52 protein-coding genes, 1 pseudogene and 2 riboswitches are annotated in these 55331 nt (G+C 66.5%); of the genes and pseudogenes, 9 read left to right on the forward strand and 44 right to left on the reverse strand.

Translation table 11 applies throughout. From position 1 onward, the window contains the following. Positions 1-181: pseudogene (locus tag AB1411_15285) on the forward strand (integrase core domain-containing protein). Between the two features lie 87 nt (positions 182-268). On the opposite strand, the gene AB1411_15290 reads toward AB1411_15285, so the two are convergent. The 4 genes from AB1411_15290 to AB1411_15305 form a co-directional block, all read right to left on the reverse strand. Next, positions 269-514 carry a YgiT-type zinc finger protein gene (locus AB1411_15290; GenBank protein ID MEW6544959.1) on the reverse strand — a complete coding sequence of 82 codons (246 nt, stop codon included), beginning with the start codon at positions 512-514 and terminating at the stop codon, positions 269-271. Then, positions 514-750: a DUF4258 domain-containing protein gene (locus AB1411_15295; GenBank protein MEW6544960.1), complete on the reverse strand. Its 237-nt coding sequence runs from the start codon at positions 748-750 to the stop codon at positions 514-516. The genes AB1411_15290 and AB1411_15295 overlap by 1 nt, the downstream gene beginning before the upstream one ends. A gap of 193 nt (positions 751-943) precedes the next feature. After that, positions 944-1321, reverse strand: coding sequence for a hypothetical protein (locus tag AB1411_15300; protein MEW6544961.1), 378 nt, complete (start codon positions 1319-1321; stop codon positions 944-946). Between the two features lie 43 nt (positions 1322-1364). Further along, positions 1365-1742: a hypothetical protein gene (locus tag AB1411_15305; GenBank protein MEW6544962.1), complete on the reverse strand. Its 378-nt coding sequence runs from the start codon at positions 1740-1742 to the stop codon at positions 1365-1367. 140 nt (positions 1743-1882) lie between these two features. Between AB1411_15305 and AB1411_15310 the strand changes: the two genes are divergently transcribed. Next, the gene (locus AB1411_15310) at positions 1883-2917 is read left to right on the forward strand and encodes a S1C family serine protease (GenBank protein ID MEW6544963.1); all 1035 of its coding nucleotides are present in this window, start codon (positions 1883-1885) and stop codon (positions 2915-2917) included. Here the strand turns inward: AB1411_15310 and AB1411_15315 are convergent. The 8 genes from AB1411_15315 to AB1411_15350 form a co-directional block, all read right to left on the reverse strand. Then, positions 2914-3309 carry a hypothetical protein gene (locus AB1411_15315; GenBank protein MEW6544964.1) on the reverse strand — a complete coding sequence of 132 codons (396 nt, stop codon included), beginning with the start codon at positions 3307-3309 and terminating at the stop codon, positions 2914-2916. The genes AB1411_15310 and AB1411_15315 overlap by 4 nt on opposite strands. Continuing rightward, a complete protein-coding gene (locus AB1411_15320; GenBank protein ID MEW6544965.1) occupies positions 3306-3761 on the reverse strand; it encodes a hypothetical protein in 456 nt (151 codons plus the stop codon). The genes AB1411_15315 and AB1411_15320 overlap by 4 nt, the downstream gene beginning before the upstream one ends. 30 nt (positions 3762-3791) lie before the next feature. Continuing rightward, on the reverse strand, positions 3792-6263 hold the full coding sequence (locus AB1411_15325) for a diguanylate cyclase (protein MEW6544966.1): 2472 nt from the start codon (positions 6261-6263) through the stop codon (positions 3792-3794). A 128-nt stretch (positions 6264-6391) separates the two neighbouring features. Then, positions 6392-8155 (reverse strand): aspartate--tRNA ligase, encoded by a 1764-nt coding sequence (gene aspS, locus AB1411_15330; protein MEW6544967.1) that lies wholly within the window; start codon positions 8153-8155, stop codon positions 6392-6394. Then, the gene (locus AB1411_15335; GenBank protein ID MEW6544968.1) at positions 8152-8964 is read right to left on the reverse strand and encodes a pseudouridine synthase; all 813 of its coding nucleotides are present in this window, start codon (positions 8962-8964) and stop codon (positions 8152-8154) included. The genes aspS and AB1411_15335 overlap by 4 nt, the downstream gene beginning before the upstream one ends. A 103-nt stretch (positions 8965-9067) precedes the next feature. Then, the gene (guaA, locus tag AB1411_15340) at positions 9068-10624 is read right to left on the reverse strand and encodes a glutamine-hydrolyzing GMP synthase (protein ID MEW6544969.1); all 1557 of its coding nucleotides are present in this window, start codon (positions 10622-10624) and stop codon (positions 9068-9070) included. A 97-nt stretch (positions 10625-10721) separates the two neighbouring features. Then, positions 10722-12191, reverse strand: a complete 1470-nt coding sequence (guaB, locus tag AB1411_15345) for an IMP dehydrogenase (GenBank protein ID MEW6544970.1) — start codon at positions 12189-12191, stop codon at positions 10722-10724. Between the two features lie 141 nt (positions 12192-12332). Further along, complete coding sequence (locus AB1411_15350; protein MEW6544971.1) at positions 12333-15317, reverse strand: 6-bladed beta-propeller; 2985 nt, start codon at positions 15315-15317, stop codon at positions 12333-12335. A 199-nt stretch (positions 15318-15516) separates the two neighbouring features. On the opposite strand from AB1411_15350, the gene AB1411_15355 reads away from it, so the two are divergent. Further along, complete coding sequence (locus AB1411_15355) at positions 15517-16476, forward strand: D-glycerate dehydrogenase (protein MEW6544972.1); 960 nt, start codon at positions 15517-15519, stop codon at positions 16474-16476. Between the two features lie 111 nt (positions 16477-16587). Here AB1411_15355 and AB1411_15360 read toward each other — a convergent pair whose 3' ends face one another. The 3 genes from AB1411_15360 to AB1411_15370 form a co-directional block, all read right to left on the reverse strand. Then, entirely contained in the window at positions 16588-17403 is an 816-nt protein-coding gene (locus tag AB1411_15360) for an AAA family ATPase (protein ID MEW6544973.1), read from the reverse strand. A 25-nt stretch (positions 17404-17428) separates the two neighbouring features. Next, entirely contained in the window at positions 17429-19318 is a 1890-nt protein-coding gene (locus AB1411_15365; GenBank protein MEW6544974.1) for a tetratricopeptide repeat protein, read from the reverse strand. A 140-nt stretch (positions 19319-19458) separates the two neighbouring features. After that, a complete protein-coding gene (locus AB1411_15370; protein MEW6544975.1) occupies positions 19459-19665 on the reverse strand; it encodes a cold shock domain-containing protein in 207 nt (68 codons plus the stop codon). Positions 19666-20007: 342 nt separating this feature from the next. Between AB1411_15370 and AB1411_15375 the strand changes: the two genes are divergently transcribed. The 5 genes from AB1411_15375 to lpxD all read left to right on the forward strand — a co-directional run bounded on the left by AB1411_15375 (position 20008) and on the right by lpxD (position 25029). Beyond that, positions 20008-21093, forward strand: coding sequence for an LptF/LptG family permease (locus tag AB1411_15375; protein MEW6544976.1), 1086 nt, complete (start codon positions 20008-20010; stop codon positions 21091-21093). After that, positions 21090-22181: an LPS export ABC transporter permease LptG gene (gene lptG, locus AB1411_15380; protein MEW6544977.1), complete on the forward strand. Its 1092-nt coding sequence runs from the start codon at positions 21090-21092 to the stop codon at positions 22179-22181. The genes AB1411_15375 and lptG overlap by 4 nt, the downstream gene beginning before the upstream one ends. 105 nt (positions 22182-22286) lie before the next feature. Beyond that, positions 22287-23540: a beta-ketoacyl-ACP synthase II gene (gene fabF, locus AB1411_15385; GenBank protein MEW6544978.1), complete on the forward strand. Its 1254-nt coding sequence runs from the start codon at positions 22287-22289 to the stop codon at positions 23538-23540. A gap of 67 nt (positions 23541-23607) precedes the next feature. Continuing rightward, entirely contained in the window at positions 23608-23934 is a 327-nt protein-coding gene (locus AB1411_15390; protein ID MEW6544979.1) for an acyl carrier protein, read from the forward strand. A 6-nt stretch (positions 23935-23940) separates the two neighbouring features. After that, complete coding sequence (gene lpxD / locus AB1411_15395) at positions 23941-25029, forward strand: UDP-3-O-(3-hydroxymyristoyl)glucosamine N-acyltransferase (protein ID MEW6544980.1); 1089 nt, start codon at positions 23941-23943, stop codon at positions 25027-25029. A gap of 19 nt (positions 25030-25048) precedes the next feature. Here lpxD and AB1411_15400 read toward each other — a convergent pair whose 3' ends face one another. The 26 genes from AB1411_15400 to AB1411_15525 form a co-directional block, all read right to left on the reverse strand. Next, positions 25049-25576, reverse strand: coding sequence for a hypothetical protein (locus AB1411_15400; GenBank protein MEW6544981.1), 528 nt, complete (start codon positions 25574-25576; stop codon positions 25049-25051). Between the two features lie 528 nt (positions 25577-26104). Continuing rightward, positions 26105-27073 carry an Hpt domain-containing protein gene (locus tag AB1411_15405; protein MEW6544982.1) on the reverse strand — a complete coding sequence of 323 codons (969 nt, stop codon included), beginning with the start codon at positions 27071-27073 and terminating at the stop codon, positions 26105-26107. A 46-nt stretch (positions 27074-27119) separates the two neighbouring features. After that, the gene (locus AB1411_15410; GenBank protein MEW6544983.1) at positions 27120-27947 is read right to left on the reverse strand and encodes a response regulator; all 828 of its coding nucleotides are present in this window, start codon (positions 27945-27947) and stop codon (positions 27120-27122) included. Positions 27948-27961: 14 nt separating this feature from the next. Then, positions 27962-28444 (reverse strand): chemotaxis protein CheW, encoded by a 483-nt coding sequence (locus AB1411_15415; GenBank protein MEW6544984.1) that lies wholly within the window; start codon positions 28442-28444, stop codon positions 27962-27964. Next, positions 28413-28991 (reverse strand): chemotaxis protein CheW, encoded by a 579-nt coding sequence (locus AB1411_15420; GenBank protein ID MEW6544985.1) that lies wholly within the window; start codon positions 28989-28991, stop codon positions 28413-28415. The genes AB1411_15415 and AB1411_15420 overlap by 32 nt, the downstream gene beginning before the upstream one ends. Before the next feature lie 64 nt (positions 28992-29055). Then, entirely contained in the window at positions 29056-31878 is a 2823-nt protein-coding gene (locus tag AB1411_15425; GenBank protein ID MEW6544986.1) for an Hpt domain-containing protein, read from the reverse strand. A 27-nt stretch (positions 31879-31905) separates the two neighbouring features. Continuing rightward, positions 31906-33777, reverse strand: a complete 1872-nt coding sequence (locus AB1411_15430) for a methyl-accepting chemotaxis protein (protein MEW6544987.1) — start codon at positions 33775-33777, stop codon at positions 31906-31908. Between the two features lie 59 nt (positions 33778-33836). Further along, positions 33837-34334, reverse strand: coding sequence for a chemotaxis protein CheW (locus AB1411_15435; GenBank protein ID MEW6544988.1), 498 nt, complete (start codon positions 34332-34334; stop codon positions 33837-33839). A 31-nt stretch (positions 34335-34365) separates the two neighbouring features. Next, on the reverse strand, positions 34366-34728 hold the full coding sequence (locus tag AB1411_15440) for a response regulator (GenBank protein ID MEW6544989.1): 363 nt from the start codon (positions 34726-34728) through the stop codon (positions 34366-34368). Positions 34729-34761: 33 nt separating this feature from the next. Further along, on the reverse strand, positions 34762-35532 hold the full coding sequence (locus AB1411_15445) for a DUF3365 domain-containing protein (GenBank protein ID MEW6544990.1): 771 nt from the start codon (positions 35530-35532) through the stop codon (positions 34762-34764). A 256-nt stretch (positions 35533-35788) separates the two neighbouring features. Next, positions 35789-36478, reverse strand: coding sequence for an adenosylcobinamide amidohydrolase (locus AB1411_15450; GenBank protein MEW6544991.1), 690 nt, complete (start codon positions 36476-36478; stop codon positions 35789-35791). 23 nt (positions 36479-36501) lie between these two features. After that, on the reverse strand, positions 36502-37596 hold the full coding sequence (gene cobD, locus AB1411_15455) for a threonine-phosphate decarboxylase CobD (protein MEW6544992.1): 1095 nt from the start codon (positions 37594-37596) through the stop codon (positions 36502-36504). Beyond that, complete coding sequence (gene cbiB / locus AB1411_15460; GenBank protein MEW6544993.1) at positions 37593-38546, reverse strand: adenosylcobinamide-phosphate synthase CbiB; 954 nt, start codon at positions 38544-38546, stop codon at positions 37593-37595. Before cbiB ends, cobD begins: the two co-directional genes overlap by 4 nt. Then, positions 38543-39421 (reverse strand): adenosylcobinamide-GDP ribazoletransferase, encoded by an 879-nt coding sequence (locus AB1411_15465; protein ID MEW6544994.1) that lies wholly within the window; start codon positions 39419-39421, stop codon positions 38543-38545. The genes cbiB and AB1411_15465 overlap by 4 nt, the downstream gene beginning before the upstream one ends. Next, positions 39411-40466: a nicotinate-nucleotide--dimethylbenzimidazole phosphoribosyltransferase gene (gene cobT, locus AB1411_15470; protein ID MEW6544995.1), complete on the reverse strand. Its 1056-nt coding sequence runs from the start codon at positions 40464-40466 to the stop codon at positions 39411-39413. The genes AB1411_15465 and cobT overlap by 11 nt, the downstream gene beginning before the upstream one ends. Before the next feature lie 2 nt (positions 40467-40468). Beyond that, positions 40469-40966: a bifunctional adenosylcobinamide kinase/adenosylcobinamide-phosphate guanylyltransferase gene (locus tag AB1411_15475; GenBank protein ID MEW6544996.1), complete on the reverse strand. Its 498-nt coding sequence runs from the start codon at positions 40964-40966 to the stop codon at positions 40469-40471. Positions 40967-41055: 89 nt separating this feature from the next. Then, positions 41056-42591 carry a cobyric acid synthase gene (locus tag AB1411_15480; GenBank protein MEW6544997.1) on the reverse strand — a complete coding sequence of 512 codons (1536 nt, stop codon included), beginning with the start codon at positions 42589-42591 and terminating at the stop codon, positions 41056-41058. Positions 42592-42694: 103 nt separating this feature from the next. Beyond that, positions 42695-43279: a cob(I)yrinic acid a,c-diamide adenosyltransferase gene (locus AB1411_15485; GenBank protein ID MEW6544998.1), complete on the reverse strand. Its 585-nt coding sequence runs from the start codon at positions 43277-43279 to the stop codon at positions 42695-42697. A 101-nt stretch (positions 43280-43380) separates the two neighbouring features. After that, the gene (bluB, locus tag AB1411_15490; GenBank protein MEW6544999.1) at positions 43381-44091 is read right to left on the reverse strand and encodes a 5,6-dimethylbenzimidazole synthase; all 711 of its coding nucleotides are present in this window, start codon (positions 44089-44091) and stop codon (positions 43381-43383) included. Beyond that, positions 44088-44279, reverse strand: a complete 192-nt coding sequence (locus AB1411_15495) for a cysteine-rich CWC family protein (GenBank protein MEW6545000.1) — start codon at positions 44277-44279, stop codon at positions 44088-44090. Before AB1411_15495 ends, bluB begins: the two co-directional genes overlap by 4 nt. Position 44280: 1 nt before the next feature. Continuing rightward, the gene (gene cobO / locus AB1411_15500) at positions 44281-44880 is read right to left on the reverse strand and encodes a cob(I)yrinic acid a,c-diamide adenosyltransferase (protein ID MEW6545001.1); all 600 of its coding nucleotides are present in this window, start codon (positions 44878-44880) and stop codon (positions 44281-44283) included. After that, positions 44873-46297 (reverse strand): cobyrinate a,c-diamide synthase, encoded by a 1425-nt coding sequence (locus AB1411_15505; GenBank protein MEW6545002.1) that lies wholly within the window; start codon positions 46295-46297, stop codon positions 44873-44875. Before AB1411_15505 ends, cobO begins: the two co-directional genes overlap by 8 nt. Positions 46298-46308: 11 nt before the next feature. Further along, the gene (locus AB1411_15510) at positions 46309-48168 is read right to left on the reverse strand and encodes a TonB-dependent receptor (GenBank protein MEW6545003.1); all 1860 of its coding nucleotides are present in this window, start codon (positions 48166-48168) and stop codon (positions 46309-46311) included. 159 nt (positions 48169-48327) lie between these two features. After that, positions 48328-48592: riboswitch (cobalamin riboswitch) on the reverse strand. A gap of 72 nt (positions 48593-48664) precedes the next feature. After that, positions 48665-49525 (reverse strand): ABC transporter ATP-binding protein, encoded by an 861-nt coding sequence (locus AB1411_15515; GenBank protein MEW6545004.1) that lies wholly within the window; start codon positions 49523-49525, stop codon positions 48665-48667. Between the two features lie 15 nt (positions 49526-49540). Then, positions 49541-50692, reverse strand: a complete 1152-nt coding sequence (locus AB1411_15520; protein ID MEW6545005.1) for an iron ABC transporter permease — start codon at positions 50690-50692, stop codon at positions 49541-49543. Then, on the reverse strand, positions 50692-51585 hold the full coding sequence (locus tag AB1411_15525; protein ID MEW6545006.1) for a cobalamin-binding protein: 894 nt from the start codon (positions 51583-51585) through the stop codon (positions 50692-50694). The genes AB1411_15520 and AB1411_15525 overlap by 1 nt, the downstream gene beginning before the upstream one ends. Before the next feature lie 220 nt (positions 51586-51805). Continuing rightward, positions 51806-52071: riboswitch (cobalamin riboswitch) on the reverse strand. Positions 52072-52315: 244 nt separating this feature from the next. On the opposite strand from AB1411_15525, the gene AB1411_15530 reads away from it, so the two are divergent. Then, positions 52316-53788, forward strand: a complete 1473-nt coding sequence (locus tag AB1411_15530; protein ID MEW6545007.1) for a hypothetical protein — start codon at positions 52316-52318, stop codon at positions 53786-53788. Positions 53789-53836: 48 nt separating this feature from the next. Here the strand turns inward: AB1411_15530 and AB1411_15535 are convergent, their stop codons facing one another. From AB1411_15535 to AB1411_15545, 3 genes are all read right to left on the reverse strand, one after another. After that, positions 53837-54094, reverse strand: coding sequence for a SemiSWEET transporter (locus tag AB1411_15535; protein MEW6545008.1), 258 nt, complete (start codon positions 54092-54094; stop codon positions 53837-53839). Positions 54095-54246: 152 nt separating this feature from the next. Next, positions 54247-54729, reverse strand: a complete 483-nt coding sequence (locus AB1411_15540; protein MEW6545009.1) for a hypothetical protein — start codon at positions 54727-54729, stop codon at positions 54247-54249. Beyond that, positions 54726-54920, reverse strand: a complete 195-nt coding sequence (locus AB1411_15545) for a hypothetical protein (protein MEW6545010.1) — start codon at positions 54918-54920, stop codon at positions 54726-54728. Before AB1411_15545 ends, AB1411_15540 begins: the two co-directional genes overlap by 4 nt. Positions 54921-55331: the final 411 nt, after the last annotated feature.

Raw genomic sequence — 55331 nt, forward strand, 5'->3', positions numbered from 1 at the left:
CACACCCCGACGGAGTCCGGAGTCAAACGGCCTGGCCGAGGCGTTCTTCGGCAGCTTCAAGCGGGATTACGTGTACCAGGCCTGCTTGGAGACATTCGAGACGGTGGGACAGCAGATCCCCGTGTGGATCGACCATTACAACCAGCAGGCGCCGCACAGTGCGCTCGGAATGCAGTCACCGGCCGCGTTCTATGCGGACTGGAGAGTCAAAAACACGAAACGACCTGTCCAAAATGAGGTGGGGCAGTACAGGGGGCGGGTCTTGCAATCACACTGCCTGGGCAACCGGTACCCGTTGAGTGCGCTTCGGTTTCACTTTTCCTGTTGCAATGGCTTGGACGCGCTTCAGCACGTCCGAAGAATAGTAACGGTTCCCACACTGATCGCACACGCCAATGGTGACCCGTTCGAGAATCACAAAACCGGACTTGTGCTTGAACGCTTCACGGTTGACCCGCTTGCTCCTGACAGTTCCATCGCAGTATTCGCACCGGTACCCAAACTTAGTCTTCATCACTGCACCTCTGTCACCTTGTAGACTGTGATGACGAGATACCGACCTGTCTCGGTAAAGCGTCCTACAGTGCCCACGTTCGTCGTGCCATCGGTCCCAGCTCCCTGAACTGTGTGTTTCGTTCCGCGCGGATCGCCTTTTTCCGATTTCACAATCCTACCACCAAGTATTGAAGCCTCGACATCCGTGATATCTAAGCCGTCCTCCGCCATCTCCTCTGACGCATGAACGGTCATGTCATAAGTCCCGTCACGGATTGCTCCTTTGATCCGGCCGAGAGTTCGCCGTGGCAACTGGTTCTTTCCCTCCTTGATGAGGCCTTCCGTTCGTTGAAGCCGGTTACGAAAACATAACAAGTATAACGGAATTGCAGCGAGTACGAAACGACTATTCGACCGGACTCACCGGCAAGGACAAGACCGGCGCGAGTCACGACCCAGGCTTGAAGCCGTCGGTCACGCAGTAGGTGGGGGAGAGCTCGCCGCCGTGCCCTTCGGACTTGTGGGTCCAGCGGCGCAGGATGCCCTGCTTGTCGAAGGTCAGCACGTACTCGTCGCACCAGGTCCCCGGCGCCCCCCATTTATTCTGAGAGCTCGGGTCCTCGTAATAAATTTGGTAGACCCAGATCGGCTCCCCGTCCTTGGTGGCCGCAACCAGCTTGGGGGCTCCCAGCCGCTGGCGGACCTCCTCCCGGGTGGCCCGGTCCTGCGCCGATTCCAGATAGAGCGTCTCCCTGGGGATAAACACCCAACACCCGGTTGCCAGCAGAATCAGACCGACCAACACCGTCCGCATGATTCGCTTCATCCTGACCTCCAGCGATGGAGCAATGTCACTTGCTTGCCGCAGATTACGAGGCGGGCTTAAAGCCGTTGGTCACGCAGGACTCCGGTTGGGTCTCCCCTCCGTGCTTCTGGGACTTGTGGGTCCAGCGGCGCAGGATGCCCTGCCGGTCGAAGGTCAGCACGTATTCGTCGCACCAGGACCCGAAGGCGGACCAACTGCTTTGGCTGCCCGGCTCCAACTGCCGCACCTCATAGACCCAGACGGCCTCCCCCGTCTCGGTCGCCGCCACGAGATGCGGCTGACCGAGTTGCCGTTCGACATCCTCCTGCGTCGCCCGATCCTGCGCGTCTCGCAAGTAGCGGGACTCCTTCGGCACGAACAGGGCGCAGCCGGCGGCCGAGCTAAGCAGAACCAACGAAAACACCAGGAGCGCCGGTTTCACGTGATGCCTCTGAGCCTCGGCAAGCTGCCCCCATTGTACGCCAGATTTTCTTCGAGAAAAACCGGGCCGCCTTGGTTATACTGGCCGGCACCGTTTCCGCCTACGGCATCCTTTAGCCGAAACAGAACGAGGAGCACCCCATGCTCATGTTCGCACGATTCACCGTTCCGGCCAGCCTGTTCATCGCCATCCTGTTCCTCATTATTGTTATTTGGGGGCCGGCGCCGGCCCAGCCCCTGACTTCCGGTGAGCAGTTGGCCGAATCGGTCAAGCAGGCCCAGCGGGCCACGGTCGGCATTCTGGATGTCACCCAGGAAGGCCGCCAGTCCGGCTATCAGGCCGGCCTCCCGCTCCGCGGAACGGGCGTACACCTGCGCGAGGGATACATTCTGACGGCCCGCCATGCGGTGGAGCGGCAGGACGGGTCCAAGCTCGTCGTCCCCGAGACGATCATGGTCCTGACCCAGAGCCTGGACGAGTTGGCAGCCCGGCTCGTCGGCGGAAACGCCTACCTGGACCTCGTCCTGTACAAGTTGGAGAGTCCCAATTCACTGCTCGACCTGACCCTGATCCCGTTCGCGGACCGGGAAGCCAGGCCCGGCCAGGAGGTGTTCACGGTCGGCTATCCCCTGGGCTGGGGCCCCACGGTCTCCTTCGGCCGGATCGGCAACCCCAACACGTTTCTGCAGACGGTGGACACCCGTCTGTTGCAATCGGACGTGCCCGTCTGCAGCGGGAATTCCGGCGGCGGGTTGTTCAACGCAAACGGTGAGCTGGTCGGGATCATGCACGCCATCATCAAGACCGACGAGGCTCAGGGCGGGCACGGCTGCAGCCGGCTGGCCTTTGCAGTCCCCGGCCTCCTCGCCAAGAAGATCGTGGAGACGCTCCTGGAAGGCAAGCAGCCGGCCTTCTCCCGGCTCGGCATCCAGATGAGGGCCGTCAAGGTGGGAACCCGCTGGCGGGTCGCCGTCGGGCAGGCCTTCGAGCCTGCGTCCATGGGCGGGGTGCAGAAGGGGGACCTGCTGCTCGCCATTGACGAGACGGAGATCACCGACGCCGCGCAATTGAAGAACCACCTGATGGAGCGCACGGTGCCGGGGCAGAAAGTGGACCTGCGCGTGCTCCGCGGAGACAAGGAACTGCACCTGACGGTCACGTTGGGCGGCGGCTAACGGCCCAGGCTGGCCGTCTTCAGAGTCTCATCCGCTCCGCCGGGCACGCAATACGCGGGCATCAACTCGCCGCCGTGCAAATGGGTCCGGTAGGTCCACCCGCGCAGGACGGCCTGCTTGTCGAAGGTCAGCACGTATTCGTCGCAGCGCATGCCGGCGGAGGTCCACCGGCTTCCCGGCTCCTCCTCCCTGATCTGATAGACCCACACCGCTTCACCCGCCCGGGTGGCGGCCACCAACGTGGGCTCCCCCAGCTCCTGCTTCACGTCGCTCTGGGTGGCCCGATCCTGCGCGCCGCGCAGGTACAGGCTCTGCTTGGGAACGAACAGCGCACAGCCGATCAGCGCCCCGATCAGGACTCCCGCCGATGCAAACCGGGCCGAGGCTTTCATGGGACACCTCCCGTGTGACGTCTCCCGTTCTCACGGCTTCCCGTCCGCCCCGCCCGGCACACAATAGTCCGGCTGGAACTCGCTGCCGTGAAAATGGGACTTTGCGTCCAACGCCGCAGGATCGCCTTGTCGTCGAACGTGAGCACGTACTCGTCGCACCACATCCCGGGCGACGCCAGGTAGTTGCCCGGCTGCTGATACCGCACCTGATAGACCCAGACCCGCTCCCCGTCCGGCCCCGTTCCGATCATGGCCGGACTCCCGAGCCGCTTCTCGACGTCCTCCTTGGTCGCCTCGTCCTGCGCCGATTCCAGATAGAGCGTCTCCTTGGGAACGAAGACGGTGCATCCCGCTCCCAGCAAGACCAGCCCGACGAGCGCCGTTCTGATGCCCGTCTTCACCCCTGCCGCTTCCATCTGGCGCAGCCGCTGACGGCCCTCAAGCCCCATCATCCGACGGGCAGCGCCGCTCGTGCAACCCCTTCACGCCTGCAGCTCCCTCTTTCCCGGCGTCTGGGTCTCGGCGGGCGCCGAGCCGGCCTGCTCGGCCAGGCGCTGCGCGTGCCACCCCGTTTGCTTGAGATGGATGCCGGGCATGCCCTGCTCGGCGGTAAAGCGGCTCCAATAGGACTCGTCGATCTGCTCCGGTTTCGTCCTGGCGACTCCCCCGAGCATCCGCGTCAGCTCCTCGTCGGTCACCCCCTGCATGAACGCGAAGCCCCGCAGGAACACGCTGTCCAGAAACGCGCGGAAGGGGCCGGCCACGAATCGGTATTCGCCGACGTCGTTCACGCGCTGCCCGTTCACTAGCAGCGACCGCTTGGTTTCCACGATGTTCAACCGCGCATTCTTCTTCAGCACCTGCTGCACGGTCTTGACGAAGTCCCGGCAAGGGTTGACGACTTGCTGGCTGCTCGGCGGGTACAGCTTGAGGTTCCGCACCGCCGTCTGGAAGCTCCGGACGACATCGGGCACATAGGCGAGGCTGACGGGGTCCAGCGGGGTGTCCGTGCTCGTCACGGCTTCGGTATGATAGGCGCTCGCCTCCTTCGCGTTGAACAGCGGCGCGCTCTCGGCGGCTACGACGCGCTGGTAGGCCGCCGCCTTGTCGCTGTTGGCCGATCGCGTGAAATGGTAGGCCAGCGGCGCGGCCGAGGGCAGGAACCCCTGTTGGAACAAGGCCTCCTGATATTCGCCGACCCGATCGTGCAAGGCGCGCCGGCGGGCCTCGCCGATGTCGTTGTAGGCGACGTCCAGCACCTGCTTGCCGACGAACCGGACAGTTTCGTCGTTCACCTGGTACTCGGCGCTGAGCAATCCCAAGGTCTCCGCCTGCTCCACCAGCTCCAAGACCTTCGCTTCCTCGGCCTCCGCGCCGCCCGTCAGCACGCTCAGGGACACGTGTTCGCCGAAGACGGACGTATGCTCGAGCAGCGCACGCTGGTCGTTGCCCAGCGTGCCGATCTGCTGCCGCACGATCTCGTCGAGCGATTTCGGCAGCTTGTCCTCGTCCAGCGATTCGATCACCCACCGTCGGTCCACGGGCTTGATCGTATGGTCCATGACCAGCTTGCGGAGCAGTTGCGCGAGGAAGAGCGGGCTCCCCTGCGTGACGCGCGCCAAGGTTCCGGCCGCATCCGGCGGCGCGGCAAGCTGAGGGAACAGCGTCCGAAGATACGCCACGATCCCGTCGGCCGTCAGCCGCGCCAGCGGCACCTTGGCGAGCTTGAGTTCGGCGCCGTGAGCCTCCACGAACGTCTCCAACGGCGCCTTCGTCCCCTCCGCCGGAGACTTCATCGGCACGGCTGCCGCGCCGCAGAGCAGCACCGGCACTTCCTCCTGCGTCAGCAGACGCCGGAGTAACGCCAGCGACGCCTCGTCCGCGTTGTGCAGGTCGTCAATGAGCAGGACCAGCGGCCGGTAGTCCAGCAACAAAAAGAGGAATCGAAGCGCGGCGCGGAAAATGCCTTCGCGGCGGGACGCCTCGTCCGGCGCCAACCGCAGCTCCGGCTGCCCCTGCAACGGCGGCAGCAGCGCCCCCAGATAGGCAATTTCCTCCTTCGTCAGGCTGCCGAACGCCGCTTGGCCCTTGTCGTCCCGCTGCCCCAACAGCGCGACCAGGATCGTCGTCGCGAGCGCGTACGGCCGATAGTTGTCTTGCAGGGGCCCGGCGGCCCGGACCAGATAGGTGTCCAAGCCTTGGAGCTGGCGGCGGACCGCCTGCAGAAAGGCGGTCTTTCCCATCCCCACGCCGCCCTCGACCAGAACGAACTGGCTCTGCCCCTGATCGAACCGCTGGATGACGCTCTGCACCGCCGCCAGCGCCGCCTCGCGGTCGCAGAGGGCGCCGCCGCCGAGCTGCTGCAGGACCGCCTTGGGAGACGGCGCGGCCTGTTGAGCGTCCGTCGCACGCGCGACGCGGTTGCGTCCGGACCGTTTCGCCTGGTAGAGGGCCGTGTCCGCCTGGTGGATCAACGTCCGGCCGGTCCGGGCATCGGTCGGCGCGGTCGCCGCCCCGATGCTCACGGTCAGCCGCAATTCGGCGCCCCCGTCGAGGCGCAACGGTTCGGCCTGCATCCGCGCCAGCAACCGCTCTCCGAGGGCCACCGCCTCATCGTTCCGTCCGTTCGGCAGCAGGATCATGAACTCGTCGCCGGCGTACCGGATCGGGGTCCACTGCTCCCCCGCCACGGCCTTGAGCTGTTGCGCCACGTGGACCAAAGCCCGATCGCCCGCGTCATGGCCGTGGGTGTCGTTGATCTTCTTGAAGAAATCCACGTCCAGCATCAGCAACGACACGGGGGTGGCGTCGAGTTCCTCCCACCTGATCCTATGCTCGAAGCAGGCGAGGAGAAAACGCCGGTTCGGAAGGCCCGTCAGCTCATCCTCATAGATGAGCCGCGCGGGATCCTTCCCCAGTTGTTGGATGGATGTGACGAGGTCGTCGTACCGCATAGAGGTCCCGTCGAGCGACGCGCTGGCCGCGAGCGTCGTGCGGGCTGGTCTTGGGAACCGCGCGTCCAGGATAGCCCGACTGGGCCGGGGACGAAAGGAAATTCAGGCACGCTGCCGGCCGGCGCCCGTCACTCGACCAGGTCCAGCTTGATCTGCAGCTCTTTCAACTGATCCGGACTGACCGTTGACGGCGCCTCGGTCAGGGGGCACTGGGCCTTCTGGGTCTTGGGGAAGGCGATCACGTCCCGGATGGAGTCGGCCCCGCCGAGCAGCATGATGAGCCGGTCCAGGCCGAAGGCGATGCCTCCGTGCGGCGGAGCCCCGTACTCCAGCGCCTCCAGCAGGAACCCGAACTTGGCCGCCGCCTCCTCCTTGCCGATCCCGAGCAGGTCGAAGACCTTGCTCTGCACGTCGCGACGGTGAACCCGGATGCTGCCCCCGCCCAGCTCGTTCCCGTTCAGCACCAGGTCATATGCCTGGGCGCGGACTTTGAGCGGGTCCGAGTCCAGCAGCGGCAGGTCCTCGTTCAAGGGCGCGGTGAAGGGGTGGTGGATCGCCACGTAGCGCTTGAGCTCCTCGTCCTGTTCCAGCAGCGGGAAATCCAGCACCCAGAGCGGCCGCCAGGCCGTCCGGTCGATCAGGTTCAGCTCCTCGGCCAGGAACAGCCGCAGGCGCCCCAGCACGTCGTGCACGATCTTGGGCCTGTCCGCGACGAAGAGGAGCAGGTCCCCGGCCTCGGCCTCCGGCACCGCCGCCAGGAGAGCCTTTGCGTCCAGGAACTTGGCGATGACGGACTCGAGCTGACCCTCGCCCGCGATCTTGACCCAGGCCAGCCCCTTGGCGCCGAACCCCTTGGCGGTCTCCCCCAGCGCATCGATCCGGCTCCGGGGGGTGGCCGCGCCGCCCTTCACGACCAGGGCCTTGACGATGCCGCCCTTCGCGACCGTGTCCCGGAAGACCTTGAACTCGGTCTTGGCGGCGAACCCCTGCACGTCGTGGAGCGGCATCCCGAACCGGAGGTCGGGCTTGTCGGACCCGTACCGGCCCACGGCCTCCTCATAGGCCATCCGCTCGAATGGAGCCGGCAGCTCGATGCCCGCCGTCTCGCGGAAGACCAGGCTGACCATCTGCTCCATCAGCCCCACGACCTGCTCCCGGTCCACGAACGACATTTCGAGGTCAATTTGCGTGAACTCCGGCTGGCGGTCGTTGCGGAGATCCTCGTCGCGGAAGCAGCGGGCGATCTGATAGTAGCGGTCCACGCCGCTGACCATGAGAATCTGCTTGAAGAGCTGCGGCGACTGGGGCAGCGCGTAGAAGGCGCCGGGGTTCACGCGGCTCGGCACGAGATAGTCCCGCGCCCCCTCCGGCGTGCTCTTGGTCAGCACGGGCGTCTCGATCTCCAGGAACCCGTTCCGGTTCAGGAACGAGCGGACGGTCTGGGCCACGTCGTGCCGGAGCTTGAGCAGCCGCTGCATCCGCGGGCGGCGCAGGTCCAGGAAGCGGTACTTGAGCCGCAGCGCCTCCGTGACGTCGGCCTCGTCCTCGATCAGGAAGGGCGGCGTCTTGGCCTCGTTCAGAATCTCCACTTCCTTGACCAGCACCTCGATCTCGCCGGTCGCCAGGTTGGGGTTGGCGGAGCCCTCCGGGCGCAGCGTCACGGTGCCGGTCACGGCAGCGACGAACTCGCTGCGGAGGGAATGGGCCGCCTGGTGCGCCGCCGCGCTGATTTCTGGGTTGAACACGATCTGGGTGAGCCCGTACCGGTCCCGCAGGTCAATGAAGATCACGTTGCCGTGGTCGCGCCGGCGCTGGACCCAGCCGGTCAGGGTGACCGTGCTCCCGACGTGGGCCTTGCCGAGCCCGCCGCAATGGTGGGTGCGGAGCCTCACGCGGACGCCTCCCGGCGCGGGCGAGGGGTGCGGGGGACGGGACTAGAGGCAAGATCTCCGCCTCGTGCCTCGCACCACGCGCCTCGTGCCACTCGCGCTCGCACGAGCGCCCGCAAGGCGTTCGCCTCCCTGTCCGTCAGGTAGCGAAACTCCCCGACCGGCAGGTCGCCCAGGGCCAGGGGGCCGAACTTGACCCGCGTGAGCTTGAGCACCGGGTGGCCGACGGATTCCAGCATCCGCTTCACCTGGTGTTTGCGCCCCTCGTGGATCGTGACCTCGAGCCAGGAATTCTGCTCCGCCTTCCGCACCTTCTTCACGACGGCCGGCCCGGTCCGCCCGTCCTCCAGGTCCACCCCCCGCTCCAACTGCGCGATCTTCTCGTCGGCCAGCACGCCCTTCACCTTGATCAGGTAGGTCTTGGGCACGTGGTAACGGGGATGGAGCAGCGCCTGGGCCAGCTCGCCGTTGTTGGTCAGGAGCATCAGCCCCTCGCTGTCGTAGTCCAGGCGGCCGACGGGGAAGACCCTCAGCTTCACCCCGTGGAGCAGGTCGGCGACCGTCGGCCGGCCGGCCGGATCGCCGAGGGAGGAGACGACCCCCTTGGGCTTGTTGAGCATCAGAAAGGCCTCCGGCGGAACCGGCTTGAGGTGCCGCCCGTCCACCTTGATGTGGTCGTGCGCCGGATCGATCTTGGTGCCCAGCTCGCGGACCGTCCGGCCGTTCACCGTCACCCGCCCCTGCAGGATCATCTCTTCCGCCTTGCGGCGCGAGGCGAGCCCCGAGTCCGCGATGGCCTTCTGCAGTCGCACGAGATGATCGTGATGGGTGATGGGTGATGGGTGATGCGTCCCAAATTCTGAGGTCTCTCGGTTCGTTCTGCTACCCATCACTCATCACCCTTCACTCGTCACGCTATTCCCATTCAATGGTCGACGGCGGCTTGGAGCTCAGGTCGTAGACGACCCGGTTCACGCCCCGCACCTCGTTGATGATCCGGTTGGAGATCGCGCCGAGCAGCTCGACGGGAAGCCTGGCCCAATCGGCCGTCATCCCGTCCAGGCTCGTCACGGCCCGGACCGCGATCACGTTGTCGTAGGTCCGCTGGTCCCCCATGACGCCGACCGTGCGCACGGGCAGCAGGACCGCGAAGGCCTGCCACAGCTCCCGGTAGAGGCCGGCGCGGCGGATCTCCTGGTCCACGATCGCCTCGGCCTGGCGCAGGATTCTCAGCCGCTCCTGCGTCACCGGGCCGAGCACGCGGATGGCCAGCCCCGGGCCGGGAAACGGCTGCCGCCAGATCAGGTTGTCGGGCAGGCCCAACTCCTTCCCGAGCACCCGCACCTCGTCCTTGAACAGCTCGCGGAGCGGCTCGATCAGGCGCAGCTTCATCCGCGTCGGGAGCCCCCCGACGTTGTGGTGGGTCTTGATCGTGGCCGACGGGCCCTTGAAGCTCACGCTCTCGATCACGTCCGGATAGAGGGTCCCCTGGACCAGATAGTCCACCGTCCCCAGCCGCTTGGCTTCGGCCTCGAAGTTCCTGATGAAGAGGCGGCCGATGGTCTTGCGCTTCCGCTCCGGGTCGGTCACGGACTTCAAGGCCGTGAGGAACTGCCCCGCGCAGTCCAGAAACCGGAGGTTCAGCTTCATGGTCGTCGCGAAGGTTTTCCTGACCTGCTCCGCCTCGCCCTGCCGGAGGAGTCCGTTGTCCACGAAGACGCAGGTCAATTGCTTGCCGAGGGCCCGGTGGGCCAGGACGGCCGCGACAGAGGAGTCCACCCCGCCGCTCAGCGCGCAGATGGCCTTCCGATCCTTGACCTCATCGCGGATCTGGCCGACCGCCGTCTCCACGTAGGAGCTCATCGTCCAGGTGGGCTTGCAGCCGCAGATGTCGTACACGAAGTTCCGGAGGATCTTGACGCCGTTCTTGGTGTGCGCCACCTCGGGATGGAACTGGAGGCAGTAGATCCGATGGTGGCCCCCGACCGACTTCATGGCCGCCACCGGCGAGTTGGCCGTGTGGGCGATGGACCGGAACCCCTTGGGCATCCGCTCGATCCGGTCGCCGTGGGACATCCAGACCGGAGTGGACGGTCCGCCCGCCACGCCCTTGAAGAGATCCGACGCGTCGTCGATCAGCAGCTCGGCGCGCCCGTACTCCCGGTGCGGCGCCCTGGCCACCTCCCCGTCCAGCAGGTGCGTCACGAGTTGCATGCCGTAGCAGATGCCCAGGATCGGCAGGCCCGCGTCGAACAGCTGCTTGGGCACCAGCGGCGCCTTCCGGTCGTACACGCTGGCGGGCCCGCCCGAGAGCACGATGCCCTTGGGCCGGTAGGCCAGGACCGTGGCGAGCGGCGTCGTGCAGGGGAGGATCTGGGAGTAGACCTGCGCTTCGCGGATGCGGCGGGCGATGAGCTGGGTGTACTGGGAGCCGAAGTCGAGGATCAGGATTCTATCGTGCCAGAGTTCCATCGAAGCGTGAATCGTTAAACGTGAAACGTTAAACGAGGAAATCGTTGGAAAGGTTGCAGTTCTTACGTCTCACGATTCACGTTTCACGTCTAACGTCTTATTCGCCCCAGTCCGTGCGGTAGTTCGGCGCCTCTTTGGTGATGATGACGTCGTGGACGTGTCCTTCGCGCAGACCGGCCAACGTCTGCCGGATGAACCGGGCCTTTTCCTGCAGCTCCGGGATCGTGCGGCAGCCGCAGTAGCCCATGCCGGATTTGACCCCGCCCACGAGCTGGTAGACGACGCCGGACAGGGTGCCCTTGTAAGGCACGCGGCCCTCGATCCCTTCTGGCACCAACTTGGCGGCGGGACGGCCGGCCTGGAAGTACCGATCCTTCCCTCCCCGCTCCATCGCCCCGATCGAGCCCATCCCCCGGTAGACCTTGTAGGTCCGCCCCTGGAAGAGCACGGTTTCGCCGGGCGACTCCTCGGTGCCGGCCAGGATGCCGCCGATCATGACCGCCGACGCCCCGGCCGCCAGCGCCTTGGTGACGTCGCCGGAATACTTGACGCCGCCGTCCGCGATGATCGGCACGCCGGAGCCTTTCAGCGCCGCCGCGCAATCCGCGACCGCCGTCAACTGCGGCATGCCAGCGCCGGACACGATCCGCGTGGTGCAGATGGAGCCGGGCCCGACCCCGACCTTGACCGCGTCCGCCCCGGCCTTGAGCAGATCCTTGGCCGCCTCCGCGGTCGCGATGTTCCCGGCCACGACGTCCAGCGAGGGGTACTTCTGCTTCAGGACCTTGACCGTCTCCAGCACGCTCTCCGAATGGCCGTGCGCCGTGTCCACGACGACCAGGTCCACGCCGGCTCTCACGAGCAGCGCCGCCCGCTGGTCGGCGTCCGCGCCGACTCCGACCGCGGCCCCGACCCGCAGACGCCCGTGCGCGTCCTTGCAGGCGTGGGGATACTTGATGCGCTTCTCGATGTCTTTGATCGTGATCAACCCCTTCAACTCGCCCTTCCTGTTCACCACGGGGAGCTTCTCGATCCGGTACTCGTGGAGGATCTCGCGCGCCTTCTCCAGGCTCGTGCCCTCCGGCGCCGTGACCAGCTTCTCCTTCGTCATGACCTGCGAGACCTTGAGGTCCATTCGGGACTCGAACCGCAGGTCGCGGTTCGTGAGGATGCCGACGAGCTTTCCGTTCCTGGTGACCGGAATGCCGGAGATGCGGTACCGGGACATGATCTCGTGGGCGTCGCGGATCGTCTGGTCCGGCGCGATCGTGATCGGATCGATGATCATCCCGCTCTCGGACTTCTTCACCTTGTCCACTTCCGTCGACTGGTCTTCCGGCGAGAGCACCCGATGGATGATGCCGATCCCGCCCTCGCGCGCCAGCGCGATCGCCAGCCTGGCCTCGGTCACCGTGTCCATCGCGGCGCTGACGATCGGGATGTTGATCGTGATGGTGCGGGATACGAACGTTTTCGTGTCCACCGCGCTGGGAACGATCTTCGACTTGCCCGGGACGAGGACGACGTCGTCGTAGGTCAGGCCGACTCGCACGTCTTTCTCTAACATGGGACTCCCGTTGCGGTTCGGAATTCAGACATGGCCCGCACAGACCGTGGCAGGATGGCGCACGCTACCACACTCGACCAGGAGGATCAAGAAACCGTCGGACGTGGCCGCCGGGTGGAACGGACCCGCGCCGGGCGCTTCCTACTGGGTCCGGCCCTCGGAGGTCTTGTCGGTGAGGGCCGCGGCGGCTTCCGTCTCTTCCTGCAGACGCTCGCTGCCCTCCTCGGCCGGCATGAACTGCTGGACGCGGGTGTTCCCGCTGTCCACGACGAACACGCCGCCCCGCGCATCCACCGCAATCCCGTAGGGGAAGTTGAACTGCCCGTCCGCGTTGCCGAACCCGCCCCACTGGGTGATGAAGTTCCCCTCGCGGTCGAACTTCTGGACGCGCTGGTTGCCGGTGTCCGTCACGTAGACGTCCCCGTGGCCGTCCACCGCGATGCCCCAGGGGGAGCGGAAATAGCCCGCCTCCTGGGCCTGCGGGCTGCTCGCGTGGCCGGGCCCCAGGCTCGCGCCGATCTTCCCGATCAACTGGGGCAGCACGTTGGTGCTGGTGTCGAACTTCTGGATCCGGTGGTTGCCCATGTCCACGACGTAGACCGCGCCGTCGGCCTGATCCACCGCGATGCCGCGCGCGAAGTAGAACTGGCCGTCGTTGGTCCCGAAGCTGCCCCACTGCATGACGAACTCGCCGGTCATGTCGAACTTCTGCACCCGGAAGTTCGCGCTGTCCACCACGTAGATGAAGCCGCGCACCCGATCCACCGCGATGCCCCAGGGGGAGCTGAACTGCCCCTCGCCGTTGCCCCGGGATCCGAACTTCATCATGTAGTGACCGAGCTTCCCGTCGAACTTCTGGACCCGGTGGTTGTTCGTGTCCACGGCCCAGACGTCTCCGCGCGCGTCGGTGGCGATGCCGGTCGGATTGTGGAAATTCCCGTTGGCCGAGCCGAAGTTGCCCCAAAGGATGATGAAGTTCCCGTTGCCGTCGAATTTCTGGATACGGTTGTTGCCGTTGTCCACGACGAAGAGGCTGCCCTGCTGGTCGATGGCGAGCCCGTACAGCGGCGCCATGAACTCGCCTCCGTGCAACAGCGACGCGCCGCGGCCCGGCCGCCCCCACTTGGAGACGCAGAGGTAGCCGGAGGTGTTGACCAGGATGGACGTGCTGGCGGGGACCGAGACGTTGTTCCCCGCGTCCTTGAACCAGACGTAGGCGGTCTTGGTCCCGTCCCCCGGCGAGAGCGTGAACGGGACGGTAGCTCCGAACTTCTGCGCCGGCTCAATCTCCACCCAGCCGGGCATGGTGGCCGAGGGCGCCATCGGGCTCTCGGACACGTAGTAGGCGGCGACGCCCGTGTCCACGTCGTTGGCCGAGAGGGTGAGGACCACGTCGGGCGAATTCGTCATGAACGCCCCGTGGTTGATCACGATGCTCGGGTTCTGGGGCGCGGTCATGTCGATCAGGACCGGCGTGACCGTCACCTCCTCGGACAGGGGGCTTTCCTGCCCCTCCCCATAGACGGCGCAGAGCGCGTAATAGTAGGGCACGTCGTTGGTCAGGCCGGTGTGGGTAAAGGGGGTCGTGACGCCCTCGATCTTCGTCCCCGTCTCCTTGGTCACGTCGGGAGCGGTGTGGAAGTAGAGGTTGTAGGAGACGGCGCCCGGCACGTCCAGCCAGCTCAGGATCGCCTCCGTGTCGCCGGGCTTGCCGACGAAGCTGCGCGGCGCCGCGAGATCGGCCGACTCCTGGGGCTTGGCGGACTTGGCGTGGCGTTGGATCTCCTCCTCGGTCGGCGCGTACTTGAGGACGCGGTTGTTGCCGCTGTCCACGACGTAGACGTTGCCCTCCTTGTCCACGGCGACGCCGGCCGGAAAGTTCAGCTGCCCCTCGGTGACGCCCCGGTTCCCCCAGGAGCAGACGAAGGTCCCGTTCCCGTCGAACTTTTGGATCCGATGGTTGCCCTGGTCCGCCACGTACACGTTGCCGAGCGCGTCGCAGGCCACGCCCCAGGGGGACTTGAACTGCCCCGGGCCGCTCCCCTCCTTTCCCCACTTGGTCAGGAAGCTGCCGCGCGAGTCGAACTTCTGGATGCGGTGATTGCCCTCGTCCGCGACGTAGATGTTCCCGACGAAATCCACGGCGATGCCGCGCGGGAAGAAGAAGGCGCCGTCAAAGCTGCCGTCGCGGCCCCACTTCATGAGCGGGGTGCCGTCGGCCTGGAACTTCTGGATGCGGGCGTTGCTCGTGTCCGCCACGTAGAGGCCGCCGTCCTTGTCGGTCGCGACGCCCCAGGGCACGTCGAACTTCCCCATGCCGGCCCCGCGCCAGGCGAAGCCGAACTTTCCCCAGGCCTGCATGCAGTTGCCTTCGCCGTCGAACTTCTGGACCCGGTTGTTGCCGCTGTCGGCGACGTAGACGTCCCCTTCCGGGCTCGTGGCCAGGCCGCGCGGATAATAGAACTGGCCCTCCTGGTCGCCGGCCTCGCCGCCCCACCGGGCCAGAAACTTCCCCTCTTTGTCGAACTTCTGGACCGAGTGGTTGTCCGTGTCGGCGACGAAGAGGCTCCCGTCCTTGTCAAGGGCGATGCCCGTGGGCGAGCTGAACCCCCCGTCGTCCACTCCGGGCTTGCCGATCACCATCGCCACCAGATAGGGCGATGGAATCGCCATGACCTCCTGCGACTCCGGGCTCTCGCCCTGCGGGGTGACGACCGTGACGACGTAGTGGTAGCAGGTGCCGTTCGCCAGGTCGTCGTGGACATAGGGGGAGGTCACTCCTTCGAGGAGATTGCCCTTCTCCTTCTTGACTCCGATGACGGGATTGAAGTCCGCGGCGCTGGCGATCGGGCGGGTCAGCTCGGAAAACTTGATCTGGACGCCCTTGGTGGTGAGGTAATAAAGGTTGTAGTACATGGCGTCCGGCACCGGGTCCCAGGTGATCGTGACCCGGCCGTTGCCCGGCTTGGCGACGACGTTGGCCGGCGGCGGGGGAAGCTGCTCCTCCTCGGCCAAGTCCCCCGCGCCCCACTCATCCGGATTGCCTTGCGCCCTGAGTCTCCGCCCCTCAAACAGCTCTTCCAGTCCGCGTCCGTCGAGCCACCAGTCCCGCATCCTGTTCCTCATGGTATGGCGCCTTCCCTATTCATCCTGGGGTGAAAAGAAATATCCGGCGTGTTTCAATCACTTAGAGCGACTCACTCTAGCAAACGCCGGACGAGCAAGTCAATCCTCCGACGACCCGCGCTTCCAAGCTGGGCTTGCCCAGGATTGACCCGGCACGGCTGTTGAGCCGATCTCCCCGAATCCGCTAAGATCGCCCCCCATGTCCAGGCCCAGCCTCTACCTGTCCCGCCTGCTCCCGTCCCCCGTCATGGAGGTGATCCGGGAGCGGTTCTCCCTCGTCCTGGAGCCGGACGTCCTGCCACCCGACCGCGCCACGCTCATCCCAGGCCTGCAAGCGGCCCAGGCCGTCATCTGCACGTTGACGGAGCGGATCGACGCCGAAGCGCTCCGGGGGGCGCCGATTCTCAAGGTCATCGCGAACTACGCGGTCGGCTACAACAACATCGACGTGGCCGCCGCCAAGGATCGCGGGATCGTCGTCACCAACACGCCAGACGTGCTCACCGAAGCGACGGCGGATCTGACCTGGGCGCTCCTCCTGGCCCTGGCCCGCCGGATCCCCGAGGGCCACCAGCTCGTGCAGGGCGGGCAATGGGCCGGCTGGGAGCCGACTCAACTGCTGGGTGCGGAGGTCCAGGGCAAGACGCTCGGGATTGTCGGCCTGGGACGCATCGGACAGGCGGTGGCGAAACGCGCATCCGGCTTTGACATGCCCGTGCTCTATTGCACCAGAACCGACCGGTCAACCCTGCCGCCTCAACGCTTCTGGCAGAGAGTCTCGCTTCAAGAGGCGCTGACCCGCTCGGATTTCGTCAGCCTGCACGTCCCGCTGGCGGAGGCGACCCGTCATCTCATCGGCGCCGCCGAGCTGCGCCTCATGAAACCGACCGCCTACCTCGTCAACACCTCGCGCGGGCCGGTCGTAGACGAGGCGGCTCTCGTCGAGGCGCTACGGGCCGGCCGGCTCGCTGGGGCCGGGTTGGACGTGTACGAAGAAGAGCCGCGGCTCCATCCCGGCCTGTTCGGGCTGCCGCAGGTCGTGACCCTCCCCCATCTGGGCTCGGCGACCCTGACGGCGAGGGTCCGCATGGGCCTGATGTGCGTGGACAACGTGCTGGCCGTGCTGGAGGGGCGTCCGGCGCCGAACCGCGTCGTCTAAGAAACCGTGACAGGTGATGCGTGACGCGCAAAGAGACCGACGCGGAGACGCGGTGAGGGGTGCCGCGGATCGCCGTGTCGCCGCGTCCCCGTGTCGCGTACACCCATCACTCTACGCGGTCAGTTTCAGATCCTTGGCGATCTCAGTGATCAAATCGACGCCGATCCGTTCCTGCTTCCGCAGGTAGGCTTCGAGGAGGGCATTGTCGCAGAGGATGTTGATCAGACGCGGGGTCCCCTTGGTCGCCCGGCAGATCGCCGGGAAGGTCTCCGGCTGGAACAGGGGCCGGCGGCAGCCGGCAATGCCCAAGCGATAGGTGATGTAGGCCTCGGTGCCGGTCGCGTCGAGATCGGTCAACTGGTAGCGCACCGCAACCCGCTGCTGCAGCGGCCGGTCCAGGGCCAAGACCTCGTCCAGCTCCGGCAGGCCGAAGAGCACGAAGGTCACGACCTTGCGTCCGTCAACTTCGATGTTCAACAAGCCGCGAAAATCCTCCATGACCTCCTGGTTCCGCAGCATCTGAGCCTCGTCGATCAACACGATCGCCTTCTTGCCCTTCTCAAAGATCTCCTGCAGCCGCTGCGCCAACTGCGTCAGCAGCTCGGTCTTGGTCTCACCCGGGATGGGGATGCCCAGTTGCAGCGCGATCTTCCGCAGCAGCCATTCCGACGTCACCGCCTTGTGGATCACGATCAGCAAGGCCGCTTCGTAGACCGCTCCGTCCAGCTCGTCCAGCAATCGGGTCGCCAGCGTCGTCTTCCCCGTGCCGATGTCCCCCACCACGACGGCGAGCCCGCGCATGTTCTCCGCCGCATACTTCAGGCGGATCAGCGCTTCGGCGTGCTGCTGCGAGCCGTAGAAAAACCGGCTGTCGATCGTGATCGCAAAGGGACTCTCGCGCAGACCGAAAAACTCAAGCAGGCTCATGGTGTGGACGGCTCACGCGGGGGGATCAGATGTACGAGATGCGGCGCTTCTTTCGCGCCTTCTCTTGGCGTGTCTTCGGGGAGTCGCCCTTGGCCTCGCCCACCACGGACGCGACGGGCGTGCCGGCCTGGTGGTCCGCCTCCTGATCCGGACCGTCGGATCCCCCGAGCCGCTGAAGTCGCTCGCCGGCATCCCGGAACGAAGAAATCGCGGCAAACATGTCGCGGGCCTGGGCCCGCCATCCGTGAGCCTCGTACAGGAGGCCCAGCTCGTAACGAATGGACGCGGCCGCCTCGCCCTGGCAGCGTGGCCCGGCCAACGCCTGCTCCAGGCAGGCGATCGCCTCTTCCTGCTGCCCCTGCTCGGACAGGCAAGCGGCGAGCATCCGGCACGCCTCGCCCGACTGCTCCTCGACGCAGGCCAGGCGGAACTCCTCGACCGCTTCGCTCAGCATCCCCATGTTCTTGTATGCCAGCCCGAGCCGATACCGAACGGCCGGCTCCACTTCGCCCGACCGCCCCCATCCCGGCGGTTCCGGCGCGGCTCCGCTTTCGATCTCCAGGCCCGCGAGTCCACCCCGAGCGACCGCCTCCGGCTCAGCCTGCTCTTCCGGCGTCTCAGCGGGCTGAGCCAACCGCAACGCCGATGCCGGCCGCGAGACGGGGCGGGCCGGTGGGGTTGAGGCGACGGTGTCCTCGCCGACCCGCTCCGGTTCTTGATCCCGGGCCGGGCTTGCCTCGGACCGAGCGAACTTGAGGGACGCAGGGGGCGGCCCCGCCGCTTGCCCCGCCTCCGGTTCTTCTCTCCGGACCGGGGCTCCGAAAAGAGCGGCGTGCTTGGCGACCGAGGGACTGTCCGGTGCCAGCTCGACAATCTTTTCGTAGAGCTCGGCCGGCAGGCTGGGAAGCTCGGGGTCCGGATGCTCCAGCACCACCTCCAGGGCCCATTCGTACTGGCGGGCCGCCGTCTGCGGATCCCCTTTTTGCTCGTAGACCCGGCCGAACAGCTGTCGGACGATGACGCAGTTCGGATCCGCCTCGAGGTACTCTTGCAGAATGGATTCGGCCAGCAGACAGTCCTGTGCCCGGAGCGCCGCCTCTGCGAGGAACTGGGATTCGGCCCTCGCGCTGGCCAGGGCCCCCTGCTTCAGGTGCATGGAGGCCAGCAACCGGCACACTTCCGGGTCCCCCGGCTCCCGGTTCAGCAGATCCGCGAGGACCGATTCCGCCTCGTCGTACCGGCCCTCGGTTGCGTGCCTGATCGCTTCTTGAATCGCCTCCTGTCGATCCAGCTCCCTGGCCTTGTGGCCGGTGGCGCCCCGGCTTGGGGAAAAAGGTCCGCCCATTCCCGCCATCTGGAGCGTCGCTCCTCTCGGCTCCGGCTGGGCGGTGCCGCCCGGCTCGCTCGTCGCAGCCGGCTCCGGACTCGGGGGGGGCTCCTGCGGAGCGACGCCTCCGAGATGCTGCCGGGCTTCCTGGTTCGACGGATCGAGCTGCGCGATCTTGCGGTAGACTTCCTGGGCCTCTCCAGACCGGCCGGCTTTCTGGTGCCAACGGGCCAGCATGAGATAATCGGAAACCGCGTTCGCGATCACCCCCCGCTCGGCATTGAGGTCGCCGAGACGCTGGTAGACGTCGCCCCGGTTGGGGTCCACCTTGAGAGCTTTCTTGTAAAGGGCGATGGCCTTGAGGGCCGCCTGGGCCGTCCGGAACGCGGCAGCGCCCTGGAGATAGGCTTCGATCGCGTCGGCGGGAGCGTTCCGCTTCAAATGCAGGTCGCCGATGGTGTTGTAGATCGCGCCGTCCTCGGACGAGCCGACCACCAGCTTTTTCCACTCGGCGATGGCCTTGTCGTACTGACCGCGCGCGGCGAACTGCTGGGCCGTTTCGATGACGAGGTTTCGATCGACGCCCACGACGCGCTCCCGGGCAAGATGAGCCAAAAGCTAACAGGTCATCGGAGCCCTGTCAAGAAAACGCCGACCCACCAAAAAAAACGGGGCGCCGTCGTCGGACGGCGCCCCGTCGGCATTCCCGCAGAGGCGGGACGAGCCGGTTACGCGAGCTTCAGTACGTTCGCGGCCTGCGGCCCCTTGGCCCCCTGCACGATATCGAATTCCACGCTCTCGCCTTCCTTCAGCGTCTTGAACCCGTCCCCCTGAAGAGCGGAATAGTGCACGAACACGTCCTCCCCGCTCTCGAGCCGGATGAAGCCAAACCCTTTCCTGTCGTTGAACCATTTCACTGTGCCCTTGCTCCTCACGCGCTCCTCCTTTCCTGACAGCTACCCGGGCCTTGGTGACAGCCCGAGCGGCCCGACCATGGTTAAGACGACCGGATCACCAAGCCGGACCCGAAAAAAATACCGCAGAAGGAGACCCCCCTGCGGTCATCAAACGGGTCAATGAGTGCATCGCAATCCTACGCAAAACGCGGCAGCATTTAGCATAGGCCCCTACCTTTGTCAAGGATATCTTTCGCCTCCCGACCGCAATGCCGCGCGGAAAGCCAGCGGACGAGCGGCCCGACACCTAGCCGCATAACTGTTTACACTTCAAGGAGAATTCATTAAGATGGCCCATCAGCCGATTCGACCGAGGCCCGCTTGCGCCACATCCTGGATCGTTACATCTTTACCGAGCTCCTCCCGCCGTTCGGGATCAGCCTTGCGGCCCTCTGCTTCGTGATGCTCACTAAGGAATTGCTTCGGCTGGTCGAGCTGCTGGTCTCCAAGGGGGTGGGATTCTTCGCCGTTCTCAAGGTCTTCATGCACCTCATGCCCTCTTTTCTGGTCCTGACCCTGCCGATCGCCGGCATCATCGCTTCGATCACGGCCTTCAGCCGCCTGTCCTACGACAAGGAATTGGTCGCGATGCGGGCCGCCGGCCTGAGCCTGCTCCGGCTGTCCAGGCCGGTCATGCTCTTCTCCTGCCTGGTCTTCGGGCTCACGCTGGTCCTTTCGCAGTGGGGCCAGCCCTGGACGAGCATCTCGCTGAAGAAGCTCGCGTTGAGCCTCCTGCGAGACCAGCTCACGCTGGCCCTGGACAGGGGGGTCTTCAACGAGCCAGTCCCCCGGATGATCGTGTACGTGTCGGATCGGCAGGGCGACGAGCCCTCCCGGGGCATCTTCATCGCCGACGAACGCAACCCCGCCGAGGCCCGGATCATCGTGGCGCGCGACTACGCGATGCTCAGCGACGTGGGGAGCAGCCAGGTGGGAATCCGCCTGTTCGACGGCGCGATTCACAGCCAGCCGCACGAGCTGGACCAGTACCATCAGGTCTCCTTCTCCACCTACGACCTCAAGGTCAGCCTGGACCAGAGCCTCTACGCCTCGGTGGACGAGCGGCCCACGCTGGAGGCGATTCGGGCCAAGCTGGAAGAGACGAACTGGCGGGACACCGGAGCGCTGCGCCGCCTGATGGAGCACTACAAGGACCTGGCGTTTCCCGCGGCCTCGCTGATCTTCTGCATGCTGGGGGTGCCCGTCGGCATCGTCTCCAAACGCTCGGGGCGGGTCGGGGGATTCGCCGTCGGCGTCATGGTCGTCATCGTCTATTACGTGCTGAACGTCCTGTGCGAGTTTTTCGTCACCACGCTGCTCCTTCCGCCCTTCGCCGGCGCCTGGCTGCCCAACGGCCTCTTCCTCGTCATGGGGATCGCGCTCTTCTACCGGGTGAGCCGCCGATGACGATCCTGTTCCGCTACATGGCGCGCGAGTACCTCAAGGTCTTCACGATGTGCCTGGCCGGGCTCATGACCGTGTACCTGGTCGTGGATTTCTTCGAGAAGGTGCGCAAGTTCGTCAAGTACGACGCCGATCTGTCGGCCATCCTCGGCTATTTCGTGCTGCGGATTCCCCACATCCTGTTCCAGATCGCCCCGCTCGCCGTGTTGATGGCCACGTTGCTGACCCTCGGCATGCTGTCGCGGAACCACGAAGTCACCGCCATGCGGAGCTGCGGGATTAGCCTGTACCGGATCGCCGCCCCCTTCCTGTGCGTCGCCCTGGCCGTGTCGCTGGTCCTGCTGGGCGTCAGCGCGGAGGTCATGCCGCTGGCGACGACCCAGGCCGAGTACGTGAAGGCCGCGCTGATCGAGAAAAAGCCCTCGCTGGCCTCCTTCAAGGCCGATCGTCCCTGGCTCCAGCTCGGCGACCAGACCCTGCTGAAGGTCGAGATGGTGGAGCCGGACGGCCGGACCCTGCGGGGCATCAGGCTCTACCGGCTGGGGCCGGACTTCCAGTTGACCGAGATCACGGAGGCCAAGCGGATCCGGCACACCGAGCAGGGCTGGGTCCTGGAATCGGGCGCCCACCGACGCCTGCTCCCCGACGGGCGGCTGGCGGTGGACCTGTTCGATCGGCTGCCGGTGAACATGTCCCAGACGCCCGAGGATTTCAACGCCTGGGCTTCGCTCGAATCGGAAGAAATGACGCTCCAAGCCCTGCGGGGGTACATCGATCGGCTGCAGCGGGACGGGTACGGCTTCGCCCGCTCCCTCACCGACTATTACGGGCGCGTCGCGTTCCCCTTCGTCTGCGTCGTCATGGCCGTGGTCGGCATCGCCTTGAGCCTGAGGCGGACCGGCGTGCGCGGGGGCGGCATGGCCGTCGGCATCGGGCAGGCCCTGGTGATCGGGTTCCTGTACTGGACGACCCATTCGATCGCGATCGCGCTGGGCCGGAGCGGGGTCCTGGTGCCCCTGCTGGCCGGCTGGATCGCCAACCTCCTGTTCCTCTCGTTCGGCTTCTCGATGTTCCTCAAGGTCCGGCAGTGACCGTCCGCGGCGAGAGGCGGTCCGAGTTGACTGCATGCCGGGTTCCAGGTTAAAAAGAGGGTCATCGGTGAAAGCCTGTATCACCCGCCGCAACGGAACTCACGAGTGAAGACACGAGTCGTCATCACCGGCCTCGGGATGGTTTCTCCCATCGGCATCGGGGTCGGCCCGTTTTGGAAGGCCGCCCTGGAGGGCCGGTCGGGCATCTCCACGATCCGTCCCCTCGCCGGGTTCCCCCTCGAGGCCTACCGCTCCCGCGTCGCCGGACAGGTCCTGGACTTCGACCCCGCCCAGTTGCCCGAATCGTACAAGGCCGAGCGCGTGGACCGGTACGCCCAATTCGCCCTGGCGGCGACCCGGGAGGCCCTGGCGGACTCCGGCATGCAGATGGACCGGGAAGATCCGCATCGGGTGGGCGTGATCGTCGGCGCCGGGATGGGCGGCATGGTCATGGGCGAACGGGAGATCACCCAACTCTACGTGGGCCAGCGGCCGAACCGGGTTCACCCGAATTTCATCCCCACGATCACCCTCAACTCCGCCTCGGGGATCGTGGCGCTGGCTCACGGAGCCAAGGGGCCGAACCTGACGATCTCCACCGCCTGCTCCTCGAGCGCCCACGCCATCGGCCAGGCCCTTACCTCCATCCGCTCCGGACAGGCCGACGTGGTGATCGTGGCCGGCGCCGACTCCAGCATCACGCCGCTGGTCTTCGCCGGCTTCTGCTCGCTCCGGGTCCTCTCCACCGGCTACAACGATCAGCCCACTCGGGCCTCCCGCCCCTTCGACCGGGGCCGGGACGGCTTCGTCATGGGGGAAGGGGCCGCCGCCTTGATCCTGGAAAGTCTGGCCCACGCGCGGAAGCGCCGGGCGCGCATCTACGCGGAAGTGGCCGGCTACGCCGCAACCAGCGAGGCGTACCACATGGTCATCCCCAAGGAGGACGGGCTGGAAGTGGCCACCACGATCACGCTCGCGCTCAAGGACGCGGAGGTGCCGCCGGCGCAGGTGGACTACATCAACGCCCACGCCACCGCGACGCCGATCGGCGATGCGGTGGAGGTCCGAGCCATCCGCCGCCTGTTCAAGTCCCGGGCGGACCGGATCCTGGTCAACGCCACGAAGTCGTTGATCGGCCATACGCTGGGAGCCGCCGGGGCAACCGGAGCCGTCGTCTGCTCCCTGGCGCTGGAGACCGGCCTGGTCCACCCCTCCGCCAACTACGAGGATCCGGACCCGGCCTGCGCACTCGGGGGGATTTCGACGAAAGCTCAGGAGCGGCCGCTGAAGGTTGCGCTGCTGAATGCGTTCGGATTCGGAAGCAACAACGCGGCGGTCGTGCTGAAGAAATTTCGCTGATGTCCCGCCGATAACAACCTCAACCACTAACGTCAACCGGTCGCTCCTTCCGGTCAGAGGACTCTGAATGGCTACCGACATCGCCGCGCGGATTCAACAGGCCTTGGCCGAGTACCTCAAGCGTGACGTCCACACGATCGATCCCCGCGATTCCCTGCGCGACGACCTGGGCCTGGACTCGATGGCCACGATCGAGCTCCTCTTTCGAATCGAGGAGGCGTTCGATCTGCAGATTCCCGACGAGGATCTCCAGCACCTCCGCACCGTCGCCGACGTGATCCACTACGTGGAGGGCCGGCTGAACCAGCCGCAGCCGGACGAGCAAGCCCGGCCGGCGAAGAAGGCGGCCGGCTCCCCGAAACCCAAACGCCCCGCGGCCAAGAAGAAGGGGTGAGGCCCGATGGAGAACGGTCCCCCTCGGACGGTCAGGCTGGACGAAATCGCCAGGGCCGTGCAGGCTCAGGTGGCCGGGAAGGGCGACACGGTCCTGGCCGGCGCGTCCAGCCTTGAGGAAGCCGGGCCCGACCAGTTGAGCTACGTCGAGCACGACCGCTTCGTGCCGATGGCTCTGGCCTCCAAGGCGGCCGCCTTCGTGGTCGGCCGGGAGATCCCCCAGCTCAACCGCCCGCAACTCATCGCCCCCAACCCCAAGTACACGTTCGCCCGCATCGTGCAGCAGTTCTTCGTGCCGGCTTCCCGTCCCAGGGGAGTCGCGGAGCCGATCACGAGGGGCGGCAACGTGCAGATCGGCCCGGACCCTTCGATCTGGCCCTTCGTGACCCTGGGCAACGACGTGACGATCGGCGCGCGGGTCACGCTCTATCCAGGCGTCTTCGTCGGGGACGGAGTCGGGATCGGGGACGATTGCGTCCTCTATCCCAACGTGACGGTGCGGGAGGGCTGTCAGATCGGGGCCCGGGTCGTCGTTCACAGCGGCACGGTGATCGGAAGCGACGGGTTCGGTTACGCCCAGCACCAGGGGCGTCACCACAAGATTCCGCAGTTGGGGATCGTGGTGATCGAGGACGACGTGGAGCTGGGGGCCAACGTGACGGTGGACCGGGCCACGTTCGGCCGGACCGTCATCAAGCGGGGCACCAAGGTTGACAACCTGGTGCAGATCGCGCACAACGTCACGGTCGGCGAGGATTCGATCCTGGTCGCCCAGGTCGGGATCGCGGGGAGCACGGTCCTAGGCCACCACGTCATGGTCGGAGGTCAGGCCGGCCTGACGGACCACATCACGGTCGGGGACGGGGTCATGATCGCGGCCCGCTCCGGGGTCAACCGGAGCATCGCCTCGGGGCAGATCGTCTCCGGCGCGCCGGTCATGCCGCACCAGGTGGCGGTCAAGGCCCAGGCGGTGGTCCCGCTCCTGCCGGAGCTCCGCCGGCAGCTCCGCGACCTGGAAAAGCGCGTACGGACGCTGGAAGGCGGGCACCAGAAGGCAGGAGGCAGAGAGCGGAAAGCAGGGGGCAGGAAGCGGTAGTCCGCCGACTGCTTGCTGCCTACTTCTTCGCAACCAGCACGCCCCGCCAGAAGAACATCTTCGCCCAGAAAAATCCCGCCCAGGGCATGAGCAAGGCAGCCATGAAATAGACCCGCCCGACCATGGCACTCAAGGCGGAGACGCCGAACAGGAGCGCGGCCCCCAGAACGTAGGCCAGGGGCACCAGCTTCCGCCCGCGATGGGCCAGAGCGGGCAACTGGGCGTCCTTCTTGGGGCGTCTGAGGCGGCTCCGCGTGAACAGCCGCAACCGGGCGGCAAAACACTCTGGGTGTTCGCGCAGCACGTATTGGTGGTAACGGGTCTGTCCCCATCCGAGCAGCCCGCCGACGACGAGCAGGCCCGAGCTTTGCACGAACGTCTCCCACCCATAATCGAGGGCGAAGAACTGATAGACCAACGAGGCGGTTCCGGCGATCATCAGGATCAGGCCCAGGAGCCCGGACGGAAAGAGAATGTGCGCCTTCACATACTCCTTGGCCTGCTCGTGCTCCCCTTCCAGTCGTCGCGCGGTGATGATCTTCGGCATAGGCAGGCGGGATTATATACCAACGAGCCCGCTCATTTTCATGTTCGGACGCGAGCGCGTGGTCGCCCCCAGCGGCGCAGTGCGCAAGCGCAGGTCAGTCGCGCGGATTCTCACGCCGCGATCGGGAACCCCGCCGTCTATGAGGCTTTCACCGTTCGGCGGTCGTCATCGCCAAGCCTGAGGCGGAAATGCGGCCCGGCGCTGCCGCAAATCGGCTTGTGGCAAGCCCGGGCGCCCGAGCCTGCCGCGATCCGCGCATCCAGCCTGCGCTCAAGCCGTTGACCCACCAAACGCCCAGTCTGTTCTGTCCACAAAAACTGTGGAAGGAATGTGGATAATCTTGTGAATCAGCCCTGTGGAATCAGACTATTAGCCGCGGAGAGCGGACTGCTCAAAAAATAGGCTGCAAAAATCTTGGATCGTCAACCGGTTAAGCCTCTTGTTGGGACGGATGGCTTTCCCTACAAGATGTGGGGCGCCGCGGCAGGACACGGAACCGGAATCAATGAAGGGAAAGGCCGGAAAGATCTATTGGGAGGCGGCCTGTCGTTGGTGCAGGAACTTTTCGATCGCTTCCCGCTCGGCTTGCCCCTGCTCCGCCCACTGACGGACCTTCTGGAGCAGCGCTGCAAGCCTGCTTCCCACCGAATCATAGCGCTGCGGTGCGATGGCTGCGCGGTACTCTTTGGCAATGGAGAGGAAGCCGTGCAGCCCGTCCAGAAAGAGGGCCACCGGCTCTGATCGAGCCTCCAGGGCCTTGTCGCGTAACTCGACGACCTCGCTCAGGAGCCCGTCCCCCGCTTGGCTTTGGCCGCTTCCCTCGGCCTGGCCGGGCCGACGCGAGGAGAGCTCCCGCTGAATCCTGGGCAGGCGGAACTCCGCTTCGGTCAGGAATTCCCTGTCCCGTCCGTCCAACTCCCGCAATCTCTGCAACACGGTCTCCTGCGTCACTCCTTCCCCCAGAGCCTCCAGAACTTCGCCGAGGACATCCCGACCCGGCTCCGGGGCTTGGATCTGGCTCCGCTGCAGGTCCAGAAGCGCCGCGTGGAGCGCCGACCCCGGCTCGGGACGAGCGGCCGGCGGAGCGGGAGGTTTCCCTTGGCCGGCTTCGGCTATCCGTCGCATCAACGGCTCAAAGTCCACGGCCGGCGCCGTCCGCGCCTCGATCTGTTGGACCGAGTTCTCGATGGCACCGAGCCCTTCGCGCAGCACGGAGACCGGGCCGCCCCCCGTGCCACTCTCCAGCCCGGGCAAGACCGACGAGAGCCGAACCAGGGCCAGGGCCAACTGTTCCAAGCCGGCCAATTCCACCGTCGCCGCAGATCCCGCGAGGTTGGTGAGTCCCCGGCGGATGGTCTCGCTCAGCGACTGCGCGCCTCCCGGGTTCCCTTCGAGAGCTTGGAGAGCCTCGCGGATCTGGCCGAGCCAGTCGCGCGCCTCGGCGGCAAAGAGTTGGAGGACTTCGTCGAGAAACGGATCGTCACGTAAGTCGGCCATGGATATCCCGACCCAGCCGACGTTGTCGGCGGGCCACTTCCTTCGGTCAGTCGCTCGGGGGCGATTCCTGCCCCTCGATCTTGTGAAGCCCGACGAGCCGCGCGATCTCCGCGATCGTCCGGCTCAGCTCCTCGATCCGCTGGGCCCCCGCAGCCGAAGTCCGCTCGGCCTCGGCCAGCCGTTCAACCAGGAGCTCGGTCCGCTGGCGTTCCTGCTCCAGTCTCGCCTCGAGGTCGGTCGCGCTCCCCGGCTCCCGCTCCCTGGCTGGCCCGGACTCCCGCGCCGCCACCAGGCCTTCCAGCTCCGTGACGCGAGCGCCGGCCCGCCCGAGCTGGTCCTCCAGCTCGGACGACCTGGCCTGCTCCTGAGCCAGCAGCGCCTCCAGCTCCTTGACCCGTGAGGAGGCCTGGCGGAACAACTGGAGCTGGTCCTCGGTAATGCGAAACACCTTCGGGGCGGGCGGAGGCGCAGCCTGGGCGGCTGGCTCGCCCGCGGCCGGCTTGCTCTGGCGCTTCGCTAGCAGCCCCATGACCTGATCCTTCAGGACCGGCCCCTGAAGCGGCTTTTTCAGCACCCCGTCGGCCCGACAGGACTCGGCCTGCTTGGTCACCTGCTCGTCCACGATGCCAGAGATCAAGAGAACCGGCAGGTCGGCGAAGGAAGGCTGGGACCGGACGTAGGTGCAGAGGTCGTAGCCGCTCTTGTCCGGCATGATCACGTCGAAGATGGCGAGGTCCGGATGCTCCGAGGCAAGCCGGGCCAGGGCCTCCTCCCCGTTGGAAGCCAAGGCGACCTCGAATCCGGCTTCGATCAACTGCCGCTCCGCCACCTTCCGAATCGTGATGCTGTCGTCCGCCACCAGAATCTTCGCCATGCCCCCCTCCGCGCTCAAGTCGCCGCCCGCGGCGCGCGCCCGGACGGCTCGGAGCGAAACGCCAGACCCAGGGCCGCCAGCGAATAGACGGGGACGTAGTCCGCGCCGAGCCGGCAGGTCCCGATCGCATCCGGATCGCCCGGATGGACTGGTTGCACCGAGTCCGGCTCGATCGCGTGCAAGGTGGGAATGTCGGCATCGATGCAAATCGCCAGCGGGCCGTCCCGGCGCTTGGCGATCAGGCATAAGGGGCTCGTCCCCTCCACCGCGACGCCCAGACGGCCGGCGAGGTCGAAGACCGGCAGCACCTCGTCCCCCCGTCGCGTCACCGCCTTCACGAAGGCCGTCCCGCTGGGAACAGGCATGGAGCCGGTCCAGGGCCAGACGCCCCCGACTTCCTCTACCTTGGCCGCAAGCCGCCGACCGCCGACCGAGAACAGCACGAGCACCTGCCGGCCCGGCCCGCTAGATTTCTGCCCACGGGAGGTCTTCCGCATCGCCCGTCTCCTCCACCTGTACCTGAATCGGCTCGAACGGATCCGTCTGCGCGGCCGCAGGCACCGCCGTCTCCGCCTCACGCACGGTTTCCGCCGGATAGACCTCGGTCACATGACCGAGCAGCCAATCCGGATCCACGAGCAACGTGACCGAGTCCTGAGAAAGGAAGAGCCCGGGGAACCACTGCCGCTCGGGACCGGTGAAATGGGGGGGCAGCGGCCGGACGGCCTGGAGGGACACGTCGGTCAATCCCCGCACCTCGTCCACCAGGAACCCGCGGGCAGCGTCCCGCACCTCGCACAGGATGATCCGGGCGGTCCCGGTCGGCGGCGAGGGCGGCAGCCCGAACCGGTCCGAGAGGGCCTGCAACGGATAGGTCCGCCCCAGGAACTCCAACCGATCCCCCATTCCCCCCGTCTGGGGCTCGACCATGCCGCGGACGATATCCGCCGGCAGGGCGCACGCGGTCCCGGCGAACGTCACGATCAGGAACGACTTGACGGCCGGTCCGTTGGCAGCCCGCTCGATCCGTCCGCGCAGGCTCACGGGATCGCTCCCGGCTCGGCAGGACCGGAGACCGGGCCTCCGGCCGATCTGGCGACGTGGTCACTCATGACGATGGCTTGGCGCCGACCGCGCTCCCGATCCGCTGGCTGACTTCCTGGATCAAGGCCCGCTCCTCCACCGGCTTGGTGACGTATCCGGACGCTCCCACCCCCAACGCCATCTGCCGGTGCTTGTCTCCGGCGCGGGTGGTCATCACGAGGATCGGCGTGGACTTCGTGTGGGCTCTCATCCGAAGGGCTTGAATGACCTCGTAGCCGTTCAGCTTCGGCATTTCGAGGTCCGTGATGATCAGCCGGTAACCCGTCGCGGCGGCCTTCCGGAGCCCTTCTTCCCCATCCACCGCCGTATCCACGTGGTAGCCGGCCCCCTCCAGCATCCGGCCCACGAATTTTCGCACGCTCAACGAGTCGTCGATGAGGAGAATGTCGGCCGCGGGGAGCTGCGCGGGGCGGGCCTCCCCGCCGGTCTGCTCAGCCAGCAACGCCGGCGCCGTCTGGGCCTGGGCGGACACGTCGAGGGCTCCCGCCGCTCGCCGCCCGCCGACGAGGCGGTTCACGTCAATGACCATGATCACCCGCCCTTCCGGATCGATGCTGGCCCCGCTGAAACAGGACTCGCGGAACGGCTTCAGCGTCCCGAGGCTCTTCACGACGATTTCCTGGCGCCCGAGGAGCTCCTCCACGGCCAGCCCGACCGCTCCGGTCGCCGTCCGGACCACCACCACCGGCATCGGCCCGTCGGCGCCCCGAGACTCGGCCTGCAGCAGGGCCGCCAACCTCTTCACCTCCACGGCCTCGTCCTCGAGCTGCAGGAGGGCCCGCCCCTCCACCTCCTGGACGGCCCCGGGCTTCGGCATCACCACCTCTCTGATGCTCGGCAGCGGAATGGCGTACCGCTCGGTTCCGACACGAACGATCAGCGCCGTAGAGATCAACAGGGTGAGCGGAAGGCTCAGGGTGAACTTCGTCCCGACGCCCCGCTCCGTTTCGATGTCGATGTGCCCGTTCATGGCCTCGACGGTCCGCTTGACCACGTCCATCCCGACGCCGCGGCCGGCCTGGGCGCCCACCCCTTCGGCCGTGGAAAAGCCCGGCAGGAAGATCAGCCGGTAGGCCTCGGCGTCCGACAGGGTCGCGACCAGCTCGGAGCGCAGGAGCCCCAGGGACACCGCCTTGGCCTTGATCTTCTCGACGTCGAGCCCGCCCCCGTCGTCCTCCACCTCGATGACCACCGCGGAGCCGCGATGGGCTGCATGCAGAAAGACGGTGCCCGCGGCCGGCTTGCCTCGCGCGACGCGGACCGCCGACGGCTCGATCCCGTGGTAGACGGCGTTGCGCACCAGGTGGACGAGCGGATCCACCAGGCGCTCGACCACGCCCGTATCCACCTCGGTCTGCTCCCCCGAAGTGACCAGGGTCACGTCCTTCCCGGTGGACCTGGCCATCTCCCGGACCGCCCGCCGGAACCGGGTGAAGGGCGTCCCGATCGGCACCATGCGGGCTTTCGCGATCTCGTCCCTCATGCCCAGCGTGAGCTGGTGGAGCTGGCCCATGTCCTCGCGAGCCCGGCGGATCGACGCGTTCAGTTGCGAGAGCGCCTCGCCGATGTCGGCCGAGACCTCGGCGACGCGCCGGGAGAGGATGTTGAAATCGTCGTATCGGTCGAGCTCCAGGCTCCCGAAATCGCTCCAAGGAGGAAGCTCCGCCGGCCCGGCAGGTCCGCGGCCCCCCGACGCCGCCGGCAGGGTGAAGGCATGCTTGTCCTCGAACGTGCGGACCGTCTCGTGCATCCGGTTCCGGTAGGCGAGCACCTGCTTGGACAGGTGCTCGAGGGCCAGCAGCCGCTGCTCCAGCCGGCCTCGACCGATGACCAGCTCGCCGACCAGGTTGAGCAGCCGCTCCAGCCGGTCCCGGCTGACCCGGATGACCGCCCCCTCCTGTCCCTCCTTGGCCGGCGCTTTCGGCTCCCCGGCCTCCTGCTTGGCTGCCCGCTCTTCGGCCGGGGCGGGAGCCGGCGCGGCCACCGCCACCGGGGCGCCGGTGGGCTCGGGCTTGCCCGCCCGCTCGAGCCGCTGCAGGACCGAAGCGAACTCCTGCCGGACCTGGGGCAGGGCGCGCGGGTCCCGTTTCATCAGGAGCCGAACCACGTCCACGACCTTGAAGACCAGGTCTGCGACCGGCGGGGTCATCGGCATCTGTCCGTCCCTGAGGGACCCGATCATGTCTTCGACGTGATGGGTCACGTCGCCGACGGCCTTGAACCCGACCGTATAGGCCGAGCCCTTCAAGGTATGGGCCGTCCGGAACAGCAACTGGATCGTCTCGGCGTCCCGCGGGGCCTGATCCAGCCGGAGCAGCGACGCTTCGATCGCGTCCAGGTACTCTTGGGCCTCCGGCGAGAAATACGAGAACACTTCCGGGTCCACTTCGGGAAGCAGGTACGAGTCGGGGAACCGTTCGGCAGAGAACCCGTCCGGAGCCGACACGAGGGCGGATGCGTGGTCGGCCTTCCACCGGTCGCACAGGGCCCGGTCCTCGGGCCTCCCCCGCCCGATCGCGTCGATCTGGCTGCGCAGGGTGCCGACGAGGTCGCGGAGCAGCGCGACGCGCTCCGGCCACCGGCTCTCGGATTCGGTGGCCCGCTCGAGCGCGGCCTCCAGAATCTCGGCCAGGTCGGCCACTCCCGGGAACCCGTAGAGGGCGGAGGCCCCCTTCAAACTGTGACCGATGATGTAGTGGGACTGGAGGGAGCGTGCCGACGGGAGCCCCCCGTCGGCCGGATGGAGGGCGGCGTGCAACGTGGCCAAGCCCTCCGAGGCTTCAGCCAGAAAGACGCTGACCAGCGAGTCGCGGTCGGCGGCGCTCATCGGATCTCCGCTTCGTTGGTGCCGCGATCAGGCCACTTTGAACTGGCGGACCGACGCAGTCAGACCTTCGGCCAGCCTGGCCATTTCCTCGATGGTCAGGCGGGTCTCCTCGGCCGCTCGCTGCGTCGAGGTGGCGCCGCCGGTGATGTCTTTGATCGTGCGGGCCACTTCTTCCGTCGCCGCGGCCTGATCCACTGAAGATCGGGCGATGACCTGCGCCAGATCGGCCGACCGCTGCGCGATCTCCGAAATTTCCTTGAACACCTCACCCGTCCGCAGCGCCGAGGCGGAACCGGCCTCCACGGTTTGGGTCTCGTGCTCCATCGCCACCACCGCGTCCTGCGTCTCCTGCTGGATGACCTTGACGAGCTCGGCGATCTCGCGCGTGGACTGGGTGGAGCTCTCGGCGAGCTTCCGGACCTGATCCGCCACGACCGCGAACCGCGCCCCCGCCTCGCCCGCGCCGGCCGCCTCGATAGCGGCGTTCAGCGCGAGGAGGTTCGTCTGCGCCGCGATCTCCCTGATCGTGGACACGATCTGCGAGATTTCCAGCGACCGGTCGCCGAGCGTCTTGACCTGCTTGGACATGCGCTGCACGGCCGCCCGAATGCCCTGCATGTCCTGCACGGTCTCCTGCACCGCCACCCGTCCCCGTTCCGTGGCGGTCAACGCCTGCCGGGCGCTCTCGGAGGAGGCGCCGGCCGTTTCCGCCACCTGCCGCATGGACTGCGTCAGCCCCTCGACCGCCGCGAGGGTGCGCTCGGACTCCATGGCCTGGCGCTGGGCGGTGGAGGCCATCTGCCCGGCGCTCTGACGGAGCGCCCCGGCCGAATCGTTCACGCGGCCCGCGGCTTCGCGCACCTGGCGCATCAACTGGCCGAACCGCTCCAGCATGAGGTTGAAGGCGTCGGCGAGGTTCCCGAACATGTCCGTCGTGACTTCGCCTCGCTTCGTCAGGTCCCCCTTGCTGACCTCGGCCACCAGCCCCAGGAACTCGATCAACCGTCGTTGCAGCATGTCGCGCTCTTCCTCGGTCTGGACCAGCGTGGTGATCCGGTCGAGCATGGTGTTGAACGCGCCGGCCATCTGGCCCAGCTCGTCCCGGCTGTCCAGCTTCGCCCGGGCCCGGAGGTTGCCGGCCGCGGCCTGCGTCGCGACCTCGGCGACGTGCGTGAGGCCGCGCGAGAAGAACTGGGCCAGGGCGTAGCCGACGGCGGCCCCAACCAGAATCGCCAGCAAGGCGCCGAAGACGACCACGAGGGTCCGCCGCTGCGCGACGCTCTGGCCGGCTTCGTTCAGGTCCTTGGCCACCTCGCGCACGGTGGCGAGCAGATCGCGGACCCGCGCGGTCGCCTGGCTATACTTGTTCGAGACGTCTACCGAGAGGGCCAGCAGGCCGAGGTCCCGCATCATCGTCCGCTGATCCGGCGTCAGCTCGGGCGCGTAGCTGTCGCTGAACGCGCTCACCGCTCCCTCGGCGGCGGCGAAGTAGTCGGTGAGCGCTCCGGAAAGGGCTTGATAATCCTTGGCCTCGTCCCGGCCGCTCTGGGAGACGTGCATCACGCCCGTCGCGTAGGCGGCGAGGGGCTGGAGCGTCCGGCCCTTGAGTTCCGGCAGGACCCGGATGGCGTCGTCGAAGTCCTGCTTGCGGGTCGCCCGGCCGGCGGCAAGGATCGCGTCGTGATACAGCCCCAGGTTGCTGCTCGTGGCGCCGATGTTCGACAGCGCGACCGTGGCGCTCTCGTACACGATCCGCAACTGGTCGCGGAGCTGCTGCAGCCCGAGCAGCCCGATGACGCCCACCACGACCATGATCGCGCCCACGGCGGTGAAACCGACGACCAGCTTCCAGAACGTCTTCAGGTCCCTGAACCAGGTGTGGAGTTCGCGCTTCGCCATGCCCTCCTCCTTCGCCGACGTCGCTGACTGGGCGGACCGCGAGGTCCGACGACGGTCGGCTACGTGCTTCCGGTTTCCACGTGGGCTAACAGGGTCGGCACCTCCACGACCCCGCCCATCCGGTTCTCCACCCTCAGAACGGCAGAAACGAACGACCGCCGGCCCGCCGCGTCGCCGGGCGGGGAGGCCAGCATCGCATCCCGCGGCACGGTCCGCAACTCCGGCACCTGGTCCACCAAGAGACCCACCTGATCGGACCCGTGCCGGATGACCACGGCGAACTGCGGCGACGGCCCCGCCTCCGGCAGCCCGAGCAGGCGGCGCAGGTCCACCAGCGGCATCACGATGCCGCGAAGGTTCGCCACCCCGACCAGCGCGGTCGGCATGCCCGGCACGGCCGTCATGGCTTCAACCTGGAACACTTCCCGAACGTGCTGGAGCTCGATGGCAAAGAGTTCTCCGCCGAGCGAGATGAGGCAGACGCGAAGGGGGCCCTCGCCGCGGTCGGCCGGAACGGAGTCGTCGGGAGGGTGCGGGACGCTAGTGGGGCGATCCATTGATCGTGTCACGTGACGCGGGCGCCGGCGGCTAGCCCAGCGCCTTCTTCACCGCGGCCAGGAGTTCCTCCGGTTTGAACGGCTTCACGACGTAGCCGGTGGCGCCCTGCTGCTGGCCCCAGAACTTGTCGCTCTCCTGGCCCTTCGAAGTGCACAGCACCACGGGGATGGACTTGAACCGTTCGTCGTTCTTCAGATCCCGGCAGGTCTGGAACCCGTTCCTGCCGGGCATGATCACGTCCAGGATGATGAGGTCCGGCCGATCGGCAGCCAGCTTCTCTTCCAGCTTCTCCGAATTCGAATAGGACACCACCGTGTGGTGCGCAGCCTTCAGGTAGCTTTCGATCAGTTGCAGCTCCGCGTTCGAGTCATCCACGACCACGATCTTGCTCATGCTCCAGTCGCTCCTTTCCCTCGCGCCCTCCGACTACCGAACAGGCATGACGACGCTGATGGCGCCAGCCAGGTCCCCTTCCTTGTACCCTTCCTTCCTCATGCCCGTGATGTCCCGCTCCCCCTTCGGTTCGCCGTGGCATTTCAGGCATTTGGCTCCCGCATACTCGGGCGCCATCACCCGCAGGACCGGACGGCCGTCCACCGTGGCGCTCTTGCTGTACTCCTGGCCCTTGGGATAGCGGGAATCCGAGAAGAGCCGCAGGACCGAGGCCTCGAACTCGTCGGGCTTGTTCCCCGCAAACCGATACTCCGTCGCGGTCAGCTTCAACCGGATGCCGGTCCGCTTGGTGAATTTCTCCGCCGCCCGCCGTCCCCAGAGCGCGGGGATGAAACCCTTGAACGCCACTCCCTGCTTGTTGATGACCGGCTGCGCTTCGGCAACGACCTCCTTGCCCGCCTCCAACAGGGTGAGCAGCAGCGTGCTCTGCTGGCCGGTCGGCAGACGGCCGAGCTCGACGCCGGTTGTCTCCCTGAACTTCTCGGTCATACGGTCGCCGAAATACTCGGGGCTGAACCCCTTGTCTCCTCTCGTGGGATCGTTGAGCACCTCCTGATGCTCGCTGACCACGCTTCGCCCGGCCTGCATCAACCTGATCAGCAACTGCGCCGTTTCCGCCTCGCTCCCGGCCCAGGCCGGCGGTGCGAGCAACAGCCCCAGAGCCAGTCCCACCGCCATGACCAACTCCGCCCCGATTGATGTCTTCAAGCCCACGGCATCCTCCCTCCTGATGCGGGTTAACATGGGTCGAAGTCCTCCAATCCAAAAGGGAAACCAGTGTAGCAGATTTCGGACCGGTCCAAGCAAGTGGGAGTATGGGGCTTGCAGCCGATCGAGCAGCCAGCAAATTCCTCCGATGATTCCTTGGGATGGCCCCCTGCCGACGGGAGAAGGGTTCTGTCACGGCTTCCCACTCAAGACCTGGCCCGGAAGAGCAAAATTTGTCGTGGGGGGCGGGAAATTTGTCCCGAAGGGCCGAGGAACGAGTCACAGGTGACGCTTACTGCTTGCGGTTCTTCCAGCGCCTCGATCGCCGGAGTCCCTCGGCAACGCCCCGGCTCACGAGTCGGCCGATCATCGCGCCGATCCTCGTGTGCGTGCCGCTGTAGCGGAGCGAGGGACCGGCGGGGCCGGCCCCGCAGGCCACCACGACCGTGTCCGTTCCGGTGCCGGTCGCCCCGGATCGGCCGGTCCAGCTCGGCACCTTGGCGGCCAGCAAGGCCGCGGTCTTCCCTTCCGTCGCCACTTGCACCGCCCCGACCAGCGCGGAGGATGTGAGCCGGGCATTCGTGACCAGGACCAGGTTGATCGTCCCGGCCCGGACGGGAACCCGGTCCTCGTGAGCGGTCGGCTCGCCAGCCCGCACCGCGTTCGTGACGCCGACGGTGAAGAATCCTTCCACCCACAGGCCTCCAGCCTCCTCCCGGAGAGTGACCAGTTGGGCGAGCGGCACCGCCGTCATCATCCCGACGGAGCGGCAATCCGCCTGCACCCGCCGGGCGATCAGGCTCAGAGACCTGGATGGATCGGGCCATCGGCGGCGCCGGTCCCGGATCGGAGCACCGATCGGATTGGCCTGAACCTGATGGTTCAGGATGTACCGGGCCCGCACGAGCCCCCCGCCCAGGGGGGCGGAGGAGAGCACCGGGCACAGTCGCCCCAGGTCAACCACGAGAGTCCGGTTCTGCACCCGATATCTCGTGACCAAGCGAGTCACCGTCTCGTCCCCCCAAGAGCCAGCTTCAACGCGCGGACCAGCCGGCGGTTCTGCTCCGGCCTGCGGACCGCCAGGCGGATCGTCCGGCCGTTCAGCCCCGGCACGTTCGAGCAGTCCCGAACCAGCAACCCACCCTTGGCCAGCCTCCTGACCACGGACTTGGCGATAAAGCCGGCCGGCAGCTCCACCAGAAGAAAATTGGCCGGGGAGGGAAAGACCGTGACGCCCGGCAGGGCTGCGAGATCGCGCGCAAAGACCGCCCGCTCACGGACCATGAAGGAACGGCTCGCCGTTGCGTGCCGACGGTCCCGGAGAGCCGCCAGGGCGGCGGCCTGGGCCAGGACGTTGACGGACCAGGGAGGCTGCCGGCTCTTCACTCGAGCCACGACTTGGGCGGGACCGACCAGGTAACCGAGGCGCAAACCGGGCAGGGCGTAGAACTTGGTGAAGCTCCGCAGGACGAGACAGTGCGGATAGCGGGCGAGCAACGGCAGGACCGACCGGTCTGCACAATATTCGACGAAGGTTTCGTCCAGAACGGTCCAGACCTTCCGTTTCTCGGCCGCTTCCAGCACCTGCCTCACGGAACGAACGGACAGGGCCTGGCCGGTCGGGCTGTTCGGATTGCACAGGAACAGGGCGTCAATCGGCCTCCCCTCCTCCAATCGGCCGCGCAGCAGCTCGATCGGCGGGCGGTATCCGTCTCGTCGCGAGGCGTGGAGGAACTCGACCGCGCCTCCCGCAAGGAGGACCGCACGTTCGTATTCGGCGAACGTCGGCCCCAAGATCACCGCCCGCGTGATCGGCAGGGCGAGCGGGATCAGGGTGATCAGCTCGCTCGACCCGTTGCCGATCACGATCCGATCGGGAGCCACGCGCCACCGCCGGGCGAGGGCGTTCCGCAGAAGGACGCAGTCCGGGTCCGGATAGTGCACGACCCGCGGGAGGGAGTCCGAGATCGCACGGAGGGACTTGGGTGAAGGGCCGAGCGGGTTGATGCTCGCGCTGAAGTCGACCAGCCGGTCGAGGGAGCGGCCGGTGCGCCTGGCCGCCCCATAGACGTTGCCTCCGTGCTCCGGTCCGGACCTCACAGCAGCCGCGCTCCGATTGCGGCTCCGGCCGCCAGGACCGCCACGGTCGCCAAGAGCGTCAGGGCCAAGCGGACGTGGGCCGCCGTCAGGATCGGTCCGGGATCGCCGAGCACCGGCCGCTCGACCGGCACTCCGTCATAGAGGTTGAGCCCTCCGAGCTGCACTCCCAGTGCTCCGGCCATGGCTGCCTCCGGACGTCCGCTGTTGGGACTCGGGTGCTTCGCCCCGTCGCGCCTGAGCACGTGCCAGGCGCGACGGACGACGCGTAGATCGCGGAAGACCAGCCCCGCCGCCAGCACGAGGAGCCCCCCCGTCGCTCGCGCGGGCATCCAATTGGCCAGATCATCGAGCTGGGCCGAAGCCCAGCCGAAATCCCTGTGCCGCTCGTCCAGATGGCCGACCATGGAATCCAACGTGCTGATCGCCTTGTAGGCCAGGGCCAGGGGAGCGCCGCCGATCGCCAAGTAGAGGAGCGGGGCCACGACTCCGTCCGAGGCGCTCTCAGCCACGGTCTCCACGGTCGCCCTCACCACCTCCGGCTCGGGCAGGGCCTGCGTGTCCCGCCCCACGATCAAGGCTACCGCGGCCCTGGCTTCCGGCAGCGAGCCACGAACCAACGCCCGCTGAACGGCCAGCCCATGGTCCAGCAGATCCCTGGCCGCCAGCGTGGTCCAGGCGAGAAACAGCTCCATCCCCCGTCCGAGCAGATCGTGAACCAGACCGGCCAGCTCGATCGCGAGCCAGCCGAGCGCGTACGCGGATGCCGGCAGGCCAACGGCCAGGGCGATCCCCGCCAGTCGCTTGGCGGCCGGACCTGCACAATGCGGCCGCACCCGCTCGTCGCACCAGGTGATGACGAGGCCCATCAACTTGACCGGATGGGGCAGCCAGCGGGGATCCCCGGCCACTGCATCCGCGAGACAGGCCAGCGCCAACGTTCCGGCGGTCACGGCAGTCCCAGCAGAACGGGCACGGCCAGGAGCCACAGGGTCTCGACGATCTCGTTGGTCGCCCCCAGCACGTCGCCGGTCGTCCCGCCCAGCAATCGCCGCGACCAGAGGCTCATCGCCCGAGCGACCCCGCCCGCGAGCAGAAGGCTCAGAACGGCGCCGGTCGGCCCGAGCAGCCAGAGCAGGACCGCGCCCAACAGGCCCGTGGCCGCCAACAGGTGCCGCACGGTGAGGTGCCCCAGGAAGGGACCGGCCAGCCCTCCCTCGGCCCGTGCGTAACGGACGCCGTAGGCGCCCAGCACCATGCTCCAACGGCCGACGGCCGGCAGACAGATCAGCAGGTCGAACCGGTGCGTTTCCGACAGCACCGTCAGCCCCGCATAGCGGAGCCCCAGGTCCAGAATCAGGCCGGTCGCGCCGATCGCCCCGATGCGCCCGTCGCGCATGACGGCGAGCCGCTCTGCCGGCGTCCGTCCGCCCGCCAGCCCGTCCAGAAAATCGGCCAGGCCGTCCTGGTGCAGGCCGCGTGTCACCGCAACCAGCAGCAGGAGCAGCAACCCGTTCACCACGACCGGCGACAGGACCCGTGTCAGCAGGAGATCGCTCACGGCGAGGGCCCATCCCAGGATCAGGCCGACGGCTGGATACCAGAGCATGGAGCGGGCCAGCTCCTCCGGGCGCGGATCGTGGGCGAGGCGGCTGAGAGGAACGGCGGTGAGGAAGTGCCAGGCCAGAAGAAAAGGACGTGAGACGCCAGACGTGAGACGTGAGACGTGAGACGTGAGATGACCAGAGGACGAAGAAGGCGCGCTTGCCGGTTGCGCTGTTTCCGCGCCGGTCGTTTCACCTTTCACGTCTGACCTTTCACGGTTCACGCTCGGAGACGCCGGCCTCGTCGAACGTCGCCATCTGGGTCAGGATCTTGAGGCTGGCCTGGATCAGGCCGATGCCCAGACAGGCCCCGGTCCCCTCCCCGAGCCGCAGATCCAGATCGAGCAGCGGCGTGAGCCCGAGCCGGCGCAAGGCGGCGAGGTGGCCCAACTCCGCGGACCGGTGGGAGGCGATCATGTAGTCCCGGCAATGGGGCTGGAGGCCGGCCGCGATCAGGGCCGCCGCGCCGGCGATGAACCCGTCCAGGACGACCGGAATCCGCCTAGCGGCCGAACCGAGGATCAATCCGGCCAGCCCCGCGATTTCCAGCCCGCCCACCTTGCTCAGCACGTCCAACGGATCCGTTGGATCGGGCCGATGCCGCTCCAGGGCCTGGCGGATCACCGAGACCTTCCTCGCATAGCCCGCTTCATCCACACCCGTGCCCCGCCCGGTCACCGATTCCACCGGCTCCCCGGTCATGACCGCCGTGATCGCCGCACTCGGCGTCGTGTTCCCGATCCCCATGTCGCCGGTGCCGACGAGTCCGATCCCCTCCTGCGCCGCTCCCTGCGCCAGCTCGATTCCGACCGAAAGGGCCAGCTCCGCCTCGGCACGGCTCATCGCCGGCTCCCGGAGCAGATTCCTGGTCCCCTTCGCCACCTTCTTCGAAATCATTCCGGGCAGGGACCCGAAATCGTGGGCCACGCCGATGTCCACCACCTTCACATCCGCCCCCACGTGGCGGGCCAGCACGTTGACGGCCGCGCCGCCGTTCAAAAAATTCAGCACCATCTGGGCCGTGACCGCACTGGGATAGGCGCTGACCCCCTCGCCCGCCACTCCATGGTCGGCCGCAAAGGTGAAGATCGCGGCCTTGGGGACCTTGGGCCGCTCCTCCCTGGTCATGGCGACATAGCGGGCCGCCAGTTCCTCCAGCCGCCCCAGGCTCCCCACCGGCTTGGTGAGCCGATCCAGCCTGGCCCTGGCCCGCTCGAGCCAGGCCGGGTCAATCGGGATGACGGCGTTGACGGATTCTTGAATCGTCACGGCTACTTGATCCGGAGCGGAATCCCGCTCAGCACGACGTGGACTTCGTCCGCCTCCCGGGCAACCAGTTGATTGACCTGCCCGGCAAGATCTCGAAACCGGCGGGTTTCCGCTTCCAGCGGGACCAGCCCCAGACCGAGCTCGTTGCTGACCAGCAGAACCCTCGCAGAGGCGCCGCGGATCGCCGCCAGTAACGCCGCGACCAGCGACGGGACCTGCTTCTCGGACACGCCCCGCTCCCGCAGATTGCTCAGCCAGAGGGTGAGACAGTCCAGCACGACGACCCGGTAGTCGGCTCCGTGCTTCTCGAACCAACTGGCCAGGTCCACCGGGACCTCGGACGTCTCCCATTCAGGTCCACGCGACCGTCGGTGCCGGCTGATCCGTTCCGCCATTTCCCCGTCCAACGGCTGGCCCGTCGCGACGAAGGCCTTCCTCCCCTTGCCCCCCGCGAGCGCCAGCGCCACGCTGCTCTTCCCGGAGGAAGCGCCGCCGACCACGAAGATGAGACGCCCCCTCGAATTGCGACGCGTGACGCGTGACGCGTGACGCGTGAAGAAAGTCTTTATCTTTTGTCGCTTCCTACCCATCACCTGTCACGTGTCACGGCTTCCACGCCCCGCTCGACGATGGCTTCGACCGCCGCAAGACCCACGTGCTCGGCCACAAAATCGGCCAGCCGGTCGATCGCCTGGTCGGTTGACAGCCCGGGCGAAGGATCGAGCGGAGCCCAGCCGCGCGCCGCCCGCAGCCGGTTGAGAAACGTGCGCCTGAAGGACGGCTGGTCGAACAGCCCGTGGACATAGGTCCCGATGACCCGCCCGTCGGGGGACACGGCCCCCTCGGCCCATCTCCGCGACCGGTCCGGCTTCTGAAGGTCCAGGAAGGGGGTCACGCCAGGTCCGACCTTCGTCCGGCCCATGTGGATCTGGTAGCCCTCGACGGGACAGCCGCTCTCCCGATGGACGCCGACGACCTGGATCAGCACCTTTTTTCGGGCGAAACCGGTCATCACGTCCAGCAGCCCCAACCCCGTCACCTCCCGCTCACGCGATTCGACCCTGTGCGGGTCCCGAATCTTCATGCCCAAAAGCTGGTACCCGCCGCAGAGCCCGAGGACGGTGCCGCCCTCGGCCAGCACCCGCCTGGCGACCAGATCCAGCCCGCGCGCCTTGACGAACGCCACCGCTTCGGCGGTGGACTTGGTTCCGGGGAAGATCAGAGCGTCGAGCCTCTGTCCCGTCTCGCCCTTCAGCCGGACCAGCACCACGTCCGGCTCCTGGGCCAGGGCTTCGAAGTCGGTGAAGTTGGAGATGGCCGGTACGTCCGCCACGCCGATCGCCAAGAGGTCGTGACGGGTGACGCGTGACGGGTGACGCATGAGACATGTGCTCTGATCCTCCCAGCCCAGCGAATCCTCCTGGGGGACTTGAAGGTCTCCCCAATGGGGGATCACGCCGAGGCAGGGGACGCCGATCCGCTTCTCAACTTCCCTGATGCCGGGAGCGAGCAGGTCTCTGCTTCCGCGAAACTTGTTGACGAGAAAGCCCTTGACCAGACGCCGCTCCTCCGGCTCCAGCAGCTCCATGGTCCCGACCAGAGCCGCGAGAACGCCCCCGCGATCAATGTCCCCGACCAGGATCACCGGCGCCCGTGCCTCCCGTGCCATCCGCATGTTCACGATGTCGTGCTCGCGCAGGTTGATCTCGGCCGGACTCCCGGCCCCTTCCAGCACCACCAGATCGAACTCGGCCGCGAGACGGGCGAAGGCCTCGCGGACGGACTGGAACCAGTCCCGCTTGACGCGTCCGAAGTCCTCGGCCGTCAGGGCTCCGGCCACCGCTCCGTTCACGACCAGCTGCGCCCGCAGCCCTCCCTCAGGCTTGATCAGCACCGGGTTGAACTCCGTCCGTGGGGCCAGCCGGCAGGCCGCGGCCTGGACCGCCTGGGCACGACCGATCTCCCTCCCGTCCGGCGTGACGAACGAGTTGTTCGACATGTTCTGCGCCTTGAAAGGCGCCACCCGGAGCCCGCGGCGGAGAAACAGGCGGCAGAGCGCCGTCACGAGCACCGACTTGCCCACGTGGGAGCCGGTACCTTGAATCATGAGCGTCTTGGCAGCCATAGAGCCAGTGATGGGTGATGAGTGATCGGTGATCGGCTCGGAGATTGATGAGTGAGCACGTGCGTGAGCATTCCGCCTCTCATCACCCATCACAGATCACCCATCACTTTTTGACGTTCCGTTCCCAGAGAAACTCCGGCTCCCCGTTCATGCTGCCGACCCAGCGGGCCAGGACGAACAGGGCATCGCTGAGCCGGTTGAGAAACTTGAGGATGAGGGGGTTCACCGTCTCCTCCCGGGCCAGCCGGACGCAGACCCGCTCCGCGCGGCGACAGACCGTCCGGGCCTGATGGAGCAGGCCCGGCACCTTGCCGCCGCCCGGCAGGATGAACTCTTTGAGCGGAGCCAGGTCCTTCTGACACTCGTCAATCAGCTTTTCGAGGGCCGTCACGTCCGCCGCGGTCACCTGAGGCATGTTCTTGAAGCCCTGCCCCGGCGCCGTCGCCAGGATGCCGCCCGCGTCGAACAGTTTGTTCTGGACCCACCGGAGCTGTCCTTCCAGCCGGTCCCTGGCCGGAGAGTCGGCCAGGTCGGCGTTGAACACCCGCACGAGCCCGACCGAGGCGTTCAGCTCATCCACCGTGCCATAGGCCTCCACGCGCAGACTGTCTTTCCAGACCTGCTGGCCGCCGGCCAGCCGCGTCTTTCCCGCGTCGCCCGTCCGCGTATAGACTTTGGTGATGCGCATCATTCTTCTCCCAACGATAAACGATGAATGCAGAACGCTGAACTGCGAACTATGAATGATGACCCGTCACAAGAAGCCACAGGCTCAAGGTTCTGCGTTCATCATTCAGCGTTCTCATTTATTCCGTATTTATTCCGTCCCCATTGCTCATGGTGGACGAGCTGGTCGAGCGGCAGCCGTCGCCGCCAGCCGGCCAACTCCAGGTCGGGGCTTGGGGAAAACTGTTCCACGTACCCGAGGCAAAGGTAGGCGACCACCTTGACCGGCCTGGGAATGCCCAACGTCCGCTTCAGCGCCCCGTAATCCAGGATGCTCACCCACCCCACGCCGATCCCCTCCGCCCGCGCGGCCAGCCAGAGGTTTTGGATGGCGCAGCAGGTGCTGTAGAGGTCGGTGTCCGGCACCGTGTCGCGCCCCAGAACGTGGGGCCCGCCCCGCTGTCTCGTGCAGGTCACGCAGAGGTTGATCGGCGCTTCTTCGATTCCTTCCAGCTTCAGTCGGCCATACAGGTCCCCGCGCGCGCCTTTGTAGTGTTTCTTCGCGGTTCCGTTGGCCCGCCGGAACAGGTCCTTCACCGCCCGTTTCGTCGCCGGATTGCGGACGACCACGAAGTTCCAGGGCTGCATGAACCCCACCGACCCAGCATGGTGAGCGGCGGTCAACAACTTCGCGAGCACGACGTCCGCGATCGGGGTCGGCAGGAAGTTCCGTCGGACATCCCGGCGCTCGAAGATCGCCCGATAGACGGCGGCCCGCTCCCGATCGGAGAATCTTCCGTTGTCCGGGACAGGGATCGGCTCAGGCAGGCTCACGACGGCGTCCCCTTCCTGCCGAGCCTGCCCGCAGCGACGGCCCCCAGACAATCGGGGCAGAGGCAGTTCTCGAAATGCTGCTTGATCCAGGCAAGCTGCGACCGATCCAGCTTGATCGTGCCGCACCAGCACCCGCCGGCTTGGGAGCAGGAAAACGCCTGCCCGCAGTTGCCGCATCGTTTCTCCATTTCAGAACTCGACTCCCTTCTGGGCCTTGACGCCTTTCCTGAACGGATGCTTGACCTGTCCCATCTCGGTGACCAGATCCGCCTCTTCGATCAGCTCCTGCTTGGCGCTGCGCCCGGTGATCACCACGTGCTGCATCGGGGGCCTGGCCCGCAAGACCGGCAGCACGTCCGCCAACTGGACGTATCCGTGGTGCAGGGCGATGTTGAACTCGTCGAGGACGACCATCGCATAGGCCGGATCGCGGAGGAAGCCGGCCGCGGCCGCCCAGGCCTTCTGCGCGAACTCCGTGTCCCGCTCCCGGTCCTGGGTCTCCCAGGTGTAGCCTTCCCCCATGCGCAGGAAGAGGACCTGGTCGCCGAAGCGTGTGAGCGCCCGCGCCTCCGCCGTGTCGATCGCGCCCTTGATGAACTGGACGATCGCCACCTTCATCCCGTGGCCCAGGCAGCGCAGCACCATGCCGAGCGCCGCCGTCGTCTTCCCCTTGCCGGCGCCGGTGTAGACGATCAGCAGGCCCTTCTCCTCCTGCGCGGCGGCAATCCGCCGGTCCACCGAGGCCTTGAGCCGCTGCATCCTGGCCTTGTGGTCGGCTTGATCAGCCATGGAACGATTCCCGGCTGGCGGGGCGGTCGGCTCGGCCCTTCCTTGCCGTCTCCACCAACACCCCGGCCAGGTCCGGCCGGCTGGCGAAGTGGAGGTGGGCGTACAGGGCCAGCACGTTCCCCGCAACGAGCCCGTCCGGAGCCCGCTCAAGGCCACGGGCATCCGTGACCGAGCAGGCGTAGTCGAGCGGCCCGAGCGGCACGAGCGTCGAGTAATGGAACTCGTGGCCGCGGGCTTCCGTCCCGGCCGGCCCCAGCAGGCAGGGCTTCGTCACTTGCACGAGGCGATAGCCCAGCGTCAACCCCGGCTTGCGCATGACCGTCTCGGCGGCGAAGAGCCCCACCATCTCGTGGGTCCGGCCCTCGAAATCCTTAATGGCTTGCGTCAGGTACATGAGCCCGCCGCACTCGGCATAGATCGCCCCGCCTGCTTCGGCATGGGCTCGAACCGCCCGTTTCATCCTTACGTTGGCCGCCAACCGCTCGCCGAACAGTTCGGGATAGCCGCCGCCGAAATAGAGAAGCTCCGCATCGGGCAGGGCCTCGTCCCCCATCGGCGAGAACCGCACGAGCTCGGCGCCGGCCTGCTCCAGCAATTCCAGGTTCTCCGGATAGTAGAAGCAGAAGGCCGGATCGTAAGCGACGCCGACCCGCACTCGACCGTGAGACGTGAGAGGTGAACCGCACTCCTCCCCTCTCACGTCTAACGTCTCACCTTTTACATCTTCAGATGCCGAGCGGGCGAGCGCTTCGACCCGATCCAGGTCCACGGTCTCGCTCGCCGCACGTCCCAGCCGCTCGTAGAGCTCCCTCGTCCCCTGTTCGATCGCCGTCACGAGCCCCAGATGGCGATCCCCGATGGTCAGGGCCGGATCGGGCTTGAGGTAGCCCACTACGGCCAGGTCGGTCTCCGCCTCGACCGCCTCCTTGAGTAGTCGGTAATGGCCCTCGCTCCCCACCCGGTTGAAGAGGACTCCGGCCACCTTGAGCGCCGGGTCGAACCGGGCATAGCCGGAGGCCATGGCCGCCGCCGAGCGGGCCATGGCACCGCCGTCAATCACGAGCAGCACCGGCGCGCCGAGCTGCTTGGCCAGCTCCGCCGTGCTGCCGGTCTCGGCGGTCGGGGAGCTGCCGTCGAACAGCCCCATCACGCCTTCGATGATCGAGAGATCCGCGTCGGCCGAAGCCCGCAGGAAGATCTCCCGGTTGGCGGCCGGCCCCAGCATCCAACCGTCCAGGTTGCGCGAGGGCCGCCCGGTCGCGACCGTGTGGTGGCCCGGGTCGATGTAATCCGGCCCGGCCTTGAACGGCTGGACGCACCGGCCCCTGGCCGTGAAGGCCGCCAGCAGCGCGAGCGTGACCGTGGTCTTCCCGATCCCGCTCTGGGTGCCGGCGACGACGAGCCGGGGCCTCTTCATGGTTGCTTCCGTCACAGCAAATCGGTGTTGACGCGGACGCCGAAATAGATCGAACGCACCGGCGTCCCCGCGTTGAGAATTTCCTGGTAATGCTGGTTGAACAGGTTGTCCACCCGGACGTAGGCCTGGACCTTGTCGCTCACGTCGTAGTTGGTCGTCCAGTTCCACACCGCAAAGCCCGGGACGTTCTGCCGGTCGTTCGTGGTGTTGAAGCGCGAGCCCATCATGCGGCCCGCCAGGACGAAGTTCAGCGGCGTGAGAGGCCGGTAGCCGATCTGAAGGGTCCATTGGTCCACGGGCCAGCGCGGCAAGCGCCTGCCGTTGCTCAAGTCCCGCGTCATCGTGTTCGTGTACTGCCCCTGCAGGTCGAGGCTCTTCAGGAGAAACAGGTTGGGCGCATAGTTGTAAGCGAAGGACGCTTCCCAGCCCCGCGTCGAGGCGGACCCGACATTGATCGGGCAGAAGCTGAACGTGCTGAACGGGGCACAGACCACGGGATCGAACGTGGTGACGATCAGGTCCCGATAACGGTTCCAGAAATAGCCGCCGCTCAATCTGAAGCTCTTGTTGAAGAGCCACTGGTCCACCCCGACATCGAAACTTTGACTCTTCTCCTGCCGAAGATTGGGATTCCCGAAGTTGGGGAAAAACAAGTCGTTGATCGACGGCGCCCGGAAGCCCGTGGAGTAACTTGTCCGGAACTTCGTGTCCGTCTCCTTGTGCAGATATCCGCCGGTGACACGCCACGTGGTCGCGTCTCCAAAGACGTTGTAGCTGTCCTGCCGGATGCCCGCCGTGCCGAAGACCCGGTCCCAGAGATTGACCTGGGCCTGCGCAAAGCCTGCGTGCGACGCGATGACGTGGTTCGACAGCCCCGTATCGTTCTCGCCCTGCTGCTCCCGGAACTGATAGCCGAAGGTCAGCAAGAGCGGGTCCGCCACCTGCACGTTGTGCTGCCATTCGATCCGGTTGGCGAGCACCCGAGTCTCATTGGGATCACCGGTTGGAACGTTGACGACGTTGGTGACGAGGTTCCGCTGCAGGTTGCCGGGCAGGAAAAGGGACGCCTCCTGCGACCGTGAGAGCGTGAGTTTCTGGTTCCACCATTTCGTGATCGGCTGCTCGTAGTTGCCGCTGAACACGAATTGGTTGCTCTTCTGCTTGGACGCGAACACGTCCTTCGGCGGAGGGGACACGTTGTCCAGTCCGGTCGAACCGTTCATCCAGCGGAAGTCGAATTCAAAGCGCCCGTCCCGAGGCAGGTCTATGCCCAGGCGCGACGAACCGGCCCAGTTTCTGAACGAGTCCCGCTCCGCGGCCCCGAGCCGGTAGTCCACCGTGGAGAAGCCGGAGAAGTCCCAGCGTGACAAGGCCATGGAGAAATCCACCGGGCCTTTCTTGCCCGTTACCTGCCCCCCCTCGCGGATGGAGTTGAACGAGCCGTATTCGACGAAGGCGTTCGCGGTCGGCTTCCCGGCGCCTCTCTTGGTAACGATGTTGATCACGCCGCCCATCGCGTCCGATCCCCACAACATGCTCTGGGCGCCGCGGAGGATCTCGATCCGCTCGATGTTGTCCGTCGTCAGATTGGCGAAATTGTAACTGCCGGTCGTCGCGCTGTTCACGATCGCCCCGTCAATGAGCACCAGGGTCTGGCTGGCGCTCCCGCCTCGAATTCGCACAAGGGCTTCGGTCCCCGGCCCGCCGCTGGACAGCACGGAAAGGCCCTGCGAGAGACGCAGGGCGTCCACGACGGTCTTGAACTTCTGCCGTTGCATCTCCTCGCCCGTGATCACTTCCACGGCGCTGGTGATGTGGCTGACCGGCACCGGCGTTTTCGTCGCGCTCGTCACGACCTCCTCCGTCGTCACGACCGGTGTCTCATCTTCGGTTTTTCCAGCCTCTTCCGCCAGACCGGGCGTGGGCCACCCGATCCAGAGCCCCCATAGAACGAATCCAACGAGAAATCCTCGACGACAGCGATCCGCGATCTTCCGCATTGACCCAACTCCCTTATGCTCGAAGGGATGAGAGTGAATGGTCCGACAGACGGGTCTCCTGACTCGCGGATCGTCGCGCTCCCGCGCCTTCCCAGAACTTGTGTGATGGGTGATGGGTTATGAGTGATGGGGAAAGAAGCCAGTCATTCGCTCCTTACCCATCACCTGTCACCTATCACCGATCACCGCATTTCCAGTGGCTTCGTGCGGAATGGCTCCCCGCTTACAGTGGCGGCACCGTGATGGCTTCACACCATCTTCCCCGGCGCTGTCGGTCTATTCTCCGGTAGTCCCTCCCTGATGAATGTCGCGCCCTGTCGCTGAACTGACGAGGAGTGGGCGCCTTCCCCTCGTCACTCGTCATTCGTCACGCGTCACCCGTCACGGTCTTCCTACCCGGCAACGTGACGCGCGGCAGGCCCGAGTCCGGATGACAGTCCACCAGCACCCGGCACCGGTACACCGGCTCCAGCACCTCCGACCGGAGCACCTCCTCCGGGGAACCGATCCGCACGACTTGCCCGTCGCGCAGCAGCATCAGCCGGTCGCAATACTGGCCGGCCAGGTTCAGGTCGTGCGAGGCCACGACCACGGTCAGCCCCTGCGCCTCGTTGAGGCGGCGGAGCAGCTCGCAGATCTCCACCTGATGGTGCAGGTCCAGGAACGCGGTCGGCTCGTCCAACAGCAGCACCTTGGGCTCCTGCGCGAGGGCCCGAGCGATCACGGCCCGCTGGCGCTCGCCTCCGGACACGTCGCCGACGGGCCGGCCAGCCAGGTGCAGCACGTCGGTCTCCCGCATCGCCTCCTCCGCCAACCTGAGGTCCTCCGGCCCGTCCCAGCCGAATCCGCCGAACGGCCCTCCGTGCCGGTGGTGCGGGAACCGCCCCATCAGCACAACCTCGGTGATCGTGAACGGAAACGCGAGCGCAGTCTCCTGGGGCACCAGCGCCACGGTCCGCGCCACGGCCTCCTGCTTCATCGTCCCGAGCGCCTGGCCGAACAGCGCCACGGTCCCCCGTTGCGGGCGCAGAATCCTGGCCAGCAGCTTGAGGAGCGAGGTCTTTCCGGATCCGTTCGGGCCGATCACGCCGAGAATCTGGCCGGACCGGACTTCGAAGGTCAGATCCTTCAGCACCCACCCGTCCGCGTCCAACCGGCCCGGCCCCCTTCGATAGTGAAAGGCCAGATCGTCCACTTGGTAGGCGGCTGTCGAAGCACGCGTCTCCACTGATTCCCTTCCGCCTCAGGACAGGCTCAGCCGACCCTTCCGCGCCGCGAGCAGGTAGATGAACACCGGCCCGCCGGCCAGCGCGGTCACGACCCCGACCGGCATCTCCGCCGGCGCCAACAGGGTCCGGGCGATCGTGTCGGCGGCGGCGAGGAACGCGCCCCCGACGAGCGCCGAGGCCGGGAGCAGCAGCCGGTGATCCGGGCCCAGGACGAGCCGCACCGCGTGGGGGATCACCATGCCCACGAACCCGATCATGCCGCTGACCGAGACGACCGCGCCGGTCAACAGGGCGGATGCAAAGAAGACGGTCCGCTTCACCGTCTCCACCTCCACTCCCAGGGCCCGCGCGGCTTCCTCCCCCAGCGTCAGCAGGTTGAGCGAGCGGGCCTGCCGGAAGAGCACCCAGGCGCCCAGAATCAAGTACAGGGTCAGCACGGCCAGCACCGGATAGTCCGGCGCGGTCAAGGTGCCCATCAACCAGGACATCATGCCGAAAGACCGGTTCGGGTCCATCATCGAGGTCACGAACATGATCAGGGCGGAGAAGATGGCGTTCAGGATCACGCCGGCCAGCAGCAGCGTGTGGATCGGCAGGTGCCCGTACGAGGACGCGATGCGATAGACCACCAGGATGGAGCCCAACCCGCCCAGGAAGGCGCAGAGCGGCAGGGCCGAGAGGCTCGCGACGCTCGTCCCGATCCCCAGCAGGATCGCCAGAGCCGCGCCCAGAGCCGCGCCGCTGGAAATGCCGAGCACGTAGGGATCGGCCAGGGGATTCCGCAGGAGGGCCTGGAGCCCGACTCCGACCGTCGCCAGACAGCCCCCGACGAGGAGCGCCAGCAGGATGCGGGGCAGCCGCACCTGCACCAGGATCACGCCGGTCGCGCCGGCGGATTCGGCGCCGGCCTCCCCGTCCCGCACGACGAGGCCGAGAACCCGCAGCATCTCGGAAAACCCGATCGGCTCGGCCCCGAAGCGCAGGCAGACGAGCGCGATGGCCAGGGCCAGCAAGCCAAGCCCGAGCAGCGTGACGCCCCACCGTTGCGGTGTCAGGACCGAAGACCGGCCCACCGCCCCGCTCGCCACGGAGCCACGGGAGGCGAGCCCGACCGCCGTCACATCGGTCCCCGCCCCGGGGGCGCCTGACCAGTCGCCCGTTCCCATCACGGAGAGTTCCCCCCTTCAAACGCTTCCGGATGGACGATCCGGACCAGACGGTCCAGGCCGTCCACGATCCGCGGGCCGGGACGGTTGAGGAGATCGGACGGAATCGTGTGCAGGCGTCCCTGCCTGACGGCCGACAGCATGGACCAGCGCTGCCAGAGCTGCCGATCCGCCTCCGAGATGCCCTCAGCCGAACCCACGGGGAACACGATCACCTGGGGATCCTCCTTGAGCACCTCCTCCATGTTGAGCCGGGGATAGGGAACGGCGGCGCGGGCCGCCACGTTGGTGCCGCCGGCCAACTCGATCAGGTGGTGGATGAAGCTGCCGGGCCCCACCGTGATGAGCGGCTGGCTGTTGAGCACGTAGAGCAGACGGAGTCGGGGCAGGGCCGCGGTCTTCTGTTTGACCGACGCGATCCGCTCGCGAATCCGGGCCGCAACCTGGTTGGCGGCCGGGGCCCGTTCGAACATGCGGCCGAGGGTCAGGATGTTCGACGGCACGTCCTCAATGGTCCTGGCCTCAATGATGTACACCGGGATTTTCAATTGCTCCAGCTTGCCGAGGACATCGGCGCGCATGAACTCCCGCGGAGCCAGGACCAGGTCCGGCTGCAGCGCGACGATGGCTTCGATGTTCGGACGGGCGTAGCCGACTTTCGGCCTAGTCCTGGCCTGAGGCGGGTAATCGCAATATTCGGTCACTCCCACGATCTCCTGGTCCAGTCCGATCGCGAAGAGCGACTCGGTCACGCTGGGCGCCAGGGAAACGACGCGGGCCGGGGGCTTGGCGAGGAAGATCTTGCGGCCCAGGTCGTCCACGAAGGTGCGCGGCGCCAGGTTGGCCATGAAAGGCATGCCGGTCAGGATGCCTTGCTGCCGTCGCTTCTTCATGGAGGAGAGATCCCCGTCATCCGCCTGGGCCGACCCGCAGAACAGGATCGCGAGCAGTCCCAGAAAGCCCAGCCACCGTAACCGACCGGATCGTGAATGTCGCGAGCCCAAACAAAAAATCCCCAAGGCCTTGTCAGACCCTGAGGATTGCACCCGCTCCTTCACCCTCACCCTTTCCCCAGCCCACGAGGGAAAGAAGGTCGTTCACCCGCTGCGTTGCAAAAGCAACGGGTACCCGGGCAGGTCTTCTGGCTTATGGATGCGGACCTACTCCCCGCCCCTTCCCATCTGAAAACCGTGACGCGTGATGCGTGACGCGTGACCAGTTAGAAGAGCTTTTCGCTCAATTCTGAACCTGTCACCCGTCACCCGTCACGTGTCACTGTCTTCCAGACAGTGGTGTGCGCGGGTTTCGTCTCCATTCACAGCGGCGGGACCGCGAGGGATTCACACCCTCTTCCCTTGACCCGGAACAGCCTATGTCGGAGGCCAACTCTAGGGGAGCCCCTCGAAGCTTGTCAAGGCCAAAGATTCGGCGCAGAAATGCAACAAATTGTTCGAGTAAGCACCGGAGTACTGCGACAGGTTTTTACCGGATGTCATCCCTAAGCCCGCAAAATCTCTGTGAGTGGTCATCCTGGGCCGCCAGTCGTTTTTTGGCACCGGGATTGCGTTAAATCATGCGGGCTTAAAGTACGTGGTATAAGGGAACCCACAAATCCATAGGCCTATGAAGCTGTTCAAGAGCCTCATCCTGCTGGCGATCATGACCTCCCTGCTCCTGCTGGGCCTGGACGTAGCCAGGACCCTGTGGTTGGAAAAGGAGGAGGAGCCGAGCGTCAACTACACGAGACTGACCCAACTTCCGGCCCGGACGATCGAGAGCCCGAAGGTCAATGGCTATCTGGTCCTCCTTGGTTTTGCCGTTTCCTCCTCGCTCGACCCGGTCCAGATCGGCAAGGACATGTGGGTCGAATCGGAAAGCGCCGCCGGCCATCGGTTCTTTGACTATGGCCAGCGCGCCAGAACCGAGCTTCGAGTCGAGGACGATCTCCTGAGCGAGTTGCAGCCGGGGCAGGCATCGCAGGCCGCCACTCCGGCTCACCTCTCGACGACGTTCCTGCCCGGTCTCCTCCGCCAGCATGCGGTGCTCCTCGATCGCTACCGCTTCTGGCTGTCGCTCCCTTTCCAGGACTGGGGCTACGGCCTTCCGGGCACGCCCCGCTTCGTCGAGATCGTGGCGGCGCACCGTTTGTATCTCACCGAAGGGTTCGCCCAAGGGATCGAAGCCGGCGTGGACCGGACCGTGAAGGACCTCTCGGCCTGGCGGCAGGTGCTGGCCGAAGCCAAGACCCTCCAGTTGAAGCTCCTGGCCCTCACCGTGGTCGAGGAGGACCTCGCCCTGCTGAACCAGGCCCTGCGCCGCCGGGACTTCGACCAGGACCGGCTCCCGCACCTGGCGCTGGTCCTCCGCCCGTTGACGCAATCGGAGCGGTCGCTCCGCTGGCCGATTCAGCACGAGTTCCTGCTCGGCGTGAGGCGGGCGGACCATCCGCACGTGGACGACGTGGACGGCAAGCGGGAGGAATCGGAGGTGAACCGGCGTTGGGTCGCCGCCCTGAGCGGGGTGAGCGAAGCCGCCATCCGATCGGCCGAGAGGTTCCTGCCGGCCGGCGCCCTCGTCCGGTCGAAGCTGCAGAAGCAACGGGCGCTGAACATCTGCGCCGAGTATGTCGAGGCCACGATCCAAGCGACCGACACCACGGTCGGCCCGTTCCCGCGCCTGCAGGATTACGCCCGGGCGTCCCACCGCAAACTGGTGGATTATCTGCTCAACCCGGTTGACAACGTCTTCGCTTCCAGCCCGGAGCCGGATTGGGGCGTCTTCGTCACGCGCATCCAGGAAACCGACGCCCGCCTGCGGCTGGCCGGCCTGCACCTGCGGCTGCATCGAGCCCCGACGGAAGGGAGCGTGTCCGCCCGCATCGCCCAGGCCGGGTTGAGCTATTACGACCCCTTCACCGGCCTGCCGATGCTCTGGAACCAGGAGACCGGACGGATTTACTCGGCGGGCCGGGACAAGCGGGACGACGGGGGGGACGACGAGCGGGACCTGACGCTCACGATCACGCTCCAGACGACGACCGCCGCTTCCGCCCAACCCGCACCTCCGGCCAAGAAGCGCCCAGCCCGTCGCTCATAGCGATCGCCCGCCCCACGCCGGATCTGCCTCATTGCAGCCTGCCCTTTCTCACGACCGGTAGCGGATCTTCAACGCCAAGATGGTTCCCGCCAGCACCAGGGTGACGGTGTTCGCCAGGATCACCGGCAGGGATCGAATGAAGAGCCCGTACAGCAGCCAGAGGAAGACGCCGGTGCAGAAGGTGATCAGCATGCCCAGCGAGACGTCCTCCGCGGACCGGGACCGCCAGGTCTTGAGCAGTTGCGGGATGAAGGCGATCGTCGTCAAGGTCCCGGCCGCCAGCCCCGTGAGCATGATCCAATCCATGTCCGGTCTTCTCCCGCTCTGAATAGGCTGTAAGGTCGTGGGAGGATAGACGGTTTACTCTCGCGGCACAAGCGCCGGCGAGAATCAAGCGTGCAGGCAGAGGGCACGCTGAGACAGAGGGGGGCAACCGTGCATGGCGGCTGACCGTTGGATTAGGCGGCTCGGCCCGGTGAAGCCTTCGTTCGGACCAGGAGATCCACGTCGCAATCCAGAACGTGAAGCAAGGACAAGAGCTGGTCCACGGACTTGCGGTAGTTCCGCTGATCGAGCAGGCGATAGAGCTGCGCGGCAGACGTTCGCAGCCGCCTGATGATCTCGCGCTTGGATAGAGGGCTGGCCTCGACGCGCTTCTGCGCTTCCAGCGTCAGCTTGTAGAGCAACGTATCCCGCAAACAACTTGGATCTTTGTTGTATTCCAGCACTTGCTCGACGTGGACAGTTCCCTCCTTGCCGGAAGCAAGCACATAGGTGAAGCCTTCCCGTCCCAGCTCTTTGTCCACGAACAGTCGAACAATCGGGTCGGCGATGCTGGGTTGAGGCTCCACCTTCGAGTATGGGAGCGGGAACGTTTTCCGCGTCGTCTTCACCTCGAACACCTTCTTGCGATTGTTGAAGGTGACTGACCGGATATTCATAACAGCCCCTCCGCTTCCAACTCTTCAAGCAACTTGCGCACTCGCCGCGTCGCCTGACCCTTCATCGGTTTCCGGTTATCCAAGTCCCATTTCACGATGAGCTTCCCATTGCGGTACACGTGCACGTGCCGAGGAGGGCGATCGCCCTTCCAGGTGACCAGGACATAGCCACCCCGGCGAAGCTTTCCCATAAATGAACGCTACCCTATACGGTAACACTTGTCAATCGCCTGACAGAGTATGGCTCAAGCGACCGACGACAATCGGGTGAACCGTGTCAGGAATGGTCGGTGAAGGACGGAATAGAGAATGAGAAGTAGCTAACGTGGGTGGCCTAACGGGTGGGCGCTGAGCCGCCGCCGGATCATCGGCTCGGATGTAGGCCACCGCTGCGAGGACTGCTCTCGACCTGACGGCGTGAATCGCAACTGCAACGGTCACTCCGCCGCCAGCAGGCTGTCAGCCTCAGCCAGGATGACCCCCTCCCAGAAAACTAGGCCAGCCAAAACTGGGAAAATCGGCTAAGCTTGCAGCCCTCCAACTCAGGAGGGCGCATCATGAAAAAGAGCAAGTTTTCGGAAGAGCAGATCGCCACGGCCCTG

The organism is Nitrospirota bacterium, from assembly GCA_040757595.1.
GTDB lineage: Bacteria > Nitrospirota > Nitrospiria > Nitrospirales > Nitrospiraceae > JBFLWP01.

Bases quoted from the DNA above. Each gene is read 5' to 3' on its own strand.
- AB1411_15435 (MEW6544988.1), bottom strand. From the start codon at position 34,334: ATGGATCGCCCCACTAGCGTCCCGCACCCTCCCGACGACTCCGTTCCG.
- AB1411_15445 (MEW6544990.1), bottom strand. From the start codon at position 35,532: ATGTTAACCCGCATCAGGAGGGAGGATGCCGTGGGCTTGAAGACATCA.
- AB1411_15325 (MEW6544966.1), bottom strand. From the start codon at position 6,263: ATGCGGTACGACGACCTCGTCACATCCATCCAACAACTGGGGAAGGAT.
- AB1411_15530 (MEW6545007.1), top strand. From the start codon at position 52,316: ATGAAGCTGTTCAAGAGCCTCATCCTGCTGGCGATCATGACCTCCCTG.
- AB1411_15520 (MEW6545005.1), bottom strand. From the start codon at position 50,692: ATGGGAACGGGCGACTGGTCAGGCGCCCCCGGGGCGGGGACCGATGTG.
- AB1411_15425 (MEW6544986.1), bottom strand. From the start codon at position 31,878: ATGAGCGCCGCCGACCGCGACTCGCTGGTCAGCGTCTTTCTGGCTGAA.
- lptG (MEW6544977.1), top strand. From the start codon at position 21,090: ATGACGATCCTGTTCCGCTACATGGCGCGCGAGTACCTCAAGGTCTTC.
- AB1411_15315 (MEW6544964.1), bottom strand. From the start codon at position 3,309: ATGAAAGCCTCGGCCCGGTTTGCATCGGCGGGAGTCCTGATCGGGGCG.
- AB1411_15290 (MEW6544959.1), bottom strand. From the start codon at position 514: ATGAAGACTAAGTTTGGGTACCGGTGCGAATACTGCGATGGAACTGTC.
- AB1411_15415 (MEW6544984.1), bottom strand. From the start codon at position 28,444: ATGCGGAAGACCTCCCGTGGGCAGAAATCTAGCGGGCCGGGCCGGCAG.
- AB1411_15430 (MEW6544987.1), bottom strand. From the start codon at position 33,777: ATGGCGAAGCGCGAACTCCACACCTGGTTCAGGGACCTGAAGACGTTC.
- AB1411_15545 (MEW6545010.1), bottom strand. From the start codon at position 54,920: ATGGGAAAGCTTCGCCGGGGTGGCTATGTCCTGGTCACCTGGAAGGGC.
- AB1411_15495 (MEW6545000.1), bottom strand. From the start codon at position 44,279: ATGGAGAAACGATGCGGCAACTGCGGGCAGGCGTTTTCCTGCTCCCAA.
- AB1411_15410 (MEW6544983.1), bottom strand. From the start codon at position 27,947: ATGGCGAAGATTCTGGTGGCGGACGACAGCATCACGATTCGGAAGGTG.
- AB1411_15390 (MEW6544979.1), top strand. From the start codon at position 23,608: ATGGCTACCGACATCGCCGCGCGGATTCAACAGGCCTTGGCCGAGTAC.
- guaB (MEW6544970.1), bottom strand. From the start codon at position 12,191: ATGTTAGAGAAAGACGTGCGAGTCGGCCTGACCTACGACGACGTCGTC.
- AB1411_15295 (MEW6544960.1), bottom strand. From the start codon at position 750: ATGACCGTTCATGCGTCAGAGGAGATGGCGGAGGACGGCTTAGATATC.
- AB1411_15320 (MEW6544965.1), bottom strand. From the start codon at position 3,761: ATGATGGGGCTTGAGGGCCGTCAGCGGCTGCGCCAGATGGAAGCGGCA.
- AB1411_15480 (MEW6544997.1), bottom strand. From the start codon at position 42,591: ATGGCTGCCAAGACGCTCATGATTCAAGGTACCGGCTCCCACGTGGGC.
- AB1411_15505 (MEW6545002.1), bottom strand. From the start codon at position 46,297: ATGAAGAGGCCCCGGCTCGTCGTCGCCGGCACCCAGAGCGGGATCGGG.
- AB1411_15300 (MEW6544961.1), bottom strand. From the start codon at position 1,321: ATGAAGCGAATCATGCGGACGGTGTTGGTCGGTCTGATTCTGCTGGCA.
- guaA (MEW6544969.1), bottom strand. From the start codon at position 10,624: ATGGAACTCTGGCACGATAGAATCCTGATCCTCGACTTCGGCTCCCAG.
- AB1411_15355 (MEW6544972.1), top strand. From the start codon at position 15,517: ATGTCCAGGCCCAGCCTCTACCTGTCCCGCCTGCTCCCGTCCCCCGTC.
- AB1411_15350 (MEW6544971.1), bottom strand. From the start codon at position 15,317: ATGAGGAACAGGATGCGGGACTGGTGGCTCGACGGACGCGGACTGGAA.
- AB1411_15525 (MEW6545006.1), bottom strand. From the start codon at position 51,585: ATGAAGAAGCGACGGCAGCAAGGCATCCTGACCGGCATGCCTTTCATG.
- AB1411_15310 (MEW6544963.1), top strand. From the start codon at position 1,883: ATGCTCATGTTCGCACGATTCACCGTTCCGGCCAGCCTGTTCATCGCC.
- AB1411_15540 (MEW6545009.1), bottom strand. From the start codon at position 54,729: ATGAATATCCGGTCAGTCACCTTCAACAATCGCAAGAAGGTGTTCGAG.
- lpxD (MEW6544980.1), top strand. From the start codon at position 23,941: ATGGAGAACGGTCCCCCTCGGACGGTCAGGCTGGACGAAATCGCCAGG.
- AB1411_15440 (MEW6544989.1), bottom strand. From the start codon at position 34,728: ATGAGCAAGATCGTGGTCGTGGATGACTCGAACGCGGAGCTGCAACTG.
- AB1411_15535 (MEW6545008.1), bottom strand. From the start codon at position 54,094: ATGGATTGGATCATGCTCACGGGGCTGGCGGCCGGGACCTTGACGACG.
- AB1411_15400 (MEW6544981.1), bottom strand. From the start codon at position 25,576: ATGCCGAAGATCATCACCGCGCGACGACTGGAAGGGGAGCACGAGCAG.
- AB1411_15485 (MEW6544998.1), bottom strand. From the start codon at position 43,279: ATGCGCATCACCAAAGTCTATACGCGGACGGGCGACGCGGGAAAGACG.
- AB1411_15360 (MEW6544973.1), bottom strand. From the start codon at position 17,403: ATGAGCCTGCTTGAGTTTTTCGGTCTGCGCGAGAGTCCCTTTGCGATC.
- AB1411_15405 (MEW6544982.1), bottom strand. From the start codon at position 27,073: ATGGCCGACTTACGTGACGATCCGTTTCTCGACGAAGTCCTCCAACTC.
- cobO (MEW6545001.1), bottom strand. From the start codon at position 44,880: ATGGCTGATCAAGCCGACCACAAGGCCAGGATGCAGCGGCTCAAGGCC.